Origin of the sequence: Miniphocaeibacter sp., from assembly GCF_049276255.1 — a bacterium.
Taxonomy (GTDB): domain Bacteria; phylum Bacillota; class Clostridia; order Tissierellales; family Peptoniphilaceae; genus Miniphocaeibacter.
The window spans coordinates 1-57671 of sequence record NZ_JBASWB010000081.1 but is presented as its reverse complement, the minus strand read 5'-3'; the positions used below and the strand labels follow the sequence as shown (position 1 = coordinate 57671).

Below are 57671 nucleotides of genomic sequence, written 5' to 3'. Positions count from 1 at the left end.
GCAATTAATTTTATAAAGCTAATTAAAGCAGAAAAAATAGAACCTATAGTCATTCCCGATAAAACTAAACCAAGTATTCTATCTATTTTAAACTTTAAACTTACAAAATATGTAATGGTTACAGCAATTATTCCCATACTAAATGCCAAAAACGAAGTTGCTGTATATCCTAAGGTTAAGAACAAGCCTAAAGCTGCCCCAAAACCCGCTCCTTGACTGGCACCTAGAATATCTGGTGAAACCATTGGATTTTGAAATAAAGCTTGATAATTTGAACCAGCTATTGACAAGGCCCCTCCTACAAAAACCGCCGCTATAATTCTTGGAGCTCTTATTTTAGTAATTATTGTAATAATTTCCGTTGAAATATTTTCTGAGTTACTATTAAAAAAAGACCTTACAAATTCAAATAGCTCTTTAGGATAAATAGGGTATCTTCCTATAGCAAAAGATATAATTATTAATAGAAGTAAAAAAACAAATAAAAAATACATTATATTATTTTCTTTTTTAGCTATAATAATCCCTCCTAAATTTTTCAAATTCGTTATGTATATATAAATATAACCTTTTCCAAGGTTTATGTCAATTTACTTTATCTATTTTCACAAAAAAAGACCCTATATTCAATTTGATATAAGGTCCTTCTTAAAATTTTTATATTTAATTTAAAATACAAATGCTGTTTTGTTTTTTATAAATACATCCCAAATGTATACTGCTATGGCTATAAGTAATATTTCATATTTTTCATCTATAATTTCTATTGACATTTCTTCGTAATTTCTAAACCCCTGTCTTAAAGACTTGATTTTTCCAATATTTTCTAGTTCAAAAACCTTGTTTTCTTTATTAAAGGATATATGCTTATTTAAATCATAGAATTTAATATCTATTTCTATAAACTTATCCTCTACTTTAGATTTTATACTACCTAGTTCTTCTTGATTTTTTAATAATTTATATTCTTTATTCATATCGTAAAAATTTCTTTCTACCTTTAATACTTCATTCTTTTCCTTGTCGAAAAAAACAAAATTCGCCCCTTTAGAAAAGGTTTCTCCTATAAAAGCATCAAAATAAGAAGCTGAATCTCCAACTTTTTCACCAATATAAACAGGCTCTTCCTTTTCTTCTTTATATATTTTAAATCTATCCTTAACATATTTATCAATTTTTATATTATATTCCATAGCAACCTCCTCGTATAATAATATATTTTTATTATATCATGTATATTTAATTAAGTAATTTTCAATTTATCGTAGAGTAAGGAAATATTTAATATCCATTAGAGCATTAAAAAAAGACAAGTCGTATATGACTTGTCTAATAAAATAATAATTATTTGTTAACTGCTTCTTTTAATGATTTTCCAGCTTTAAATACTGGTGCGTTTGATGCAGGTATTTGTATTTTTTGTTCAGGATTTCTTGGATTTCTTCCTTCTCTAGCTTTTCTTGCTCTTGATTCAAAAGTACCAAATCCAACTAATTGTACTTTATCTCCTGCTGCTAAAGTTTCTGTTACAGTTTCTATAAAAGCATTTAATGCTCTTTCTGACTCAACTTTAGTAAGATTACTCTTTTCTGACATTTTACTTAATAATTCTGATTTATTCATTATTTTATTATCCTCCTAATATGGTAAAAATTGAACACATGCCGCATCCATGATATTGATTATATCTAACTTATATTAAAGTTTCAAGGTTTTATTCTATTTTTAGCTAAATTATTCCCAATAAATATAATTATGTTAAATTTTATTCAGATTTTTCTGTATTTTCTGTTGCTTCCGTTTCTTCTACAGCTTCTGTTGAAGGTTCTTCTGTAGCTTCTGTTGCATTTGTACCTTCTTTTGCTTCTGTTGCTTCTTCCTTTTTCTTAGCTTTTTCTTCTGCTTCTTTTTCTTGTTCCTCAGTTATTTTATTAAAGTCAAAAGATTTTAAAGCCTTTTCTATATCATCTACTTCTTTACCATCTTGATTATAATATTTTATTTTTAATGATTTTTCTTCTTTTTCTATTTCTTCATTTATTTTTTCATTTAATAGATTTGTAGATATTTGTTCTTTTACATTTTTTAAATAATCTTCACTTGCTTCTGAAATTTTATTAGCTTTAGCATTTAATCTTATTATATGATAGCCAAATTCTGTTTCAACTAACTCTGAACTTGTTGTTTCTGGCTCCATTTCCTTTACAGCTTCTGTAAATGTTTCTACCATTGCATCTTCTCCAAAATCACCTAATGGTTGTGCAAGTAAAGCTGTATTTCCTACTGTTTTTGCAATTTCATTTTCTTCATCTTCAGATGTACTTTCCATTGATGCATCATTTTTATTTTTAATTTCGTCAAATTTATCTTGGAAGGAAACCTCTCCTGATTTAATTTGCTCTAAAACAGCTTGAGCTTCTTCCTTTATTTTAGCTATTTCAGCTTCATCTGTTATAGTTTCATTTGCTTCATCTTTTGTTGAATATAAAATATGGTCTGCATTATAAACCGGTAGGTAATTATCCTCTTCTTCTTCTAATTTCTTATCTATTTCTTTATCTGAAGGAGTTAATTCCTCTTCTAGTTTTTCCTGTAATTTAGAAAATGTCATTTGAATATTAAAATATTCTCTCATTTCTTCTCTAAATTCTTCTTCTGTCATTCCTTGAGCTTTTAACATTTCATTAACTGCTTCTTTTCCACCAGCTTGCTCTACTTGATCATCAATAGCTTTTTCAACTTCCTCATCTTCTATCTTAACCTTTTTACTTTCAGCAAGTTTTAAAGCTGTTTCGTTAAAAATCAATCCTTCTAATATTTCTTTTCTTTGATTTAGTGCTGCTTCCTTACCTTCTTCTGTACTTTCATCAAAAGGATTTACACCTGTGTACATCATTTGTTGGGCTGCTGCACTTTGAAAATTTGTATTAACTTCTTCTGCAGTTATATACTTATCTCCTACTTTCGCTATAGCATTTTTAGGTTTGGAACCACCACAACCAGTTAAAATTAATGAAAGTGTCATTACCCCTGCTGCAATTTTTATTATCTTATTTTTCAAAAATATCCTCCTAATTTTTCTCATTATTTATTTTAAAAGTCATTATAACTTTTAATAACTCGATTATATTTTTTAAATTATTATCTTTAAACTCTATAGATATTATAGGTTTATCTGATAGGTCAAAGTTCATTTCCCCTTTGTAGTTTTCACTTATAAATTCTAATTCCTTTAAATCCAATTCTTTTTTGTCGCTATATATTATTTCTATCTTACCTGCTTTTTCAAAAAGTCTTTCAAAGCCACATTTTGAAGCATAGGACTTCATTAATGAAATATCCATTATATTCTGTACCATTTTTGGTATATCACCAAACCTATCTATAAGTTCTTCAACAATTTCATCATAGTCCTCTTCTGTATTAATTGATGCGATTTTTTTATACATATCAATTTTTTCATTTGAATCTTCAATATAGCTAGATGGAATATAGGCATCTATTTTTATATCTATTTCTACTTCTGAAGCCTTTACTTTTGGAGCTTCTCCTCTAATTTCACCTAGAGTTTCCTCTAATAGTTTAACATATAAATCATAACCTACTGCAGAAATATGACCACTTTGAACTTCCCCTAAAATATTACCTGCTCCTCGAAGCTCTAAATCCCTCATTGCTATTTTATATCCTGAACCAAATTCTGTAAAATCTTTTATTGCCATAAGTCTTTTCTCAGAAATTTCAGTTAAGGATTTGTTTTGTTCATAAGTAAAATATGCATAGGAGGTTCTATCTCCCCTACCTATTCTACCCTTTAGCTGATAAAGTTGAGAAAGTCCCATTTTATCTGCATCATAAACTATCATAGTATTTACATTTGCAATATCAAGGCCTGTTTCTATAATTGTTGTACAAAGTAAAATATCATATTCCCCATCGCCAAAGTCCAACATTACATTTTCCAATTCCCTTTCAGACATTCTTCCATGGGCAATTGCAATTTTTGCATCTGGTACTAAGTCTAGAAGTTTAAACCTTACTTCATCAATATCGTGTATTTTGTTATATACAAAATATATTTGCCCCCCTCGAAGCATTTCCCTATTTATAGCATCTTTTATAATTTGAGGATTAAACTCTATTACATAGGTATTTATAGGAAATCTTTCTTCTGGAGGTTCGTCTAAGGTAGACATATCTCTAATTCCTACTAAGCCCATTTGTAGAGTTCTTGGAATTGGTGTTGCTGATAAAGTAAGAACGTCTATATTCTTCTTTAAGTCCTTTAATTTTTCTTTATGCCTTACTCCAAAACGCTGTTCCTCGTCAATTATAAGCAAACCTAAATCTTTAAAAACCAAATCCTTTGACAATATTTTATGTGTTCCTACAACAATATCTATTAAACCTCTATTTAAATCCTTTAGGATTTGTTTTTGTTCCTTTGCTGTTCTAAACCTTGAAAGCATCTCTACCTTCATAGGATAGTCCTTAAAACGGTCTAAAATTGTATTGTAGTGTTGTTGGGCTAAAATAGTTGTTGGAACTAAAACCGCTACTTGTTTTCCATCCATTATAGCTTTAAATGCTGCTCTAATAGCAACTTCTGTCTTACCATAACCAACGTCACCACAAAGAAGCCTGTCCATTGGTTTGTCCGACTCCATATCCTTTTTAATTTCCTCAATACTTCTAATTTGACTAGGGGTTTCCTCGTATATAAAAGAACTTTCAAATTCTTTTTGCCATTCAGTATCTTTTGAAAAACTAAATCCTTTTATTTTAGATCTTTCTGCATAAAGTTCTATTAAGTCCTCAGCTATAACCTCTACAGATTTTTTGGCTTTCTGTTTAGCTTTTTGCCATTCAATACCACTTAATTTGTTAAGCTTAGGCTTAACAGCTTCTCCACCAATATATTTTTGTACCAAATTCATCTGATCTGTAGGTATAAATAGCTTGTCATTGCCTCTATACTGAATAATAATATAGTCTTTTTTTATTCCTTGAACTTCTATTTGTTCAATTCCTTTATATTGACCAACTCCGTGATTTTCATGAACTACAAAATCATCAATTACCAAATCGGAATAATTTATTATATCCTTTGCAGTTTTTTTCTTAACTCGTTTTTTAGTAAATTGTTTGGCTTTTCCATAAATTTCTTTATGGGTCAAAAACAAATATTTAATATTTCTATATTCAAATCCAGAAGGTAATGAACTACCAGAAATAAATACTTGTCCTGTTTTTATTTCATAATCGAAGCCATCTGTAATAACGGAATTTATTCCTTCTGATTCAAATAAGTCCTTTAAAAACTTTGCCTTTTCCTTTGAATCGGCAAATACTACTATTTTATAACCATTATATATATTGTTTTCTATATATTCCGTTAGGACAGTTAAATTTCTATTGAAATTAGGAGCTTCCATTGACTCTATTTTTATTTCTATTTTTGGATTTAATAGCCTTGTTTTTTTCATTAAGGAAGTGGAGTTAATTACTGTAAAAGGCTCTAGCCTCTCTAAAATACTTTTAAAGGGTAAAAGTATTTTTTCATGTCTTTCAAAAGCCTCTCCCTTTTCTTCCTTATATGCCAAATCCTCTGCAGCCATCATTGATATTTCACTGTTTCTATCGTAGATTTTGGCTATATCGTCTATGAAAACAATAGAATCCTTGTCTAAATAATCTGTTAAAAGACTAAAGTCTCCCTTTCCTAAATAAGGGGAAACTAAATCCATATTGGAAATAAATAAATTATTTTCTAAATATTCCAATATGCCAGAAAATTTATTAAGTAAATTTTCCTTATCTATTCCATAAAGTACCCTATCTTCTGCCTTATCTAAATCTTTACAAAGACCATCAATAATTTTCTTTCTTTGTTTATCATTTAATATTAACTCCCTTGAAGGAGGTATGGAAAAATCTTGAATATTTTCAATAGAGCGCTGTGTTGCTATGTCAAATAATCTCATAGAATCTATTTCATCATCAAATAACTCTATTCTTACAGGATTGTCCATTTGTATAGGATAAACATCTAAAATACCACCTCTAATGGCAAATTGACCCTTTCCCTCTATCATACTTACTCTCTCATATTGTAAGTATGTTAATGTCTCTGTAATTTCTTCAAGATTTATTAAATCATCAATATTTATTTTCAAACTTAATTTTTTAAAATTGGTTTTACTGGTAATTCTTCTTTGTAATGCATTAGAGCTAGCAACAGTTATAAATTTTTCCTTATTAAATAATCTATTTATAACCTTTAAACGACTATCTTCGTTATTTTTTTCCAAACTGCTAATATTATAATAATTTATTTCACTACTTGGAAATATCTCAACTATTTCCTTATTATAGGCTAGTATATTTTCATATAATTTCCTTGCAGCTGTATCATCCTCTGTAATAACTAAGATATTTCTTTTTTCATTATTGTATAGAGAATATAAAAAATGTCCTAGACTGTCTTTTATTAAGCCATGCATGTAAATTGAATTTACATTATTATCTATTGCCTTTTTTAAATCCTTATAACCTTGCAGGTTTTTTATTGGGTCTGTTACGTAGTTCATTCTACACCTCCTTCCTTAATTGGAACTTAAACAAGCCCAGATTTCTCTGGGCTAGAAGAATTAATTTAATTCTAAATGACTCTTGCCATTAAATCTATTCATTGCTTCTTCTATGTTACTTCCAATTATTAGTTCAGTAGCTTTTACTGAATCATCTATTTCTTTCTCTAAAACTATAATTTCATCTTTAGTAAAATTACTTAAAACAAAATCCGCTAAACTCATTTGTGGTATTTTTTCTCCGACAGATATTTTCACCCTTGGAAAATTGTCGCTTTTTAAATGGTAGATTATAGATTTTAAACCATTATGGGTACCAGCTGAGCCTTTTTTCTTAATTCTTATTGTTCCAAAAGGTATGTCTATATCATCACAAATTACAATAATATCATCTACTGGAATATTATAATAATTAGAACATTCCATAACTGCAATTCCTGAATTATTCATATAGGTTACCGGCTTCATAAGAATTACTTTTTCCGAATTAATTCTTCCCTCACCATAAAGTGAATGAAATTTTGTTTTATTTATACTAATGTTATTTTCTTCTGCTAATTTATCAATAGCCATAAAGCCTACATTATGTCGATTTCCCTCATATTTTTTACCAGGGTTTCCTAATCCAACTATTAATTTCAAAATATCTACTTCCTACTATCCCTTTCTTCTTTTCTTTTCACCCATCCAGATATATTTCTTTGCTCTGCTCTTTCAACAGAAAGTTCTCCTTCTCCTACATCCTTTGTAATTGTAGAGCCAGCTGCTATATATCCTTTATTTCCAACACTTATAGGGGCTACTAAGTTTACATTACTTCCAATAAAAGCATTATCCCCTATTGTTGTTCTATGTTTAAGTTTTCCATCATAGTTTGCAAATATAACTCCACAGGCAATATTTACATCCTTTCCTATATCTCCATCGCCTATATAAGCTAAATGTCCAGCCTTAGTTCCATTATCTATATTGGAATTTTTTACTTCAACAAAATTTCCTATGTGGATATTTTTACCTAATTTAGAATTTGGTCTTAAATGTGCATAAGGCCCAACATCTGTACCATCACCTATTTCACTATTTTCAATAGTAGATGATTTTATTGTAACATTATTTCCTATTTTAGAATTATCGATTACAGTGTCCCCATGAATTAAGCAATCTTCTCCAATTATAGTATTGCCGGTAATTCTAACACCAGATCTAATTTCAGAGTCCTTACCAATTATTACAGAATCCTCAATAAAAATATTGCCAGGGTTTTCCATAATAACTCCATTTAGCATATGGTAGGAATTTATTCTCTTTCTTAATACTTCCTGTGCAATTGAAAGTTGTAATTTTGAATTAATTCCATAAACTTCCTCTACATCATCTATAAGAAAAGTTGAAATCTTATCTCCTCTTTCTCTTATAATTTCAAAAATATCCGTTAAATACATTTCCCCTTGAATATTATCTTGATCTAATTTACCGATGCTGTCTTTTAAAGCTTTGCCATTAATTACAATAAAACCCGAATTAAATTCTTTTATTTTAAGCTCTTCTTTAGTACAATCCTTATGCTCGACGATTTTTATTAAATTGCCTTCATTGTCCTTGATAATTCTACCATATCCTGTTGGATCTTCAATGTTTGCTGTTAAAACCGTAGCAACGTTATTGTTTTTAATATGAAAATCCATAAAATCCTTTAGGGTTTGTCCTTTTATTAGGGGAGTATCTCCCGTTAAAATAAGAACATTATCCCTGTCATCTATTTCTTCTAGTGCAAGGCTAACAGCATATCCTGTTCCATAAGGATATTCCTTTCCAATTTTTTGTTCCTTTATAACAATATCTTTATCCGATAAAATATTTTTTAAATCATTTTTATTTTTACCTGCAATAATAATTTTTTTACCAACATTAACACTATCACTTGCATCAAGTACATATTCAATCATAGGTTTATTTAATAATTTATGTAGAACTTTAGAATTCTTCGATTTCATTCTAGTTCCTTCACCTGCTGCAAGAATTATACAAATATTCATTTTCTCCTCCATATTAGTAAGAATTATACTACTTCTATATTATATTAAAAACAGTTTTAAAGTCTATCTTTTTTCATTTCTTAGTTGTTTTGTAGTAATTAACATTGCATGATATAATAACTATGTTTAGGAGGCTTTCTATGTTTAATTTTAATTTATACGATAAAAATATAAAAAAAGTTCACTTTATTGGAATAGGTGGAGTAAGTATGAGTGGAATTGCCGAACTACTTAAATTCCACGACTTTGAAGTATCCGGTTCCGATAGAGATGATTCAGATACATTAGAACATTTAAGAGGATTAGGAATAAAAGTCATAATAGGACAAAAAAAAGAAAATATTAACAACCCGGACTTAATTATATATACTGATGCTATTCTTCCAGACAATGAAGAATTAATTGCTGCAAAAAACACAGGAGTTCCATGTGTATCTAGAGGAGTGTTCCTAGGGGCACTTATGAGAAATTACAAATACTCAATAGGTGTATCAGGCTCCCATGGAAAATCTACAACAACAAGTATGATTTCAAAAATTCTTATAAATTCCGAAGTAGATCCTAATATTCTTTTAGGCGGAAAATTAGACGAAATCGATGGAAATGTTCATTGTGGAAAAAGTGATTATCTTTTAACTGAGGCCTGTGAATTTAAGGCCAATATCTTAAATTATTATCCATCAATGGCAATAATTCTTAATATAGACGAGGACCACTTAGATTTTTATAAGGATATAAATCATATTGTTAGTACCTTTATAGGTTACATGAAAAATTTAGATGAAAATTCCAAGGCTGTTATAAATATAGATGATAAGAATTGTCTACCCCTTTTAGATCATATAAAAGGTGAAGTTTTAAGCTTTGGTATAGAAAACGAAGAAGCTGTTTATAATATAAAAAATATTTCCTTTGATGAAATAGGTCATCCAAGTTTTGATATAATTAGTAAAAAAGAAGGTTTTGGAACTCAACATTTTTCACTAAATATAATTGGACGTTATAATATCTATAATTCTGCAGCAGCTATTATTGCTTCCTTTGAATCTGGAATTGACTTGGAAACAATAAAAAATAGCATGTATGAATACAAAAATCTTCATAGGCGTATGGAGGTTATTGGAAAATATAATGATGCAGTAATTATGACTGACTACGGTCATCATCCTGTAGAAATAAAAGCAACAATGTCAGCACTGGCTGAACATAAAAAGAAAAAACTTCTATGTGTTTTTCAACCACATACCTATAGTAGAACAAAACATTTGTTAAATGATTTTGCAAATTCCTTTTATGACTGTGACGAGGTAATTGTTACAGAAATATATGCTGCTAGAGAAAAGTTCGACCCTACTATTCACTCCGTTGATCTTGTAGAAAAACTTAGGGAAAATGGAGTTAATGCAATTTATTTAAAAACTTTTGAAGAAGCAAAAGACCATATACAAAAAGAAGTTAATGACCAGGATGTCGTAATAACAACTGGATGTGGTAACCCTGATGTTCTAGCTAAAATGATAGTGGAGTGATAAATAATGATATATTTGAATTGTGATTATTCTGATGGTGTTCATCCTAATATTCTAGAAAAACTAGTTGAGACTAACGATTATCAAACAGGAGTTTATGGATTTGACTCATTTTCAGATATGGCTAAAAAACAAATAAAGGATTTATGTAATAACCAAGACATAGATATATATTTTATTTCAGGTGGTACACAAACAAATGTAATAGCAATATCAGCAGTCTTAATGCATTACCAGGCTGTAATATCAGCTGATACAGGCCATATTAACACCCACGAATGTGGGGCAGTTGAAAACAGTGGTTACAAGATTTTAACTCTTCCTAATCATGACGGTAAACTTGTACCTTCCGATATTAAGGCTATGATTAAAGCACATCATATTCAAGGAATGTCAAAAATTCATGATGTACAACCTAAAATGGTATATATTTCAAACTCAACAGAATTTGGAACGATTTATACAAGAAAAGAACTAGAAGAATTATATAATGTTTGCCAAGAGTTAAATTTATTTTTATATATTGACGGTGCTAGATTAGGTTACGCCCTTTCTGCCGAAAATAATGATTTGGATTTAGAATTTATTGCAAGTCATTGTGATATGTTCTATATAGGCGGAACAAAACTAGGTGCCATGTATGGAGAAGCATTAGTTGTAATTAACCCTAAGCTTAGAGTTGATTTTCAATACAATTTAAAGCTTCGAGGAGCCTTACTGGCTAAGGGAAGATTTTTAGGAATTCAATTTTCCGAATTATTTAAAGATAATCTCTATTTTAAACTGGCTAAACACGCTAACTATCTATCAACAAAATTACGAAAGGCCCTAGTTGAAAAGGGATACAAATTAACGATAAATTCTCCTACAAATCTTACATTTGTAGTTATAAGTCAAGAAAAATTAGATGAATTATCTAAGGATTTCACTTTTGAAATAATGTCACAATATGACGAAAATCAAAAAGTTATAAGAATTGCAACTGGCTGGAATACAAAAGAAGAATATATTGACAAATTAATAGAGAAATTATAAAAGCTCACTAAATGTGAGCTTTTACTACATATATGCTTTTATTTCCTCTTGGTTCAAATAACGACTGTATACATCTAGAAAATCAGTATCAATAGAAATATTATTATGTAACTCATAGTAATCTATAATTGAGACAAGTTCAAATACCTTTCCATCTTCACTCTCATTATTTAAGGATTCAATATATAATTCAACTTTTTCTTTGATTTCATCTATCCTATTTAACTTTACTATAATTACAGCTTCTTCAAATATTTCTATAGAATCTAATGAATCTTTTAACAGTATTTTAACACTAAAATTTTTACACATAATAACTCCTTTTCTATACAAGGAATTATTATATACTAATATAATTATTTTGTGAATAGGCATTTAATATTTTAGCTAGGCTGAAACAATAACTTTACCTGCCATAGCACTGGAAATACTATCAATATCCGGAGATTTGCCTGAAAATTCTCCCATTATTTCTCCCTCAAACATAACTATAATCCTATCTGATATTTTTAATACCTCATCTAAATCTGCAGATATCATAAGAATTGAACATCCTCTATCCCTAGCTTTAATCATATTTTCATGAACAAATTGAGTAGCGCCTATATCCAAACCTCTCGTTGGATGAACTGCTATTAGAAAATCTGGCTCCGATTCTAACTCTCTAGCTAAAATAATCTTTTGTTGATTTCCACCAGATAAATTCTTAGCTAAATCTTCTGAGCCTCTACATCTAATGTCATATTTCTCCTGCATAGTATTACAGTAATCATTTATACACTTATGTTTTAATCTTTTTCCGTGTCCATCGGAGAATTCCGGAGCTCAGGTGTTTTTTAAAACAATATTTTCAGCTACTGACATTTCCCCAACTAACCCCATTTTATTTCTGTCTTCAGGTATATGACTTACATTTCTATTAATCAAACAATCAGGTGTAAATTTATTAATTTTTTCTCCATTTAAGATATACTCACCTGACTCAGGTTTAATTATTCCCGATAAAATAGAAGCTAATTGAGACTGCCCATTTCCATCTACTCCTGCTACACCTAAAATTTCACCTTTTTTAATTGAAAAACTTATATTCCTTAGTCCTGAATGTTTTGATTTACTATTATAGTTTATATTTTTCAAAACAACTAGATCTTCAGTATCAGGGTTTACTTTTTCAAACTTGCTTTCTTTTATCTCTCTTCCTACCATAATATTTGCTAATTCTTCTGATGTAACATCTCCAATATTAAAAGTTGCTACTGACTCCCCAGATCTTAATATTGTAACTCTAGTACTTACTCGCATAACTTCTCTCATTTTATGAGAAATAAATATTATAGACTTTCCTTCAGCTTTCAGTTTATCTATTATTGAAAATAATCCCTCAACTTCTTCATCTGTTAAAACAGCTGTAGGTTCATCTAGTATTAGAACTTCTGCTCCTCTATATAGAGCTTTCAAAATCTCAACTCTTTGTTGTTCACCTATAGATATGGTGCTAATTTTCTTATCTAAATCCACAGATAAGCCGTACTTGCTTGTTAACTTCTGAATTTCTTGTTTTTCATGTTTTTTGTCAATAAATAATTTATTAGCACGTGTTTTTCCAGTATTTCCTAAAATAATATTTTCAAATACTGTCATATCTTCAATTAACATAAAATGTTGATGTACCATACCTATACCTAATTCAACTGCTTTTGATGGAGTATCTATATTGACTTTTTTGCCATTAATATAAATTTCTCCTTCTGTTGGAAGATAAAGCCCACAAAGTACATTCATCAATGTACTTTTTCCAGCTCCATTTTCACCAAGCAAAGTTAAAACTTCACCTTTGTCTAAATAAATATTAACTTTGTTATTTGCTTTAAAGTTGCCAAATTCCTTTGTAATATTTTTCATTTCCAGAACATGGGTCATTTTTATCACCTTATTTATTCTACAGTTATTTCTCCACTTTTTACCTTTTCAACAAATTCAGTAAATTCTTTTTGTATATTTTCATCTAAACTTTTACCAAATCTACCTATAGTAACTACATCATTATCTAAAGTTCCTTCAATAATTTTCCCACCATATGTATCATTTTTAACATCTTCCATCGCTAATTTAAGTAATTGTGTATTACTAGTAACTATACTTGTTAAAATTATTTCCGGATCATCATCTAAAAAGTCACTAGGTTGTGCTATGCTCCATCTGTTGCTTTCTGTTTCTAATCCTTCTCTAACACCCTTATCTATTGCACTAGCATGACCATAAAAAACATCTGCATCGTTAGTAGAAATCAAAGATATTGCTATTTCTTTTCCTTTTGCAGTATCATCAAAAGATCCGGCATAAGCAGAAGATACTTTTACATCAGGCTTAATTTCTTTAGCACCTTTTTCAAAATATTCTAACATTGTAACTGTCGGCGTTATTTCCATACCACCAACAAATGCAACAGAATTTGTTTCTGTTTTCATTGCAGCTAATGCGCCTGCTATAAATCCTATTTGTTTATTATTTGGTAATAATGATGCAATATTTTCAGAATATTCATCACCGTTTAATATTGCAAAATTAACATCTGGAAAATCTTTTGCCACTTCTTTTACTGCATCAGTAAATTCATTTCCTGGTGCAAAAATTAAATCATAACCAGCTATAGCATATTCTCTAAATGTAGAAACATAATCAGTTTGTGCAACGTTTTCCGAATATGTAGTTTCAAATCCCATTTCCTTAGCTGCTTCCTGCATTGCTTCATACGCACTAGTATTCCAACCACCATCAGCTATTGGTGCATTTGCTACCATTGCTACTTTATACTCTGCCTTATCTCCACCTTTTGCCTCTCCTGTAGATGATGTATCCTTATTGTTACATCCAACTAACAATGAAAAGGTTAACAAAACCACTAAAAATAAACTTACTTTTTTCTTCATAAAGCACCTCCATATTAATCGTAAATTAATATTATCTTAATAAATTTTCAATGTCAATAACTTTTCAAACTTATTTTTCTCTAATTATCTTAATGTCAAGTTATATTGATAAATAGTCTATTTTATTATCTTTTATACTTTTTTATTATCAATAAATTTTATTGTATTGACACATACTCCCCCCTGATATATTATCAATTTAAAATAAATTAATTTTCAAGGAGGTCAGTAAATGAAGAATAAAGGTTATATGAAAATCGTTGTCCCAATAGTATCCTTGTTGCTAGCATTTCTAATTGGAAGTTTAGCGATAATATCTGTAGGGCAAAATCCTATAGTAGCCTATTCCTATTTATTTACAGGAGCTTTAGGAAATATTGGTTCCTTAGGAGAAACATTAGTTAAAGCAACGCCTTTAATATTTACCGGTTTAGCAGCAACTTTTGCTTATAGATGTAATTTGTTTAATTTAGGAGCAGAAGGACAATTTATTATGGGCTCTATTGGAAGTGTATGGTTTGCAATAAAATTCGGCAATTCATTACCACCTTTCATATCCATTCTAGTTAGTTTACTAATAGGAGCAATCTGTGGCGGTTTATGGGGATTTATTCCTGGACTTTTAAAGTCTTTTTTATCACTAAATGAGATGATTATAACTATTCTTTTAAATTACATAGCAACATTATTTATGTCTTATCTCTTTAGTGGTCCTTTGATGGAGGCGAATATTCCACAAACGGCAGCAGTTGCTGAATCTTTAAAATTACCAAAGTTTTTACCAGGTACTAGAGTACATATAGGAATTTTTATAGCTATAATACTAGCAGCAATATTATATTATTTTCTTTTTAATACTACCGCAGGTTTCAAGTTAAGAGCTGTTGGTCTTAACCAAGAAGCTTCTTTAGTTAACGGATTTAATGTAAAAAAATACATGTTCTTTTCTTTCATAATTTCAGGTGCTATTGCCGGCCTAGGTGGAGCCATAGAATTACATGGTGCACAATTTAGGCTAATGGCTGGTTATGGTGAAGGATTCGGTTTTGATGGGGTAGCAATTGCATTAATCGGACAATTAAATCCTATAGGAACTGTTATTGTTGCTTTTCTATTTGCAATTTTAAGAACTGGTGCAAATACAATGCAAATAGCTACTGGAATACCAACTACTGTAGTTGGAATAATACAAGCATTAGTAATTATTTTCGTAGTAGCAGGCACTACTTTAGTTAATCAAGGATCTATATCTTCATTCTTAAAAAACAGAAAAAGAGGTGAAGCAAAATGTTAGAGGCTATTTTGTCAGTAAGTTTTATACACGCTTTATTAGTAGCTACTGTTAGAATGTCAACCCCACTTTTATTTACAGCTTTAGGTGAAATGTATTCTGAGAGAGCAGGATTAGTAAATATAGGCTTAGATGGAATAATGACCATTGGAGCTCTATTCGGATTTTTAGGAACCTATATTACAGGAAATCCTTTATTCGGAGTTCTTCTTGGTACACTTTCAGGTATATTGATTAATATGATTTATGCTTTTTCAACAGTTACAATAAGAGCTAATCAAATAGTTAACGGTATGGCATTAAATATACTTTGCCCTGCATTAGCTACATTTATTTATAGATCATATTTTGGTATAAAAACCAGTCTTGACAAGGTTCCTTTATTAGGTAATATAAAAATTCCATTATTAGGAGATATCCCTTTTATTGGCAGTATATTTTTTAATCAAAATATACTTGTATATTTTTCTTTCATACTGGTTATAATTTCATATATATTCTTTAATAAAACTAAAGCAGGTTTAAATTATAAATCTGTTGGTGAATATCCTAAAGCAGCTGAATCTTTGGGAATAAATGTAATAGCAAAGAAATACATAGCTTGTATATTATGTGGAGGTTTAGCAGGACTTGGTGGTGCTTATTTAACTACATGTTATATAAAATCCTTCTCCGACGGTCTTGTAGCAGGAAGAGGTTTTATTGCACTATCTGCCGTTATTTTTGGAAGATGGAAACCATCTGGAATATTTTTGGCTACCTTAATTTTTGGTTTTGCTGATGCTCTACAATTACGACTACAAGTTTTAGATAACTCAATACCATATCAAATTTTAGCAATGCTTCCTTATGCTATTACCCTATTTTCTTTAATATTCTTTGGAAGTAAAAATGCTGGACCTAAAGCTAATGGTAAACCTTATTACAGGGAGGCAAAATAATGAAAGATCACAACTACTATTTAAAAGAAGCCGTAAAAGTTTCAGAAGAATCTCTTGCTAAGGGTAATCATCCCTTTGGAGCTATTTTAGTTTCTCCTGAAGGAGAAATTATACTAAGACAAGGAAATGTTGAAGTAACAAAGAAATCCTCTATAGGTCATGCTGAAACAAAATTAATGGAAAAGGCCGGAGAATTATTCGACAAAGAATATTTATGGAACTGTACTATGTATACTACCTGTGAGCCATGTGTAATGTGTTGTGGTGCTGTTTATTGGACTAATGTAGGAACAATAGTATATGGCGTTTCAGAGAAAAAACTTTTGGAAATAACTGGCTCTGATGACAGAAATCCAACATTTGATTTACCTTCAAGGGAAGTTTTTTCAAGAGGACAAAAAAATATAAAGGTTATTGGACCTATTGAAGAAATGACAGAGGAAATATTAAGGCCACATTTAAATTATTGGAATAATAAATAGAATAACTGAAAAAAACCATCCCCTAAATCCATATGTATTTAGGGGAATTTTATTATCTTTTTTTGATTCTTACTCTTTTATTTAATATATAATATATTATACAAGCTATCTTATTTCCCGAAAACTTTTAAATAATATGGTTATATAGTAAAATCAATAATAACTAATTTTATTTAGAGGTGCTATATGAGAAGGGATGATAGAGAAGTTACAGGGCTTAATAATATACTTTCGATTGCTAAAAATGGTAATTCAATTGTTCTCGCCTTTAACGATAATGATTTTCCCTATGTTTTACCAGTAAACTACGGATGTGAGTTAAAGAACAATACTTTGTATTTCTATTTTCTCGGTGCACTAGAAGGTACTAAATACAAGTATATTTACAATGGAGCTAAGGTTTCTTTCGAAATAGATTGTAACCATAAACTGATAATCGGAAAAAATAATTGTTCCTTTTCCATGAAATATGAGTCTTTAATTGGTAAAGGTATTATTTATGAAATAGATGAACATGAAGAAGTAACGAATGCTTTAAATTGTATAATGAAGCAATACACTACTTCCTATTATAATGAATATAAGCAAGAAGCTTTGAAAAAAATTAAGGTTTTTAAAATTGAAGTTCTTAGTATAACCGGTAAATCCAATGTATAATTAGGAGGATTAATGAGAAAAGCAGAAAGAGAAGTTGTAGGTATAGAAAACTTTTATAATATCGCTTTAAATGGTGATGTTATTATATTAGCCTTTAACAATGGGGATTATCCTTATATTTTGCCTGTTAACTATGGCTGCGAACTAAAAAACAATAATTTGTATTTCTATTTTCACGGTGCATTAGAAGGTAGCAAGTATGCTTATATTTATGATAATGCTAAACTTTCCTTTGAAATAGACTGTAATCATGAACTTATTGTAAAATATGATAAGGGATACTGTACAATGGCTTATGACTCAATTATTGGAAAAGGTGTTTTACGAGAACTTAAAAACTATGATGAAATTTACAATGCCCTAGATATTTTAGTAAAACACCATCATAAAGATGATGGATTTAAATTTAATCCTGCAGCTATTAGTAGAACAAGGGTTTTTGAAATTAAAGCAAGGTCTATTACTGGAAAATCTAAAAAATAGTTTTCCACAAACCGAGGTATATATGAAAAACTTTTTTAAATTTATTACAAGTAGAATGTTCTTCATTAGTATTATTTTCATTCTACAATTACTTCTTACATATGAGCTATATATTATACTTGCCGATAATTTCTTTTGGTTTTATATTACAAGTTTAATTTTAGGTCTTATTTTAGTAGTAACAATTATAAATAAGGATACAAATCCTGCCTATAAAATAGCTTGGATCGTTCCAATTATATCCTTTCCTATGTTTGGTTCCGTTATCTATTTGTTCTTTGCTCAAAATAGATTTGTAGCAAATATAAGAATGTCCATGTCGACAACAACATCATCTTTTCATTTTCTAATGACTAATCATGTAAATACCTTAGAGGAAATTACAGATGAAGATGCCTATATACAAAGTAGATATTTAGAAAGATATGCAAGTTGTCCTGTTTATAAGAACACCAATTCTAAATACTATCCTAGTGGAGAAATGTTTTTTAACGATTTTATTGAAGACCTGAAAAATGCCAAAAATTTTATTTTCCTAGAATTCTTCATAATAGAAGAAGGTTATATGTGGAATACGGTTTTAGATATTCTAGTGGAAAAAGTCAAAGAAGGTGTCGATGTAAGACTAATTTATGATGATTTTGGATGTATTTCCAAGCTTCCTAGAAATTACGATAAGTTTCTAATTTCAAAGGGAATAAAGTGTCAGGTTTTCAACCCTATAAAACTATTTGTTATGCCAAGACATAATAATAGGGATCATAGAAAAATAATAGTTATTGATGGGAATATTGGCTATACTGGTGGAGTAAATTTAGCAGATGAATATATTAATAAAGTTGAAAGGTTTGGTCATTGGAAGGACAGTGCAGTTAGGCTGTATGGTCAAGCGGTATGGAGTTTAACTGTAATATTTTTATCCATGTGGAATTCTATTTCAGATGAATTTGTAGACTTCGAATCCCATTTACATAGATTAAATTTTGATGATATTATAGAAGACCCCGATACCGGATTTGTTCAACCTTTTTCCGATTCACCTTTAGATGCTGATCCTGTTGGTGAAAATATTTACTTAAATATAATTAACAGGGCAAAGAATTATGTATATATTACAACACCCTACTTAATACTTTCTAATGAAATGCTTACAGCCTTAAAAAACGCTGCAAAGGGAGGTATTGATGTTAGAATTTTAACCCCTCATATTCCCGATAAAAAAACTGTTTTTATGGTTACTAGAAGCTATTATGAAAGTCTAATTGCTTCTGGAGTAAAAATATATGAATATACACCTGGCTTTATACATGCAAAGAATTTTGTATCAGACGATAAATTTGCTGTAGTAGGGACTATAAATGTAGATTTTAGAAGCTTGTATCTACATTTCGAAGATGCTGTTTGGTTTTATGACTCACCTGTTATTTTTGATATAAAAAGGGATTTTCTTAATACAATAGATATATCTCAGAGAAAAACATTAACAGAAATGAAAAAAACACTATGGATTACAAAAGTCATTAGATCTATATTAAGGGTCTTTGCACCAATGATGTAAAGGAAAAATTATGAAAGAAAGATATAACTCAATTGATTTTATAAGAGGTTTTGCAATAATTAATATGGTTATTTACCATTTATGCTATGATCTGGTCTATATATTTGGAGAAAGTATTTCCTGGTTTCCCAGTAAATACTCCTCTATATGGCAAAACTTAATAGCTATGACATTTATAGTAACTTCTGGTATTTCCTATAATTTTGGAAAAAAGCATTCTAGAAAATTTACTGTTCTTTTAATCTGTGCTGCAATACTTTCAGTTTTTACAGTAATTTTTATGAAGGACCAATTTATAGCCTTTGGAATAATACACTTTTTTGCCTTTGCTACACTAATACTACTAGCAATTGATCCTATATTAAAAAAAATAAATCCATTTATAGGAATAGTATTATTTATCCTATTATTTATAGCTACAAAACCAATTACAAGTGGATATATTAATTTGTTTTTTACAAAATATTACCTACCTGAAAAACTATATAATTTAAAATTTTTATTTTGGCTAGGATTTCCTAGTTCTAATTTTACATCAGCAGACTATTTCCCAATATTACCATGGATATTTCTATTTATAGTTGGTTTTTATATTGGACGATTAATAGTAACTAAAAAACCAATAATGAAGAAAAAAAGATACAACCCTATATGTATAATTGGAAGACATAGTTTATTTATTTATATGGTCCATCAGCCAATAATATATTTAATATTGTCTTACATATATAAAACTCCCTTGTTTTAAGGGAGTTTTTCACAAAAAGAAAGGAGAAAAAAATGAAAAAAATAGTTACTCTTGGAGAAATAATGTTAAGACTTGCTACTCCTAATTTTGAAAAATTTAATCAGGCTACTAATTATAATGCAGTCTTTGGAGGAGGAGAAGCTAATGTTGCAGTATCTTTAGCAAATTATAACAACAGGGTTCAACATGTTACAAAACTTCCAGACAATGAACTAGGACAAGCTGCCATAGATTCTTTAAATAAATACAGAGTACATACTAGTTATATTCCTCGAGGAGGAAAGAGAATCGGAATTTATTTTTTAGAACAAGGCTATTCCTACAGACCTTCTAAGATAATTTATGACAGGGAAAACTCATCTTTAGCAAATGCTAGTGTAGATGACTTTGATTTCTATAGTATTTTCGATAGAGCTGAATGGTTTCATATATCCGGTATTACCCCTGCCCTTAGTAAAAGTTGCGAAGAAATTACTTTAAAAGCCTTGCAAGTAGCTAAAGAATTGGGAATTACTATTTCTATGGATGTAAATTATAGGGCTAATCTTTGGAGTATTGAAACAGCTAGGAAGGTAATTTCTAATTTAATGCAGTATGTAGATGTTTGCTTTGACGGTGACTGGCCATTAGGTTTTAGAGAAACAACACCTGCCGGTACAAGTTTAGAAGATGAATTAAAATTATATGAAAATGCCTTTAAGGACATGGCTAAAGTATATGGTTGTAAATACTATTTTAGCTCTTTGAGAAAGTTAATTTCCTCCTCTTCTAATTTCTATTCAGCTTGTGGTTACAATGGAAATGAATTCTACCATACAAAAGTTTATGATGTAGATATTATTGACAGAGTAGGAACTGGAGACTCCTTTGTTGCCGGTGTAATAAATTGTTTAGTAAAGGATAAAAACTTTAAAGAAGCCTTGGATTTTGGAGTTGCTGCTGCTGTTTTAAAACACACAATTCCTGGTGATGTTAACTTAGTAAAAGAAGAGGATGTTTATAATTTATTACAAGGTGGAAATACACGAATACAAAGATAAAACTCCCTAAATTAGGGAGTTTTTATAATTTTTATAATTGAATCAAAATGCTGTTCCATAAATAAAGTTTTTTCAAATATTTCATCCCTTGAGTATATTCTATTATCTTCTCCCAATACCCATTTTTCTTCTACATCATCTTTTCTAATTATTTTAGCTATTAATTCTCCTGTAAACTCTTCCAAGGGCTTATTGTCTTCTGTTAAAATATAAGCATCTTGTTCTTCACCATCACCACTAATAATGCCTGGAATAAAGCCATAATTTATTGGATACACATTCTTGTAATCATCTACATAACCTACAGGCCTATCAACAATAGCTTTAAATTTTCTCCCTTTAAAATAATCCTCTGCTAATATTCCATAAATTGATACATCTACTAGCTCTTCTTTGTTTTTTAACCTTTGTCTATTGGTTCCTTCATATTTTAATCCACATTTTTCCATAACCTTGCCAGAAGCAATATTGGAAGTCATATGGATTGCCTCTACTCTATTTAATTTAACACTTTCAAATAAAAATTTAATAATCCTTGAAAAAGCCTCGGTTACTATTCCTTTATTCCACCAGGTTTTCCCTATAGCATATCCAATAACTGCCATATTTAGTTTTTCATCTAAACTTACAACATCAATTATTCCAATTGGTTCTCCCATTTCCTTTAACTCTATTATCCACCTATATGTATTTTTGAATTTATATTTATTAATCCAGAATTCAAGTAAATCTTTTGTTTCTCCCACATCTTTATGTTTCTTCCATGTTATAAACTTTGTTACCTCTTCATCTGCTACCCAATTTTTGTAAGCAAAGGGTATATCCTTTAGGCTTATTTTTCTTAAAATAAGCCTTTTAGTTTCTAGCATAACCGTCCCTATATTATTCATCTTATTAAATATGCAATAACAGACAATGGTCTTTCTATTGTCTGTTATTATCTCCCCTTATTATCTTTTCTTTTATTTTCTCGTATTCTTCTTCTGTAATTACACCTTTTTGCATTAATTCAAAAGCTTTTTCCAGTTCCATTAATTCGTCTATATTGGAATTTTTTCTTACCCTATTTTCTCCAACTGAAAGAAAATAAGCTATTAAAATACAAATACCTCCGACTAAATTTAAAATTAATAAAATAATTCCCCAAGTTAAAATTGTATTACCTTTAGCTTTAAATTCTTCATCTGTAAAATCCTTATATTTCAACAAAATAATTCCACCTATAATATCCACTATTCCTACTGGAATAAGAAACAAGGTAAAACAGACTAATATACCTATTACTATACTTGCTATTGCCCCAGCAAAAACCAAGGTCTTTGCTGTTTGCATATTATTTTTCATTAACTACTCCTTCTTATATTTATTCACCTTCAAAGTAATCTTCTGCTACTAAACCATAGTAAGAAGTATCTACAATACCTTGATTACTCCAATCGGCTTGTTTTAAAGTGCCTTCATATTTCATACCGGCTTTCTTCATTACCCTGCCAGAGCCAATATTATTAGGATCAAACATAGACTCTATCCTGTTAACTTCAACTTCTTCAAAAAAGAACTCCATTAATTTAGTTAAGGCCTCTGTCATTATTCCCTCTCCCCACCATGCTCTTCCTAGGGCATATCCTATATGAACCATTTCTGTTCTATTATCTATTTTTATGGCACCTATTGTTCCTATAGGCTCATTAATCTCCTTTAATTCTATTATCCAGTTATAGACTTGGCTACTATATTCATTAATCCAAGATGAAAAAATATACTTTGTTTCATCTATATTATTATGGCTTTTCCATCTTAGAAATTTAGTAACTTCATCGTCTGTAACCCAATTTTTGTAAGCCGGTACTACATCCTGTAAAGTAACTTTTCGTAAAATTAGCCTTTCTGTTTCCAATCTTACAGTTCCTAAATGTTTCATAACCCCTCCAAAATATTTTATGTCCCATTATTATTTTATATCTAACTCTATAACAAAATTATTTAAATTATCTTTATTACTATAGTAAATTTCACCCTTGTGCTTATTAATAATAGTTTTGGAAATAGAAAGACCTAGACCTAAACCACCGGAAGTGGTCCTTGCCTTGTCACCTCTTACAAAGGGATTAAATAAGTCTTTTTTAGTATTTTCATCTATTAATTGACCATTATCTGAAATTTTAAATATTATTTTATTATTTTTTTCCTCTAAGGATATTCTTGTAAAAGTTCCACTATTATACTTTAATTGATTTTCCATTAAGTTGTTTAAAACCCTTTTTATTAAATTTAAATCTATATTAATGAAGATATCATCCTTGGGTAAATTTACATCTACATCAATTTTTTTACTTTCTAATTCATTATAGTATTCTGAAACAATTTGCCTTACTACTTCAGAAAAATTTACCTTTTCTATATATAATTTATAATCTTTATTATCTAATTTTAACATATTTGTCATTTCATCTACTAAATATGAAATTCTAGATGCTTTTTTATCTAAAATATCATAATAATCTTTTTTGTCTTCCTCTTTTACTAAGTCATCCTTTAAGGCTAAGGAATGGGATTTTATTGTGGAGATTGGAGTTTTAATATCATGGGATAAATCGAGAAGTAATTTGTTTTTTTCCTCCTCTCTTTTTATTCTGTATTCCTCTTCCCTTTCTAATTTTATAATCATATCGTTAAAATTATCCTTTAATTCGTTTAATTCATTTTTAGTTTGAAAATCAATTTGAACTCCCTTTTCCCCATCTTTTACCTTATCCATAGCAAAAAGCATTTTATCAATTGGTTTTTTTATCTTGTTGGAAAGTCTTTTACTTAATAAAATAATCATAAAAATATAAAAAACTAAAAATAATATTCCAAATACCTTACTATTTTTACTCCTGCTATCAGTTAAGTTTAAAGTTAAAGCCAGGTTTTTTGTTGGAATTTTTATTAAATATTTATCTTCACCTACAAACTTAATGAAAACATGAAATTTTTCACTATTATCCTTAATATTTAATAATTCCATAATATCTTTATCACTATATTTTGTAGTTTTGTCCAGTTTTTCACCTACAACTGAAATAACATTGTTATTGCTATCCAGTTCTTCTACCCAAGCTCCATAATTATCTATTAAAAATCTACTTTGAATTTCCCCTTTATCATTTACAATATTTGTTGGTATATAATTCTCTTCATTTTCAACAATATTAAATATAACTAAAACTCCTGAAATTACCAACATTAATATAATTGACAAGGAAAATACTATAAAGCTAGCTATTAATTCTTTAAATATACTTTTCTTCCTAGTCATCTTATTTTACCATTTTATAGCCTAAACCCTTTATAGTTTTGATTATATTTCTATTACTATCTCCAATTTTATTTCGAATTCTACTAATATGTACCATAATAGTATTTTCGTCATTCATAAATTCATCTTCCCATACATATGAAAAAATCTGTTCTTTTGTAAATATAATATTAATATTTTCCATAAATAAAGTTAGTATTTTAAATTCTGTTGATGTTAAATCTATAAGCATACCATTATAGAAAAATTCCCCTGTATTTTTATTTAAGCTCATATTACCAACTACTACTTCCTTATTTTCCTTCTTGTTCTTTAAAGTCCCATAATTTCTTCTTAACTGTGCCTTAATTCTGGCTACAACTTCCATAGGATTATAGGGTTTGGTAATATAGTCATCTGCCCCTAAATCCAGTCCAATTATTTTATCGAAATCCTGTGATTTTGCCGTTAGCATAATTACCGGAACTAAGCTCTTTTTCCTAATTTCTTGAAGTACTTCTATACCGTCAACTTCTGGCATCATTATGTCAAGAACTACTAGTTCAGCCTTTTCAAATTTTTCCAGTGCCTCTTTCCCATTTTTTGCTTTAATTATTTCCCAATTTTCCCTGTTAAAATAAAGTTCCAATACTTCAAGTAATTCAACTTCATCATCTGCTACTAAAATTCTATATTTCATAACGCTCTTTCCTTATTTTTTAATATATTAAATATACCATAAAAAAATAGAAAAAAAGGAATATAGCTTCCCTTTTCCTAATCATTTTTTCTTTTATATACTATTAATACTATAATTGCTACAATAATTCCAATTCCTACTGAATATAAGGCCTTAAAATCTAGCTTATTTCCAAACAAGTAGTTTTTACCAATATTTAACACTCCATATAGATTAGGTGTAATTTTTAACACTATTTCAATTATCTTTAAAAGAACTCCCTCTGTCATTTTACTAAGAAAATCCAGTATTTCATGGAAATATCCTATTATTGTAAATAACATTCCTCCTATGGCACCTAGTAAAAACCCCCCAATATTTGATAAGGAAGTGCTAACTAGGGAAATAAATATTATATTTGGAAGGGATAGTAAAAATACCCCAATTAACTTTAGTAGATTTATATTATTGTCATACCTAAATCCAATTATTAGAACAGGTATAAAAAGAATTGCCATAAAAAATACTGAGGACATTATATTTCCTAAAGTTATTTTTAAATGATATTCTACTTGTTTTATTCCCCGAATATAAATTAATTGATTTCTCTTGTTATTATATTCATCTGGTATTGAATTAGCAGAAACAAAAGTTGCTATTACTGATGAAAAAAACATTGTAATAGGCAATAATGTTGAAATAGCACCATCAAAACTATTAATAGGCTTATCATTTATAGTTAAGGTGCCTGAACCATAAAATAGAAATCCAAGTAGTAGACTTATTATTATACCAATTATTAAATTTTTAAACTTTAAATTCTTTCTAGTTATTATTTTACTTATAGTCATAATTTCCAACTCCTTCAATAAATATTTCATCTAAAGACCTACTGGTTTTATCCTTTTCCCAATTTACAACAATGTTACCTTTGTTAATTATTATTCCTCTATTACAGGTTCTTTCAATATCGTTTAAAATATGGGAATTAATAACTATGGTCTTTCCTTTTTTCTGTAGCTCTAAAATCAAGTCCATAATAGTGTTTCTTCCTATAACATCTAGGTCTGATGTTGGTTCATCTAAGATTAAAAGTTCAGGATTTCCCAGTAAGGCTTGGGCAATAGATAGTCTTTGTCTCATTCCTTTTGAATAGCCTTTAACCTTTGTTTTATTATTTTCCAAACCCACTATTTCCAAGACTTTTAATATTTCATTTTTAAGTTCTTTTTTATTTATCTTCTGTAATTCTCCATAGAATTTTAAATGCTCATAGCCAGTTAACATCTCATAAAAACTAGGTCTTTCCGGAGAGTAACCTATTTTTACCTTATCTTTAATATAAATGTCTCCTGAAGTTTTTTCAGTAAGATTCAAAATCATCTTAATCGTTGTTGTTTTTCCTGCCCCATTACTTCCTAGTAAGGCAAAAACCTCCCCCTCTTTTATTTCAAAGGAAATATTATCCACTACTGTATTATTTCCATATTTCTTAGTTAAATTCCTGCATCTAATCATCTTTCCCTCCTGTGTCCTTTCCTAAATGTTAATTCTTGGGTTTTACTGTAATCTTTTCTTAAATTCAAAATATACTATAATAAATGAAATAAATATTAATAATAAATACAAACATACTATTGTTTTTATTTCTAAATTCATGATTATAGTTAAGATTAATAAAACAATCCCTAATATAATCCATACTTTTCCTGTAAATTTATTTATAGCTTCTTTACTATCCTTGAAAATTAAATAAATAAAATTATTCCATGTTAATTTTTTAAACACAATGAATAATAGCCCACCAATAATTAATAATATACTTGGTATATATCTTAAAAACATTGTAAGCATTTAAACATACTTCCTTTCATTTATTTCCCATAAATATATTCTAGGCAATCAAGCTAAAACTAAAATTGCTGTAACCTTAAGATAAGCTTAAGATTAAATAGGCTATAATTTAATTGGAGGTTATTATGGTTAAATATAAAGAATATATAGATAAGGACAAGATTGAAATAGAAAACGGGGAAATTAACGGATATAGTTACAGATATTCAATAAAAATTCCAATTTTAAGGGATAGTTACAGGAAGGACAAAGACCTTTTAATTTGCTCGATGAATCCAAGTAAGGCAACAAGGACACAGTCCGATAATACTTTAAATAGACTATGTAAATACGCCTATGAAAATAAATATAAAACCCTAACTGTTGTAGGTCTACTTCCTTTTTATGAAACAAATTCAAAGGATTTAAATAAATTTAACAATAATGAATTTGAAAATATTATTAATGAAAACTTTAATAAAATTAAGGAAAAAATGAATTATGTAGATAATATTATTATAGCAACGGGAAACCCTACAAATAAGGGCATGGAAAAACTGATTTTTCAGCTGAAGAAACTTCTAGAAAGTAAAAATAATTTATTTTGTTTTAAAACCAATACCGGCGAACTACTTACAAAAAAAGGATTTACTGTCCATCCCTTGTATTTAAAAGAATTAGTCGCCTGCAAGCTACCAGAGGAATATTTTAATTAATAATAAATACCACAGTAAATTTTTTAACATTATACTTTCCTAAAAATTAAAAAGCCTGTTATTTAACAATAACAGGCTTTTTATTAGCTAAAGCTCATAGACATATTTGATAATTCATTTATTATATTTAAATTTTTAACAGAAATAGATTGTCTATTTTTTATAATATATCCATTTATTTCTTCTACAAATTTATTTAAAGATCTTTTAGTTGATTTATCTTCTCTATCTAAATCCTTTAAAGCTTTAATAATTGAATCTTTTATTTTTTTATCCTTAGTGTCTGACATTTCTATATTTAATTTATTTACTAACTCTTTAGCTATTTCTCTATCTGTTTTTAACATATTAATCCTCCTTAAGATAGATTGTGTAAATATCTTACTTGGAGATAATATATTATTACTAAAACTATGTCAATAAAATAAAAAGCTATAGACTTATTTTATTAAGTTTTTGTAAAATTTGTTAAATTATTAAAAAAACTAAATTTATTGATGTTTTTATAACAAAAAGTTTAGCTTAATTCTATTTTATTTTATAGAATTACTCTTTTTCTAAATTTAAATCAAAACCTTGTTTGATAGCTGAATTTAAAATTTTAATTCTGTTTTCCAATACATTTTCAAGTTTATCAATAACCTGTTTACTAAAGCTATCAACTCTCCTATTTGCATCTCTTAAATCATAATATGTTTGCATTTCTTCATCATAGTCTTCTATTTCTTCCATATAGTTTTCAAATTCTTTATATTCATTTTCAAACAGTCTTAAATTCATATCCATTCTAGGTTTTAATTGTGGCTCTTGATTTGAATATCCAAAAGCTACTCCTACTACTGGAAAAGTAAGTTTCGGTAACTTTAATATCTCTATTATTTTGTCGGTATCATTTAAAATAGAACCTAGAAAAACTGCTCCCAAACCTTCTGATTCTACTGCATTTGTTAAGTTTTGAGCAGCTAAACAGGAATCTGTCCATCCTTGAAAAAACCTATCCATATCATGACTTGCAGGAAATAATTTTCCTGTTTTTTTTTCAGCTATTCTATTATTCCTATAGGCATCAACTATAAATATAAAAAGCTCCGGTGCCCGTCCTACATATTCTTGTTTACAAACCTCTGCAATTTGTTTTTTAACCTTTCTATCTGTAATTCTAATAATAGAAGAAGTCTGCATTCCCGTACTACTTGCAGTTCTTTGCATTACTGAAATAAATTCCTTTAATAGATTTTCAGGAACTTCTTTTTCTTTAAACTCTCTAATGGTTCTGTGGTTTAATTGAGTCTTTATTGTATGGTTCATAATACCTCCTGCTAGTTTATAATAATATATTGTTAATAAAACAGTTCTTTGATTATATATACCCTATATTTATAAAATTTTAATAATACTATTTATTATGAATTTTTAATATTATTCTATTTCCAATTTAAATCCTACGCCTATTTCATCAAAGTCATAATATTTTAATATTTCTGATTTAACCCCTAACGATGTACAATGGCAAGGATATACGATTCCAACATTATTGTCTAAAAAATAATCTATGGTATTCTTTAATCTTTCATCTGTTTTAAAAAGATGAAAACCTCCTATAATTCCTACTATTCTGTCATCATTACATACTTTTTTAGCATGTTCTACTATGTTGCAAATTCCGCTATGGGAACAACCTGTTATTATAAAAATACCATCTTTTAATTTACACACTATGGCAGAATCATCTATCATATAATCATCTTCTAATTTTCCATCTATTTCCCTTTCTCCTAAAACCCTTCTTTTTTCAAAATCGAAATATTCCGGTATCTCACCTAAAAATATACAGTTTTCCGTTATATTAAAGGGTTTTTTTGAAGGGTTATATTTGAATTTTTCTGCTATATCACTAGATCTTAAAGGAGAGCCAACATCTCCTTCTCTAGCTCTTTTAGGGTAGAAAGCATCTGGATGGGATATTAATTCCATCTTAGAAGTATTAAAATCCTCTATTATTTTTACAAGGCCTTTAGTATGATCATCATGTCCATGGGAAATGATGATTTTATCTAATTTTGATAAATCAATATCCATTTTTCTTGCATTGTCTACTACGACTCCTGAATAGCCTGTATCTAGTAGTAGTTTCTTATTATCTATTTCTATATAATAACTAGCTCCTGGCTCTCCTAAATAATAATGATCTATATATGTATTATTATCAACTAAAACTCTTAATTTCATATTTTCTCCTCTTTTATTACGACTTGTTAAATAGTATTTTAATACAAAAATTTTTATATTACAAAACAAGGCCTTATATAATTTTTTCCCAGAATGTGTTAAAATGCTGATTAATAGATATTTATCGTTTAAAGAAAGAAAGGAAATAATATGTCTTTAAATAAATTAATACATTATTTATTAATAATTTTATTTTTAATAATCTTATATCTAATAATAGGATCAATTATACCTTGTTTTTTCACAAAAGAAGTTAGTGAAGAAAATAAGGAAATTTTTTCAAAAACCAAGTTTACAAATTCTGAAGTCGGCCCCGATAGAGCAACAATTATTGAAACACCTACAGATGCCCTTAATATTAGAATGGAAATGGTTCGTAATGCAAAAGAAACTCTTTATATTACTACCTACAAGATTAAGGATAGCCTTAGTACGAGAGCTTTTTTAGATGAAATTATGCAAGCAGCCAATAGAGGGGTAAATGTTAAAATACTTCTTGATGGAAAATCCTATTTCTATGGGGTAAATGCAAAGAATTTTTTAAATGTATTAAATAATCATACCAATATAGAATGTAGGGTTTATAATCCAGTAAACCCTCTAACTCCTTGGAACTTGCAATTATTATTACATGATAAAATAATTATTGCCGACAATGAATTTCTCTTACTTGGTGGTAGAAATATAGATGAAAGACATTTTGCACCTAAAGAATTTGAAGGTCCTATAACCCATGACAGGGAAATTTTCGTATGGAACTATAATAAGGATATTACAGAAGAAGAAACTGCTGTTAAACAAGTAAATAATTATTTTTACAGCTTATGGAATTTTGAGCATACTTCTAAAATCAAGGATAGAGGAAAAGACAAGCATCTTTCATTATTGGAAAACTCTTTTGAAACCTTTAAAAAATCAAATAGTAAGTTTTTTGAAAAAACCCTAGATGACTTTTTAAATAGAACTGTAGAAACAAATAAGATTACCTTAATTTATAATCCAATAGATGTGGCTAAAAAAGAACCTCATGTTGCCTATCAGTTACGTGAGCTAGCACTAAGGGCTAAAAAATCGGTTGTTTTACAAACTCCTTATGCTACGGGAAATAAGAACTTACTTTCTACAATGAAAGAAGTCTCAAGCAATGTACCTTTAATAATGCAAACAAATTCACCTGCCTCTACTCCTAATCTAGCTGCTTTTTCAAACTACTATGGTCATAGGAAAAAATTTATTGAAACAGGAGCATCTATTTATGAATATCAAAGTAAGGATTCAATTCATGGAAAATCCATTGTAATTGATGATAATTTAGCAATAGTCGGCTCTTATAATATGGATGATCGTAGTTTTTACCTAGATACAGAAACTATGTTAGTTGTAGATAGCAAGGAGCTAGCACACGAATTAACAGATCATATTAATAATTTAAAGAATAATTCATTAAAACTAAATAGTAATAATGAATATGAAATTTCAAATACAGTAGACTTAGAGGAAGCTCCTAAGTATAAAAAAGTTTTAATTTGGACAGTATTTATAATTATGCGTCCCTTCCAATTCTTAATTTAGGAGGAAAAATGAAAAATATACCAAATATACTATCTACCTTTAGAATATTTTTAATACCCTTTTTTGTTTGGCAAATGATTAAAGGTAATACAACTAATGCAGCATTTATTTTAGTATTATCTGGTATTACAGATTTTTTAGATGGAAATTTAGCAAGAAAATTTAATTGGATAACTGACCTAGGAAAAATATTAGATCCTATTGCCGATAAATTAACCCAAGCAGCAATTTCTATTACAATGATTATATCTATAAAAAAATACCAATATTTTTTTATAATTATGATTTTAAAAGATTTAATAATGCTAATTTTAGGTGGATATTTAATGAAAAATGGAATAAAGCTTGAAGGAGCAAAATGGTTTGGTAAGGTTTCAACCTTTGTATATTATATGGTAATGATTATTTTATTATTTATACCTAATATGCCTAATTTTATTGTTGTAACTTTATTATTTATTGCAACTATTACAGCTATTATATCAGCTGTCCTTTACATTCCTGAATATGTTAGTAAAAGAAAAGAAATATTTTCAAATAATAACAAAAAAATGTAGACTTAAGTCTACATTTTTTTAATCTTCTGTGTTTATAGCATCAATAATTACTGTTTGCATTTCTTTTCCACTTCTTTCGACAATTACAGAATGATTTTTTGATTCCGCACCAATATTCTTTTTATAATCATCGCCTAGTATTATATTATAAACTTTTATAGGCTCATTTTCCGAGTCCTCTCCCTGTAAGTTAATTTTCATTAAATCACTAGTATAATCAATCTTTACCTTATCTATTTTAAAATTCGGATTATTAAATATTAACGTATAATTTTCGTCCCCTTTAATAATCCCACTAATTTCCTCAGTTTTATCTATGGCATTAAAAAATTCTAAAATCTCATCGTATTTTTCATTATTCATATTTAACTCCATTACAGTTGTCTTTCTCCCACTTCTACATGAAGTTAAAATAAATAGAAATGAAATTATTAGTAAAATCTTTTTCATAAAACACACCTCTATCTCAATTACTCGTATTTATTATATCATAGTCCCTATATTGCTGTAACTATAAAATATATATTTATATTATGGTATAATGTTTTTAAATATTGGAGGTTATTTATGAGAAAATCTTGGGATGAATATTTTATTGATTTAGCAAAAGGCGTTGCTGAAAGAGGTACTTGTGACAGAGCTTATGTCGGTTGTGTTTTAGTCAATAAAGACAATAGAATTGTCTCTACAGGTTATAACGGATCTGTATCTGGAAACCCTCACTGTGATGAAATTGGACATACTATGAGAGATGGCCATTGTATTGCTACTATACATGCTGAAATGAATGCTTTGTTATACTGTGCAAAAGAAGGAATTTCCGTTAAAGGATGTAAGTGTTATGTAACTCATTTTCCTTGTCTTAATTGTACTAAAGCACTAATTCAAGCTGGAATATCAAAAATATATTATCTAAATGGTTATAGAATTGATGACTATGCTATTGAATTGTTAGAAAAAAACAATATTGAACATGTTGAATTAAAATATTAATATTTAAAATCCTAGGTATATTCCAAAATTGCCCTATATTGGGAATATATCTAGGATTTTTATTTAAAAATATATTTTTATATTTTTTACTCTTGTATTATAGATAATGAAAGATTAATGAAATTATGGCAAATTTATATTTTTATTAAAATTTCTTTTTCAATTTTTCTTTTAATTCATCAAATTCTTCTGATATTTTTTCCCTGTATTTTTTAACCTTTGCTTTTCTTTCACCTGTTTTTTGTTCCCTTATTTTATATCTAGTTTCTCTTTCTAGATGTTTTTCAAGCTCTTTAGCTTCTTCAACTTCATACTGTACTTCTGATGCCTTAAATCTTGTAAGAACATGTTCATATTCTTCAAGTTCTTTATCTATGCCATCTATTTCTTCCTCTATTAGAAGAATAATCGCTTCCTCGTCTTCATTTACTAAAATCCCAACCTTTTCAATTAAGGACATATTTTTAGTAGCATCAGCTATGTCCATTCTATTACCTATTAAAACACCTAGGCCACTAAATAATAGTATTCCTACAGGACCACTTAATATACCAACAAGGCCTCCTATTAGGCCTCCCTTTATCATATCATCCCTTGTGTCTAAGCCTGAATCATAAATATCTTCTACTATTATTTTGTCATTACTCTTACTTACTATAACCATTTGGTTTATTGTATAATTATCTTTAATAGGGTTATTACTTAATTTGTCAAATACCTCATGAGCATCTTCACTATTTTTAAAATTTATTAAATCTACATTTTGTTTCATAACGTATTCCCCCTCTATAATAAGTTTATACCCTTTAAACTATTTCAATTATCAGTAATTGTTTTATTCAAATAAATACTATTTCATAAAAAATACAATTGACTTTTATACTTTAATATAATACTATTTTTAGTAATACATTTTTTATTCATCAAAGGAGGACATAAGATGGAACATACAATTTCTGTTATTGTAGAGAACAAAGCTGGTGTACTTTCAAGAGTATCTGGTCTTTTCTCAAGAAGAGGATATAATATTAAGAGTTTAGCAGTTGGTGAGACGGATATTCCAGGAATATCTAGAATGACAATTGTTGTAAACGGTGATGAGAAAACGATTGAACAAGTAGAGAAGCAACTCTATAAACTAATAGATGTAATTAAAGTCATCCATTTAACTGATGAAGAATTTGTTGAAAGAGAACTAGTTATGATTAAGTTAAATGTAAGTAAAAGTACAAGAACTGAAATTCTACAAGTTGTAGATATTTTCCGTTCTAAAGTAATAGATATGAATGTTAATTCCTTTGTTATTGAGGCAACAGGAACAACTAGTAAAATTTCAGCTTTAGAAAAAGCTTTACAACCATATGGTATACAGGAAATAGTTAGAACAGGTATGATAGCCTTATCAAGAGGTGCTAAAAAAAGTAAGGGGGTTTCCATTAAATGAAAATAACCGGTGCAAGAGCTGTAATAAAAGCATTAGAGGACAATAATATAAAATATATTTATGGTTATCCCGGAGGAGCGGTAACTCCCCTTTATGATGAACTTTTAAATACAGATATTGAACATATACTAGTAAGAAATGAACAAGCAGCTGCCCATGCTGCCAGTGGTCATTCCCGTACTTCGGATACTGTAGGTGTTTGCTTAGCAACGTCCGGTCCCGGTGCAACTAATTTAGTTACGGGTATAGCTACAGCTTTTATGGATTCTGTTCCATTAATAGCCATAACAGGACAAGTATCCACTTCAATGGTTGGAACAGACGCCTTCCAAGAAGTTGATATTACAGGAATAACTTTACCAATAGTCAAACATAGTTATTTAGTAAAAGACGCTTCTGAAATTCCACAAATTTTTGAAAATGCCTTTCATATAGCAAATACAGGTAGAAAAGGACCTGTTCTTATAGATATTCCTAAGGATATTCAATTAACTACCTTTGAATACGTTGAACCTACTAAACCTAAATTAATGGGATATAATCCAAATTATTACCCTAATATAAAACAGGTAGAAAGAATTAAAAGAATTTTAGAAAAATCTGAAAAACCTCTTTTATTAATTGGGGGAGGTGCTGTTTATTCAAAATGTTTCAAAGAATTAGAAGAATTATTTGAAAAAGTAAATGCACCAATATTAACTACCTTAATGGGGAAAGCGGCTATTAATAACAACCTTGAAAATTATTTTGGTATGTTAGGACTTCATGGAACAGCAGCTTCAAATTACGCAATTAACCAATGTGATTTAATTCTAAGTCTAGGAGCAAGGTTCGATGACAGAGCAACTATGCTTACAGATAATTTTGCTCAAAATGCAACTATTGTTCATGTTGACATTGACCCTGCTGAATTAGGAAAGAACATTACTACCCACTACCCGGTAGTTTCAGATATTAAAAATTTTCTAGATGAATTTAACCCAATTATTGATAAATTAGATTATTCTAATTGGATTAAGGATATTAAGAAACTAGATGAAAAATATCCAATGAAATATAATAAAGAAAATATAAATCCACCAATGGTTATAGATAGATTATGTAATTTAACTAAGGGTGAAGCATATATTTGTACTGAAGTTGGACAACATCAAATGTTTGCTGCTCAATTTTACAATTTTTCAAAACCTGACCGATTTATTACTTCCGGTGGATTAGGTACAATGGGATACGGACTACCAGCTGCTATTGGAGTAGCTAAAGCCAATCCTGATGCTACAGTTATAAATATTTGTGGTGATGGTTCTTTACAGATGAATTTTGCTGAAATTGCTACAGCCTTAGAGCAAAATCTACCTATTAAGTTGTTCCTATTTAATAATTCATCCCTAAATTTAGTAAGACAATTACAGTATTTTGGCAGTAATAAAAGATATAGCGGTATAGAGTTTACATGTAACCCAGACTTTTGCAAATTAGTAAAGTCCTACCCTAATACCGAAGCCTATAGAATAGATGATATTTCACAAATAGATGATGTTATTAACAAGGCCTTAAATAATGGAAAATTTACATTGGTAGAGGTTAATACCCAAACAACAGAAATAGTTTATCCTGTTGCTTCTGCAAGACTAGGTGTGAAAAAATTAGATTATTTTGATGGAGAGGAGATTCTATATTAATTTAAAATTTATAAAAGATTAATAGTTTTACACTTTATTGGTGTAATGCTATTAATCTTTTTTTTATATAATGTTGTATAATTTATATAGACTAAAAAATAAACAAAAAATCTTGGAGGTTATTTTGGCTGATTCAAATATTATGAATGTTATATCTATTGCTTTTGTTGCAATACTTACAATATATGCTTATTCAAAATACGATAAAAGACATAAGGAAAGAAAAAGACTATCTAAAATCGATGAAGAAAAAATTTGCTACTTATTTTCAAATGCTTATGTAAATATATTATCTATTAATGGAAAAATACCTGTTCCTATGGTTAAGGATGATTTAGATATATTTACGAAAATTCCTGACAAATCTAAAGGATATATTTTCGAATATACAAATACCTTAGAATTAAAATACCAATATGTAGAACTTCATGCTTTAAAGAAATCTGTACAAACAGATGAAATTACTTCTATCTATACTGTAAAACCTGGGCATGTATATTATATATACGGTGAAGATAAAAATGATAGTGAACTATCTTTAAAATTTAAAGATATAACCAAAGAAACAAAAAGGGAGAGTAATTAAACTCTCCCTTTAAATATTATACTAATGTAACACCACCATCAACTAGTAACAATTGTCCTGTTACATAATTTGATGCATCTGATGATAAGTACATAATTGTACCCATTAATTCTTCCATTTTTCCTAAACGTCCTGATGGATTATTTGCAAGATAGTTTTCAATTAAATCTTTTTCTTCTTTTAATTCATCTTCAAATATTCCCAAGCCTATAGCATTTACAGTAATACCATCTTTCATATAGGTAGCTGCTGTTGCTTTAGTAAGACCAACCATTGCTGCCTTAGATACATTGTAAGCATGTCTAACTAAAACATCGTCTTTACTAAATGAAATTGCACTTGCTGATGAAGTGTTTACAATTTTTCCATAGTTGTTTTTCTTCATTTCTGGAAGTAAATATTTCATAGCTAAATATGCAGATCTAACATTTATATTCATAGAAGTATTCCATTCTTCTTCAGTTAATTCTTCAACAGAACCATGTTGAATTACACCGGAATTGTTAAATAGAATGTCTATTCTACCAAATCTTTCAACTATTTCCTTTGCTGATTTTTTAATACTTTCCTCATCTGTTACATCACATTCAAAAGCAACTGCTATATATCCTTTGTCACCCATTTCTTTAAAAAGATCATCTAAATCGCTTTTGTTTTTAGCTAGAATTGCTACTTTTGCACCACAATCACCATAGCCTAGAGCTGCTAGTTTTCCTATTCTTGAATCAGCTCCAAATACCACTGCAACCTTGTCTGTAAAATCAAAATAATTCATATTTCCTCCTTATTTAGATAATTAAAGTAAAATATACAATTATCTATATTAAATTTATTATTGTATTAATAATATTATATACAATAAATATTGTTTTGAAAATGTTTTTCAAAAAATTCAATTTATACTTAAATGTAAGGGATATATAAATAGGAAACATTTCCATTATAATATTATAATATCATAATTGTCCTATTATAGAAAATAGACATGAAAACCATGTCTATTTTTATTCTATCTTTATATTGTATTATACTAAAGTAATTCCACCATCAACTAAAATTAATTGTCCAGTTACATAATTTGATGCATCTGATGATAAATACATAATTGTACCAATTAATTCTTCCATTTTTCCTGGTCTTCCAGCAGGGTTTGACGCATTATAAGCTTTCATAAAACCTTCATGCTTAAATAGGGTTCCCTCTGTCATTTCTGTTTCAAATAATCCAGGTCCAATAGTATTAATTGTAATACCATCCTTCATATATGTTGCAGCAGCCGCTTTTGTTAAACCTACCATAGCAGATTTTGAAACATTATATGCATGTCTTACTAAATCTTCATTTTTATCAAATAGTACTGCATTTACAGAAGCTGTATTAATAACTTTTCCATAATTGTTTTTTTTCATTTCTGGAATTAAGTACTTCATAGCCATGTAAGCTCCTCTAACATTTGTATTCATTGACTTATTCCATTGTTCAACAGTAATGTTTTCTACAGATCCTGGTACTGCAATACCTGCATTGTTGAATAATATGTCTATTTTTCCATATTTTTCAACTACTTCTTTTGCTGCTTTTTTAATGCTTTCTTCATTTGTCACATCACATTCAAACGCTGTAGCAATATAGCCCTTGTCATGCATTTCTTTAACAAGATCATCAAGTTTTTCTTTTCTTCTTGCTAAAACAGCTACCTTTGCTCCTGAATCTCCATAACCTAAAGCTGCTGCTTTACCTATTCCGGAAGAAGCCCCAAAAACTACAGCAACTTTATTTGTAAAATCAAAATAATTCATAATTCCTCCAATAATCACTTTTTTTATAGACAATACTTGTTGCGCTATTTAACGTTTTCACACTATCTATTATAGATATTATAACCAATTATATCATTTTTGAAAAGGTTTTACTAACTCTTTTTTAGAGTTTAGATGAATGTAAATTAAAATAAATCAAAAGTAAAATATACTTGACTTTTTATATGTTTTATTTTACTATATTTTCAGGAGGTTTTATATGGCTAAAAACTTACAACTAAAATCCGCTAGAGCAGCTAAAGATATGACACAGAAAGATTTAGCTATAATTGTTGGTGTATCTCGGCAGACAATAAATGCTATAGAAAAGGGAGATTATAATCCTACAATAAAACTCTGTCGTAAAATTTGCAGAGCATTAGATAAAAAACTAGATGATTTATTCTGGTTAGACGAGGAGGAAGATGATGAATAAAGTTTATTTAAAAAGCATTAAGGAAGGATTAAAAAAAACACCTGATGAAAGGGAAAAATTAATTTCCTACGATATAGATAGTAAGGTAAAATCTATATTTCTTATTTTTTTTATATTTATATTACCAATGACAATTTCTATTGGAAAATTGTTTTTTAAAAAAGATTACACCATAAAAGCTACTAATTTATACGGATATATACAATTATTTTATGGCTTATACCTATACCTTTCTGCCATTATGTATATCGGTAAAAATATAATCAACAAAAAGTCTCTAGTGGATATTTTTTGTGGTTCTGCATTAGTACCTATGTCCCTAGCATTAATATTACTAAATATGGATAATATTTCCACAACTCATTATATTTTTTGCTTTACCCTATATCCTATTATTTTATTTTTAATTTTAGGACTTGTATATAAAATATCTGTTAAATATGAGGAAGATGAGGAAGAATAGAACATGTTTAAAAAGGAGATATAAAGATGAATAAGTTTGAAAATTTTCTATATAAAAGATTTATAGGTTTTAATAATAATAGAGACGAATATCAAGAAAAAGAAATTAATAAAAAACTAGCATTAGGATATATTTTTGCATTTTATATGATACTTGTCCTTATGATGATTAGTTTTATAATTGATACTGTTAATCATACCATTTCCTTTGGTACTGTTGCCCTCTTTCTACTATTAGAATTCATTAGCCTATATATTTTTATTGGAATTAGGAAAAACAAGATAGATACTACTGAATGCTATAGCCAGGAAGAGTATAGATTAGCAATAAAAAAACTAAAAAAGAACAGTTTATTTATCGGAATATTTTGGGGAGTATCCATATTTCTTTTCACGGAAATGCTTAGTCCTTTTTTAACAGGAGAAAATTTTAATATTAAGTTTTTCAGCATTATAATTTACTCAATAGGTGGTTTTATCTTCGGTACAATCATGTATTTTTTAGAAAAAAGTAAATTAAAGAAAGAATTTTAACAATTTAGAATTCAACAAAAAGTCTAGGTAATCCTAGACTTCTTTTATTTTTACTCCTATGTCTATTGGTTTTGCATGGTACATAGCCGTTGTTACAAGTCCATTTGCACCAGTTCTAGCATATTCCAATATGTTATTTTCATTAATTCCACCGGCTGCTAAAATTATTATACTCGGGTTTATTAATCTTAATTCCTTAATTAGTTCTTCAAGTTCCGAAGCTTTTACCTTATCAAATTGTAGCCCATCTATTCCTGCTCTTGCAAGAATTCTAGCTTCTTCAAAGTCCTTTACCTCTACTACTATTTTCTTCTCACAACATTTTAGCTTTACCATATCTAGTTTTTTTACAAAATTTTCTATTCCACCAAGAAATTCCTTATGTTGATCAAATACAAGTATTGTTTCAGATAGTCCCATTCTATGGGGAACTGCCCCTCCCATTAAGATAGCTTTTGTAACTTGTTTTTTCGTTCCTGGAAAAACCTTTCTAGTTGTTAAAATAGGAATATTAAATCCGTTATTTTTAAGTAAATTTACCAATTTCCTAGTTTTTGTTGCTATGCCACAGCTGTTGTCTAAAAGATTTTGTCCAACCTTCCAGGCATATTGAACATTTTGTACATTCCCTAGTCCCGATATTAGTTCAGTTCCTTCTTCAACTTCTGAGCCTGACCTAACAAAATTTTCAACTTCTATTCCTAATATTTCAAATATTCCCTTAACTTCTTCACTTCCACTAACTATACAATTTTCCCTTGTAAAATAAGAAATTCTTGCTTCCCCTTCTTCTATTCCCAAGGAGAAACTCGTTAGATCAAAATATGGTATATCTTCTTCAATAAATTTCTCTAATTCCTCTCTTTTAAAAAACATTTTCCCTCCTAATAAATAAAATACTAATGGCCTTTTGTTTATTCTAAGGACTTCTAATATTATAAAAAATTAACTATTATAATCTTATTTATATTTACCCAATTCTAAAACTTCTTCTGAAATTTTTCTTATAGTTTCAACATCATGATCTATTAATAATATAGCTCTTTTTGTAGAGTCCTCTTTTAATAATTCAACAATTTTATTTTTTAACTTTTTATCTAAACCATTAAAAGGTTCATCTAATACAAATAAATCAGACTTATACCCGAATCCTCTAGCAAATGAAACTCTCCTTTTCATTCCATTTGAAAGCTCATTGGGATATTTATTACCATCATTTTCCATATCTATTATTTTTAACAAATCTTCAGCCTTATTCTTATTATTTATCACATAATTAATATTTTGAAAAGCATTTATATTGGGAATCAATCTATTTTCAGGAAAAACTGTAGAGGTTTTTATTTTTTTACTATATTCTATTACTCCTGCTGTTAATTCTTCTAAGCCCATTATTATTCTTGCTAAAGTTGTTTTCCCACAACCTGAAGGTCCTATTATAGAATATATTCCTCTATTTCCTATTTTAAAACTTAAATCTTTAAACAGTATTTTTTTATTAAATTCCTTTGAAATATTTTTACATTCTATCAATTAGAATCTCCTTTTATTTTATATGATTTATTTAAATATATATTAGTTGAAAATAATATTATTTTTTCTGTTAATATACTCATAATTATTACAACTATTGTCCAAGCAAATATTTCATCTGTATTAAGATATATTTTTCCATCAGCTATATGGCTACCGATTGTCATAGTTGCTGATGCCATCACTTCTGCTGTTATAACCGATTTCCATGCATACCCAAATCCTGTATGGACTGCTGCCAGTAAAAATGGCAGGGAATATGGCAAGTATATATTTTTTAATTGACTAATTTTACTCACTTTAAAAAACTCCGACATTTCAATTAAGTTATAATCTACAGCCTTAAAGCCTTCTATGGCATTACGCCAAACTAATGGTAACACCATAAAAACACATACTAATATTGGCAATTTCTCAACTTTCATAAAGACCAGTGCAAGTATAATAAAAGACGCTATGGGAGTTACTCTCAATATATTAAAAATAGGTAAAAATATATCCTTTGTTATAGGAATTAATAAATTTAATAGGGCAAAGAAAATTCCTAGGGTATAGGCTATTGTAAAACCAAAACCTATGCTTTTAACTGAATTTAATACTGAAAAATAAAAATTTTTCTCCTGTATTAATTCCATTAATTTTATAATTATATTTTTAGGCGACGGCAATACAATAGGTTTGTTTATTATTCTATAGGTAATTTCCCAAATAAAAATCCAAAATAATAATATTAGTAGATTTTTAATTAGTTTTTTCATATTTATTTAGTAAAATAAAAGTTATCATCGGGTAATTTTCCACCTACAGACTCAGGATTTGCATCAAAGAGAATTTCAAAAAATGGCTTTAATTTTGTTTTCATCTCTTCCCCATCAATATAGACCTGATTACTTTTCGGTATTGCTTCTAATGCTATTTTTTCCGGAACTATATTAAATTTACCGCAGTTTTTTGCTGTATTTTCCAAATCACTATGTACTAAGTCACAAGATTTTTTATATTCCTTTATAAAATCATTTAAAGCTTCCTTGTTTTCTTCAGCAAATTTCTTACTTATTACTGTACATCCTTGGGATAAGATAATATTTTCTTCAATTTTATTCCATTCATCTGTTAAATCCGATACTATTTTTATATCTTCATTTTCTGCCATTACCTTGCTTAAAGTAGGTTCTGGAATAGTTGCTATGGAAACTTGACCAGCTGAAAGTAAACCGGATATTTCCTCGTGACCAGGATAATATGTAATATTTACATCATTTTTTGGATTAATTCCTTTTTTATTTAAAATATATTCAAAGGTATATTGTGGTATAGCTCCTTTACCACTGGCTGAAACTTCCTTACCTTTAATATCATCAAGACTTTTTATTGACTCATCTGTTGACACCAACTTAATTACCCCTAAAGTATTAACTGCCAGTATTTCTATTTCTCCATTGGTTTTGTTATATAGTGTTGCTGCCATATTAGTTGGAATAGTTGCTATATCCAATTCACCAGAAATTAATTTTGCATTTAATTCATCTGGAGCTCCTCCTATGGTAAATTCATAATTGTTTTCAGTATTACCCTTTTCATTTTCATCCATTAAATTTACAATACCTATTCCGGGAAACCCTTTAATTGTTCCAACTTTAACATCTGTTTTTTTAGTTTCTACAACTGTTTCTTTAGTTTTTTCAGTTTCTTTATCTACATTATTTTCTCCATTACTACAAGCCACCATTAAAACCGATAAAATTAAAAGTAATGCTATTTTTTTTAAATTTTTCATTTATTCCTCCTTGTGTTTTTAGAAATATATCGCTTTGTAAAAAAATCACACACTTTCTGTGTGTAATATCATTATACTTTTAAAAATATAATCTTTCAAATAAAAAACAGCTATTATTGGGAAACCAATTAATAACTGTTTAATTTGTTTTCAGATTTTATTCTGCTGCTGTAGCTTCTGTTGGTGCCTCTGTTGAAGTTTCTTCTGTTGCATCTGTTGGTGATGTTTCTTCTGCAGGTTCTGTAGTATCAGCTGCAGTTGCCGGGTTATATGGAGCTATAGTTACTTCTCCTGTTAATTCGTTTATTTCCCCTTCTTTTATTTTTCCTATATGTTGAATTACTATTTTTGAGCCTTCTTTAAAGTCCGCTAATTTTGCCTCTTCACCTTTTTCATTAAATGCTTTAGTGTCTTTATTTTCAGTAAAGGTATATTTCTTACCTACAAATTTTTCATCACTACCTTCTTCACCTTCAATACCAACAATTGTGAATTTTTTCTTTCCATCTGCTTCTTCTATTTTTTCTACATCTGCATAAAATACGCTGGTCATTTTAGCTCTTTCTTCATTTTCTTTTTTTGTTTTAGCTGTATCCCATATTCCAAATATAGAAAGGGCTACAATTAAAGCTCCCATAACTATAAAAAATTTCTTCATTTATTCCTCCAAATCCATAATAATGTTTAAAATACAAAGGTTATTATATCATATTCTCCATATATATTTAAGTAATTTTAATTACCTTTTATAAACTTTTCGTAAACCTCTTCTAATACCCCATCATTATTACTAGAATCAGCTACATAGTCTACTACATTTTTTATTTCATCAACAGCATTTGATACTGCTACAGAAAGTCCTGCAACTTTTAGCATTTCCAAATCATTATGGTTATCGCCAATAGCTATAACCTCCTCAACATTAATTCCTAATATTCGACATAGGTTTTTAATTCCTTCTCCCTTGTTTACCTTTGGCGAAATAAACTCTAAATATCTGTTAGATGAAAAAGTATATCCTGCTTTAGAACGGATTTTACCTTCTAAATCATTTATTATTTCTCTTAAATAATTCATATTTGTATTTTGAAAAATTACTTTTGCAATATTTTGATTTTTTAAAAAATCTATATTATTTTGAATATTTTGCCATTTTATGCCTTTTTCCTTCATTAATCTAGCTTCATCGTCATTAATGTTATACACATAAAGATCATTATTAGTATAAACTTGTATACCAATATCCTTTTTTAATCCATATTTAAATAATTTTTCTGCTGTTATAAAATCCAATCCCTTAAAATATAAAATCTCTCCATCTTTTGCCTTTGTTATTGCAGCACCGTTTAAACCGATTATATATTCATCATCTAATTTATCGAAACCTAACCACTTGATTTCATTTTGTAGAGAATTTTGTCCCCTTCCTGATGCTGGAACAAATTTTATACCATAATCTTCATCTAGTAATTTAACTATTTCTAAATTATTTTTAGGAATTTCACTTTTATCATTTAAAAAAGTTTCATCCATATCACTGGCTATTAATTTATATTTCATTTTTTTACTCCTAATCAAATTCAACTTTAAAATCCTCATTGTAGTAAGCCTTAAAACACATTTTCACCTGGTCAAAAGTTGTTCTATCCTTTGACATTGAAGGAATTTCATCAATTCCAAAATATCCACTTTTTAAAGTTTCAATATTTTTTTGAAACCTTCCTCCATTTAATTTACACAAAACAAATATCTTTATAATATTGTAAGTATACTTTGGCTCATTATGTCTTTTTCTATCTTGAACAGCAATAATTCTTACTGGCTCAACATCTACTCCTGCCTCTTCCATTGTTTCCTTTATAATATTCTCCCTTATAGAAAGATTATGGTCAACCCAACCTCCTGGCATAGTCCAAAGCTTATTTAATTCTTGAACAAGTAGGATTTTATTATCCTTAAAAACAGCTGCTCTACAGTCTAATTTAGGAGTCTTATATCCTGTTTTTGTAAAAAATAATCTATCTATATTTTCAAAATCATCTTTATTTTTATGATTTTTTATTTCATCAGATATTTCTCCTACTCTTTTAAGCCTGTCTATATCAAAAACATTTTTGGTGTTTTTAATTCCATGTCTATAAATATTGTCTAACTCTTCTGTAACCTTATTCCAATTTAAATTTTCCATAAAAAACACCACCTATTTAGTCAAATAAAATATCTGAACTTAAATTATTGTAAGCATTAAAACACATCTCAATTTGCTTATAATTTGTCTTACTTGTCATTAATTTAGGAAGGCTATCCAGTTCAAAATATCCACTTTTAATAGTTTCCTCATTTTCTTCAAATTCACCATTTATATATTCACATAGTACAAAAAATCTACATAAATCATATATATAAATCGGCTTATTATGTTTCTTCCTATCTTGTATAGCAATTAATCTTGTTGGTTTAACTGTAAGACCGGCTTCCTCCCTTACTTCTTTTATAATGTTTTCTTTTATAGATAAGTCCGGTTCTACCCAACCACCTGGTAAAGTCCAAAGTCCATTATTTTCCTGTACTAATAAAATCTTCTTTTCTTTAAATACCGCTGCCCTACTATCTAGTTTAGGTGTCTGATACCCGGCATCTTTAGAAAAAAACGTCTTTAGTTCATCGTGACTATGACTTGAATATTCTTCAATAATATCATAGGATAAATCCCTTATTTTTTCATATTCCTTTAATAAAACTTCATCTTCACAATAAAAAAGTCCTGAAAGGGCCAATGACCTTAATTCATTAGCCCAATTTAGCCATTGTAAATTATTCATTTCTTACCTTTCTTAATAATGCTTTAAATTATAATATAATCTATATAAATAATTTTATATTATATAGGAGAATAAAACTACTATTATATTTATTTTCCAACAATTTTTTCTACTGCCATTATTCCATCTACTGCAGAACTCATTATTCCACCGGAATATCCAGCACCTTCTCCTATTGGATAAAGGCCCTTTGTGTTTATTGACTGATAATTTTCCTTATTCCTTAATATTCTTATAGGTGAAGATGACCTTGTTTCTACACCAGTTAAAACTCCATCTTCAAGAGAAAAACCATTTAATCTTTTATCTAAGTTTATTATAGCTTCCTTAATTGCCTCATTTATACTTTCAGGATATATGCTATTTAAATCCGTTAGTTTATAGCCAGGTTTATAACTTGGTTTCACATCTCCTATCTCTGTTGATGGAATCCCATTTATATAGTCCTTTATTAATTGAACAGGGGCAAAATATTTTCCCCCACCTAATTCATAGGCTTTTCTTTCTATTTCTTCTTGAAAATACATTCCAGCCAGTAACTCTTCTCCATAATCCTTTTCAGAGATATTTGCAATAATTGCACTATTGGCATTTTCTAAATCCCTTGCATGATAACTCATTCCATTAACACATAATTCATCTTTAAAGGAAGATGCTGATATAACCCTTCCACCAGGGCACATACAAAAAGTATAAACTCCTCTGCCTTCCTTTGATTTATATGTTAATTGATACTCTGCTGCCAATAATTTAGCTGATGCAAAAGATTCTCCATATTGGGATTTGTCTATTAGTATTTGAGGATGCTCTATTCTAAATCCTACTGCAAAGGCCTTGTTCTCTATTTCTATTCCCCTATTTAAAATCATTTTAAAAGTATCTCTAGCACTATGGCCTATTGCTAAAAACAAATCCTCTGTTTCAAAATCACCCTTATTGGTCTTTATTCCTACTATTTTATTATTTTCAATTTTAATATCCTCCAGTTTTGTTTCAAAATAAACATCACCACCATAGGATGTAATTTTTTCCCTAATATTTTTTACAACCCCTCTTAATAAATCCGTTCCAATATGCGGTTTTTGCAGTATCATAATTTCTTCAGGGGCACCATTTTCTACAAATATTTTAAGTACTTCCCTAATTCTAAAATTATTGGATCTGCTGGTTAATTTACCATCGGAAAAAGTACCAGCCCCTCCTTCGCCAAATTGAACATTTGATTCATAATTGAGTTTGCCTGTTTCCCAAAAATATTCAATATCGTCTGCTCTACTATCTACGTCTTTTCCTCTTTCTATAATAATTGGTCTGTAGCCATTTTTAGCAAGCATATACCCACAAAATAACCCTGCAGGACCAAGTCCTACAACTATTGGTCTTTTTTCAAATTTTCTTATGGGATTTATTTCAAAAACTTTCTCTTCATAAATTTTTACATCATTATCCTTTAATTTAGAAAGTCTTTTTTCAGATAATTCAAGGTTTACCAGCACTTGATAGACAAATAAAATATTGTTTTTCTTTCTTGCATCTATTGATTTTCTATAAATCTCATAAGAAAAATCGTCATATTTTATTTTTAATTTTTTCTTTATTTTTTCCTTAATTTTACTAGTATCTTCATCTATTCCTAGTTTTATATTACTTATAATAATCATATTTTCTCCTGTTTCTAATATAGCTTAAGTAAATGTTAGTATTTCTGCTATGATTTTTTTAAAACTAATTTATTAATTTACAAAAACCATATATTTTATAATAATCACCATTATTATAACAAAAAAGAACAGATTTCTCTGTTCTTAAGCTATTGGAAATTCTACATTGAAAAACAGCCATTCATTTTTATATGTTGTTGTAATTTTACCATTATGAAGCTTTATTATCTTTCCTGCAATAGAAAGGCCAAGACCAAATCCACCAGTATCTCTTGAACGAGATTCATCTGCCCTATAAAATCTGTTGAAGATTTGCTGTTCATCTTCCTTAGTAAAATTTTTAATTCTATTTCCTATTTTCATTGAAGCAGTTTTCCGAACTCGATTTAAATTAACCAAAATTACATTATCGTCTTGAGAATACTTTATAGCATTATCTATTAAAATATTAATTACCTGTTGTATTTGCTCATAGTCTGCTAAAATCATTATGTCATCTTGTATTTCAGTTTTCAAGGTTTTTCCAACAATTTCTGCCCGTCCCTTAAAATCCTTACAGGTATTAACCAATAATTTTGACAAGTTAATTTTTTCCATAGCCTCTTGACTAGCTTCATCGGTTTTTGAAAGGGTTATTAAGTTTTTAATTAACTTATCCATTCTTGCCAGTTGATTTTTAGTACTTTCAGTCCACTCACTTTCACCATTTAATATTTCTATCATTTCAGTGTTTGCAGAAATTATAGATATTGGAGTCTTAAGCTCATGGCTAGCGTCTGCTATAAAATGCTTTTGTCTTTCTTCATTGTCAATAAAGGGTTTAAGGGCTTTCTTTGAAAATACAGCTACAATAATCAAACCTAAGGAAGTAAGTAATATTCCTATATATAAAGAAGTTCTAAGTATTGATTTTTGGGACTGTAATTCATCAAATATATCTAAAAATATAACTATTTTACCGTCCTTTATTTTCTTTATATTGTATCTATAAATGTCGTAATAACCTTCTGTCCTTCTTCTTTTTATAACTCTATTGGCTAGTTCAATAGCTTCCTCTTTGTTTTTTGTTACTATTCTATCGGTATTTGACTTTAACACATTATTGTCTTTATCGTATTCTACATAAAAAAACCTCTGTCTATATACAGAATCTAAAGTAGTATCTAAATCCTCATTTCTATTTAACATTTCCGATATGTTTCTTAAATCTTTAATTTCAATTAACTCATAATGATCATATAAAAAAGAAATCATCTTATCTGCTTGTTCTCTTGTTCTATTTATAGTAACTATATTAATAGTAGATATAGTTAAACCTAAAATAAACAAAATAGCAATAGTTGTAATTACAATGAAATTTCTTCTTAACCTACTGTACATTTTTTATTCCCAATTTAAAGCCATATTCTATATCCCCATAAATTTCATAATCCGATTCTAATTCTTGAAATTTTTTATTAATATATGCAATGTACAGTTTAATCTTTGAATGATTATCTTCTTTATTTTCGTATTTTAAAGTTGAAAGTAATTGATTAATTTCGATTTTTCCATCTATATTAGTAATGAATTTATTTAAAATTTTTACCTCTTCTTTATTTAAAATTAAAGATTTATTTTCTTTTTCCAATTTACTATCAGCAATATTATATAGAACATCTCCAAAGTTATATGTTTCAATAAATTTATTATTTCTTCTTATTAAAGCCTTAATCCTAGCTATTAGTTCATTTGTTTGAAAAGGTTTAGCTAAATAATCATCAGCTCCAGAATCTAACCCATTAACCTTGTCTTCATTTTCACCTTTAGCTGTTACCATAATAATCGGCGTAGAGATATTTTTATTTCTAATTTCCTTAAGTACCTCTATACCATCAAGTCTTGGCATCATAATATCTAAAATAATTACATCATAATTATTGTTTATTGCTAAATTTAACGCTTCCTCCCCATCAAAAGCATTATCCACTTCATAACCATTATATTCAAGTATTGTTGATATTGCCCTTGAAAGTTGTTTCTCATCTTCTGCATATAATAATTTCATACTATACTCCTTCATTCTTAATAAAAGACATTATAGTTTCTAAGTTTAAATCCGTTGTAGCCATTTCATCGGCACATTTCTTTAACTCTTCTTTAAATAATTCCTTGTTTTGAATATCCTTCTTATACATTAGCTGGTGTTCCAAACTTGCCCAACAGTCCATAGCAATAGTTCTAATTTGTGCCTCAGCATATATATTTTTAATATTCCCATCTATTTCAATAGGTAGCATTATTATTATATGATAACTTCTATAACCATTGCTTTTCGGTTTATTAATATAGTCCTTTTCTACAACAATTTTAACATCTTTTATTTCCTTTATTTTTTTTACAATAAATTCAATATCGCTAATAAAGGTACAAATTATTCTAAAACCACAAATATCATGTAAATATTCCATAGCATTATTAGAAGTAGGCTCTTGTTCTAACTTAATTAATTTATCCTTCGCACTTTCTGGATGTTTAACCCTATATTTTATATGCTCTACCGGATTTCTATCTTCAAAAGAAGAATAATCTTCTCCACTGTTCTTTATTATTTCATATATAGTTTTCATGGCTTTTTCTATATATAGTAAATTCTCTTTATAAAAATCTAAATAATCTTCATTGTTTATATAATCTAATTCCATCTTAAAACCTCCCTTACCTATTATATATTATTAAAGTTAAAATTTTCTTAATATAAAGGATATTTATCATTTAAAAACAAAAATAGTCATATATGTATTAATTATTTTAAATATAAAATCTCCCTATGAAATATCTATGTTATTATTAAAACATAAATAGAAATTAAAACCAATTTACAAATATATGATAAATCCTATGAAACTATTTTTATATTGTAAAATATAAATATTTTTATTCCTATATTTATAATATTGGAGTTCTTTTACTTACTATAGGAGATGTTTTTAAAATAAGGAAGTGTAAATATGAGAAACTTAACCAAGGGAAATGAACTAAAGGCCATATTATTATTTAGCCTGCCTTTAATAATGGGCAATATGCTACAACAACTATACAATGTTGTAGACACCTTAATAGTAGGAAAAGTTATTGGAGGCACTGCCTTAGCTGCTGTAGGGTCCTCCTTTGCTTTAATGACCTTTATTACAGCTATAACTTTAGGCTTTTGTATGGGAAGTAGTGTGGTATTTTCCCAATTATATGGTGCTGGAAAATTAAATACCTTAAAAACAGGAATTTTCAACTCCTTTATTTTTATTGGAGCTTTAAGTCTTATAATAAATATCCTAGCTTTTTTACTGTTAAATAAAATTATCATATTACTAAATATTCCTGCTGAAGCTGTTGATGAAACAAAAATATATCTTAGAATTATTTTTATTGGAATAATGTTTACCTTTATTTATAACTTTTTTTCAGCAGTACTTAGAAGTGTGGGAAATTCAGTAGCACCCTTAGTCTTTTTAGCAATTGCTGCAGTAATAAATATTGTTCTAGATATTATATTTGTTCTTCCTTTTCAACTAGGAGTTGCCGGTGCGGCTTTAGCCACTATTATTGCTCAATTTATATCAGCTTTATGCTCTGTTGTTTACTTCTTTAAGAAAAACGACAATTTAAAACCAAGTAAAGAGCATTTTAAATTAGACCTTCCTCTATTGAAACTTATTGCCTCTAATTCCATACTTACAAGTGTTCAACAATCTATTATGAATTTGGGAATATTAATGGTCCAAGGCCTAGTTAATAGTTTTGGTTTACAAGTTACAGCTGCTTTTGCAGCAGCAGTAAAAATTGATGCTTTCGCCTATATGCCTGTACAGGACTTTGGAAATGCCCTGTCTACATATGTTGCTCAAAACTACGGTGCTAATGAAACTAATAGAATAAGAAAGGGAGTAAAACTGTCAATACTCGTATCTAGTTTATTTTGTATTGCTATATCCTGTATAGTTTTTATTTTTTCTTCTTCTTTAATGAAAATTTTCGTTAAGGCTAGCGAGATTGAAATAATAGCAATTGGTAGTAAATATTTGAAAATAGAAGGCTCTTTTTATATATTAATAGGTATTCTATTTATTCTATATGGTTTTTATAGGGGTATTAGTAAACCTGGAATTGCTGTAATTCTAACTATTATATCCCTAGGTCTACGAGTATTTCTGTCATATTTCCTATCTTCTATTAATAGCATAGGAATTATTGGAATATGGATTTCAATACCTATTGGTTGGTTATTTGCAGATCTCTTTGGGTTTGTTTATTATAAAATAAATAAGAATAAAATTTTAGAATAATATACAATACTTTTATTTTTCAATATTATAGTATAAGATATTCTTATAAATTATAGGGGGTTTTAAATTGAAAAAAATATTAGGCTTATTACTTGTTTTTACTTTGTTATTAACTTCGTGTACTAACAATAATGAAAAATCTTTACCTGCAACAGATTCCAAAGAAACTGAAGCAACTGAAAATATAGAACCTATAAAAAAATCTACTTTCGAAATTAAGGACAATGATGTATTAATTGGCGAAACTGGATTGAAGTTTACCATTCCTGAAAACTATAAACAATATACCAATGAAGAAATACTTGAAACATTGGAGCTGGGAAATGAGGCCTTAGGTTCCGAAATGACAGAGGAAGAAAAAACACTTTTTTTAGACTCTACCTTGTTTTTTGAAAATAATGAAAACTTTAGCTCTATACAGTTAATGCTTGATAATACTGTCGGTAAAATAACCTTAGAGGAATTTATAGAAATCCTAGAGGATCCTACAGCTGAAGATGTTTCCGTTGAGAATATTGAAATAGAAGGAATTCCTGCTAAATTAACAAAGTATAAATTAGCTTTTGACGATGAGGAACTTTTTTATACAGAAATAGCCCTAGTAAAAGGTGATGATGCTTTTATAGCTACTTTTACTACAGACAACGAAAACTCTATGGATAATCTTATAGATAATTTTTCTAAATAGTAAAAGACCATATACTTATTTTTTGTATATGGTCCTTTTTGTTAAACTTCTATTCTTTTATAGTCCTGAATCATATTCCATTGCTTCTAAAACATTAATAACTTTTGTTCTTAAATTTAAAATTTTATTTAATTCTCCACTGGAAACAGTTTCTCTTAAACTTCCACCTTCTAAGTAGTCAACCATAGCTTGTGTTTTATACTGTATTTTTCCACTACTTCTGTCATCTCTTACATAGGTTGGAACAAAATTAATATTTTTAATTTCTGTAGTATCCTTTTTGAAATCTTTTGTAAATTCCATTTCTACAAACAATCCAACTTCTACTCCTTCTATACCTAAAAATTCTTTTCTTTGGCCTGAAATTGAATTTCCTAAAGAATAGACTATGTATTTATCCTTTCCATCTACTTCAACTTTTTCAACTGGCTGAACAACATGAGGATGACTTCCTAATACCATATCTGCTCCCCAATTTAACATTTTATGGCCTAATTCCTTTTGTTTTTCTGTAGGCATTTCCATATATTCTTCTCCCCAATGAGGAAAAACCAATATTATATCTACATTTTTGTCTTTTAATTCCTTTATATCCTTTTCTATTTGTGTTTCATCTAAAGGACTAACCATTCCCTTTTCATTATCGGCTAAGATTACCTCTAAGCCATTAAATCTTTCTGTATAGGCTAAAACGCCGATTTTTATTCCATTTACTTCCTCTATTAAGTAATCTTTTTCCCCATCTTTCCAAGTTCCTGTATGCTTTATACCATATTTGTCTAAGGCGTCTATTGTATCTTTAACTCCCTGTACCTTTGAGTCTAGGCAGTGATTATTTGCTGTAGTCAATATATCAAATCCGGCATTTTTTAAGTCCTCTATGGAATTTTCCGGAGTATTAAACATAGGATAATCCGATAGCTCTCTTGTTGGAGTACTGGTTGTTTCGTAATTTCCTATCATTAAATCAGCAGCTTGTATATATTTTTCCATATCATTATAGAAAAATCTAAAATCATACTTACCTGTTTCTTCATTAATGTTGCTGTTAAATGTTCCTGGGTGATACATAATATCGCCAGTTACTGTTATTTTAACATTTTCGATTCTTTCTACACTTTCTAATTCTACCTCTTCTACACTTTTTATTTCTTCCGTTTTTACAGATTCTGTTTTACTACTACATGATACTAAAATTAATGATAAAAATAATATATATATTATTTTTCTATAGTGTTTCTTCATTACAGCTACCTCTTTTCTTTTACTTATATTATAGTATATCCTATTTTAGAGATATATTCATTTAGAAGAATTAATATTAATATTTTTTTATAATATTACATAATAAGTTTTTTATATAAATAGCAAGTATAGGTTTGTACTTATAATTATATAAATATGTAGTTATATAGCTTGTCTCTTGATTAATTTATAATATTTTTCTATCTTTGTATTTAATTTGAATAATAAAGCTTCTTAAAAAAATTTTACTTTTTAATAAATTTGCATAATATATTCATAAAATTTTATCCCCTTTTAAAAATTAGTATTATTTATTCATAATTATACCATTTTACTCTTGCACTAAGTTGCTTTACTATGGTATAATACTTAGAATTAATCAAATTGAAAGGAGTATTTTATGGCTAAAAAGTTTAAAAAAATACTAGTGGCTAATAGAGGAGAAATCGCTATAAGAATTTTTAGAGCCTGTTCAGAGCTGGGAATTAGATCTGTAGCTATTTATTCCGAAGAAGATAATACAGCTCTTTTTAGAACAAAGGCTGATGAATCCTACCAAGTTGGATTCGGGAAAACTCCTTTAGAAGCTTATTTAGATATGAATGAAATAATTACTTTAGCAAAAAGTAAAGGAGTTGACGCTATTCATCCAGGATATGGCTTCTTATCTGAAAATAAGGAATTTGCTAGAAGATGTGAGGAAAATGGAATTACTTTTATAGGTCCTAGTTATGAAATTCTTGACAGTCTGGGAGATAAAATAAAATCAAAAATAGTGGCTAAAAAAGCCAATGTTCCTACTATTCCTGGTGTTGACAAACCTATACGGACTAAACAAGATGCTTTAGATTTCGCTAAGGAAGCAGGTTACCCTGTTATGATAAAAGCTGCTGCCGGAGGCGGTGGTAGAGGTATGAGAATAGTAGAAAAAGAGGAAGATTTAATTCCTGCTTTTAGAAATGCCCAATCGGAAGCTAAAAAAGCTTTTGGAATTGATGATATGTTTATTGAAAAATATTTAAAAAAACCTAAACATATTGAAGTTCAAATCCTTGGTGATAAGGAAGGTAATATTGTACATCTATATGAAAGGGACTGTTCTATTCAAAGACGTCACCAAAAGATTATAGAATTTACTCCAGCTTTCTCCTTACCAATAGAAGTAAGAGAAAGAATTTGCGAAGACGCTTTAAAAATTGCCAACAGTGTAAAATACTATAATGCAGGAACTGTTGAATTTTTAGTAGACTCTGATTTAAACCACTATTTTATTGAAGTAAACCCGAGAATACAAGTTGAACATACAGTATCTGAATTAGTTACTGGTATAGATATAGTTCAGTCTCAAATTTTAATAGCTGAAGGACATAGACTCGACAGTGAAGAAATAGGAATAGAATCTCAAGATTCTGTTATATTAAACGGATATTCTATACAATGTAGGGTTACTACGGAAGATCCAGCTAATAATTTTGCACCAGATACAGGAAAAATTGATGTTTACAGGTCGGGTTCTGGTTTTGGAGTTAGACTCGATGTTGGAAACGGATATGTTGGCTCAATAATTACCCCATTTTACGATAGTCTTCTAGTAAAAATGACATCTAAGTCAAGAACTTTTAAAGATGCTATTAACAAATCGAAAAGAGCTTTAAAAGAACTTAAAATCAGCGGAGTAAAAACCAACATACCATTTTTAGTAAATGTTCTTAATTCAGAACAATTCCAACAAGGAACTTGTAACACCGGTTTTATAGAAAATAATCCACAACTATTTGATGTCAAACCAAGAAATGACAGGGAATTAAAGGTTCTTAATTTTATTGGTGAAAATGTTGTTAATAATAAAAATAGAATTAATGGAGAATTTGATACTCCTTTAACTTTTGATGATTTAGATACTTCTTCCTTTAAATCCGGTACTAAACAAATTTTCGATTTAAATGGAGTTGATGGTTTATTAGATTGGATTAAAGGTCAACAAAAGGTACTTTTAACCGATACTACCTATAGGGATGCACATCAATCTTTACTTGCAACTAGGGTTAGAACAGTAGACATGCTAAGAGTAGCCCCTGCTGTTTCAAATTATATGAGCGATTTATTCTCCCTAGAAATGTGGGGCGGTGCAACTTTTGATGTTGCTTACAGATTCCTACAAGAAGACCCTTGGATTAGGTTGGAAGAACTTCGTAAACGCATACCTAATATTCTTTTCCAAATGCTACTTAGGGGTAATAACACCGTTGGCTATAAAAACTATCCAGATAATGTAGTTAAAAGATTTGTTAAAGAATCAGCTAAAAATGGAATAGATATTTTTAGAGTATTTGACTCTCTAAACTGGATTGAAGGTATGAGATATGCAATGGATCAAGTACTTGAAAGTGGAAAAATTCTAGAAGGTACTATTTGTTATACCGGTGACATACTAGATGAGACTAGAGACAAATATTCACTACAATATTATATAGACATGGCAAAAGAACTTGAAAAAGCCGGTTCCCATATAATAGGCATAAAGGATATGTCCGGTTTATTAAAACCATATGCTAGTGCTAAACTTATAAAAGCATTAAAAAATGAAGTTTCTGTTCCTATTCACCTACACACCCATGACACTACAGGTAACGGTGTTGCTACAGTTCTTATGGCTGCAGAAGTAGGAGTAGATATTGTCGATACAGCCTTTAACTCTATGAGTGGATTAACAAGCCAACCTGCTTTAAACTCTGTAGTTGCTGCATTGGAAAATACAAGAAGAAATACCGGAATAAATTTAGATAATGCTGAAATTATTTCAAAATATTGGGAAAGTGTAAGACCAATATATGCAAATTTTGAATCCGATTTAAAATCAGGCTCTACAGAAATTTACAAGTACGAAATACCTGGTGGACAATATTCCAACTTAAAACCTCAAGTTGAAAGTTTTGGTTTAGGTCATAGATTTAAAGAAGTTAAAGACATGTACAAAAATGTAAATGAAATGGTTGGAGATATAGTTAAGGTTACTCCTTCATCTAAAATGGTTGGGGACTTTGCTATATTTATGGTTCAAAATGGTTTAACTCCTGAAAATATAGTAGAAAAAGGAAGTCATTTAGATTATCCTGACTCTGTTGTAACATATTTTAAAGGTATGATGGGACAACCATTAGGCGGCTTCCCTGAAGATCTTCAAAAAATAGTATTAAAGGGAGAGGAACCTATTACTGTTCGTCCTGGAGAATTATTACCAGATGAAGATTTTGAAGCAAATAAAAAATATCTTGATGAAAAATACGGTATAGATACTACTGAGAAAGATTTACTTGCCTACGCATTGTACCCTAAGGTTTTTGAAGATTATTTAGATAATTTAAAATTAAATGGTTCATTATCCCATGTTAGTAGTTTAGTTTTCTTCCACGGAATTAACGTTGGCCAAACAAGAGAAGTAGAAATAGATGAAGGAAAAACACTAATTGTCAAATTAGTTGAAATGAGCCGAACAGATGA

At 28.7% G+C, this 57671-nt stretch carries 62 protein-coding genes (1 of these 62 running past the window's edge); 23 read left to right on the top strand and 39 right to left on the bottom strand.

What is annotated here, in order from left to right; genetic code table 11:
* From WAO56_RS11370 to glmU, 7 genes are all read right to left on the bottom strand, one after another.
* Positions 1-542 carry the 5' portion of a FecCD family ABC transporter permease gene (locus WAO56_RS11370; protein WP_422146366.1) on the bottom strand. It extends 487 nt beyond the left edge of the window, so the window shows 542 of its 1029 coding nt (coding positions 1-542); the start codon lies at positions 540-542; its stop codon lies beyond the left edge, outside the window.
* A 126-nt stretch (positions 543-668) separates the two neighbouring features.
* Positions 669-1193, bottom strand: a complete 525-nt coding sequence (locus tag WAO56_RS11365) for a hypothetical protein (protein ID WP_422144556.1) — start codon at positions 1191-1193, stop codon at positions 669-671.
* A gap of 151 nt (positions 1194-1344) precedes the next feature.
* Entirely contained in the window at positions 1345-1623 is a 279-nt protein-coding gene (locus WAO56_RS11360) for an HU family DNA-binding protein (RefSeq protein WP_243661647.1), read from the bottom strand.
* Between the two features lie 142 nt (positions 1624-1765).
* Positions 1766-3061 (bottom strand): SurA N-terminal domain-containing protein, encoded by a 1296-nt coding sequence (locus tag WAO56_RS11355; protein WP_422144555.1) that lies wholly within the window; start codon positions 3059-3061, stop codon positions 1766-1768.
* A gap of 10 nt (positions 3062-3071) precedes the next feature.
* Positions 3072-6590 (bottom strand): transcription-repair coupling factor, encoded by a 3519-nt coding sequence (gene mfd, locus WAO56_RS11350; protein ID WP_422144554.1) that lies wholly within the window; start codon positions 6588-6590, stop codon positions 3072-3074.
* A 60-nt stretch (positions 6591-6650) separates the two neighbouring features.
* A complete protein-coding gene (pth, locus tag WAO56_RS11345) occupies positions 6651-7232 on the bottom strand; it encodes an aminoacyl-tRNA hydrolase (RefSeq protein ID WP_422144553.1) in 582 nt (193 codons plus the stop codon).
* A 5-nt stretch (positions 7233-7237) separates the two neighbouring features.
* The gene (gene glmU, locus WAO56_RS11340; RefSeq protein WP_422144552.1) at positions 7238-8626 is read right to left on the bottom strand and encodes a bifunctional UDP-N-acetylglucosamine diphosphorylase/glucosamine-1-phosphate N-acetyltransferase GlmU; all 1389 of its coding nucleotides are present in this window, start codon (positions 8624-8626) and stop codon (positions 7238-7240) included.
* A 140-nt stretch (positions 8627-8766) separates the two neighbouring features.
* Between glmU and murC the strand changes: the two genes are divergently transcribed.
* Positions 8767-10155, top strand: coding sequence for a UDP-N-acetylmuramate--L-alanine ligase (gene murC, locus WAO56_RS11335; RefSeq protein ID WP_422144551.1), 1389 nt, complete (start codon positions 8767-8769; stop codon positions 10153-10155).
* A gap of 6 nt (positions 10156-10161) precedes the next feature.
* Positions 10162-11190: a threonine aldolase family protein gene (locus WAO56_RS11330; RefSeq protein ID WP_422144550.1), complete on the top strand. Its 1029-nt coding sequence runs from the start codon at positions 10162-10164 to the stop codon at positions 11188-11190.
* A gap of 24 nt (positions 11191-11214) precedes the next feature.
* Here the strand turns inward: WAO56_RS11330 and WAO56_RS11325 are convergent, their stop codons facing one another.
* The 4 genes from WAO56_RS11325 to WAO56_RS11310 form a co-directional block, all read right to left on the bottom strand.
* Positions 11215-11502, bottom strand: coding sequence for a hypothetical protein (locus WAO56_RS11325; protein ID WP_422144549.1), 288 nt, complete (start codon positions 11500-11502; stop codon positions 11215-11217).
* 75 nt (positions 11503-11577) lie between these two features.
* A complete protein-coding gene (locus tag WAO56_RS11320; RefSeq protein ID WP_422144548.1) occupies positions 11578-11946 on the bottom strand; it encodes a hypothetical protein in 369 nt (122 codons plus the stop codon).
* A gap of 69 nt (positions 11947-12015) precedes the next feature.
* On the bottom strand, positions 12016-13110 hold the full coding sequence (locus WAO56_RS11315; RefSeq protein ID WP_422144547.1) for an ABC transporter ATP-binding protein: 1095 nt from the start codon (positions 13108-13110) through the stop codon (positions 12016-12018).
* A gap of 14 nt (positions 13111-13124) precedes the next feature.
* Positions 13125-14120 (bottom strand): BMP family protein, encoded by a 996-nt coding sequence (locus WAO56_RS11310; RefSeq protein WP_422144546.1) that lies wholly within the window; start codon positions 14118-14120, stop codon positions 13125-13127.
* A 232-nt stretch (positions 14121-14352) separates the two neighbouring features.
* On the opposite strand from WAO56_RS11310, the gene WAO56_RS11305 reads away from it, so the two are divergent.
* The 8 genes from WAO56_RS11305 to WAO56_RS11270 all read left to right on the top strand — a co-directional run bounded on the left by WAO56_RS11305 (position 14353) and on the right by WAO56_RS11270 (position 21320).
* Entirely contained in the window at positions 14353-15414 is a 1062-nt protein-coding gene (locus WAO56_RS11305; RefSeq protein WP_422146365.1) for an ABC transporter permease, read from the top strand.
* Entirely contained in the window at positions 15408-16352 is a 945-nt protein-coding gene (locus tag WAO56_RS11300; protein WP_422144544.1) for an ABC transporter permease, read from the top strand. The genes WAO56_RS11305 and WAO56_RS11300 overlap by 7 nt, the downstream gene beginning before the upstream one ends.
* Positions 16352-16834, top strand: coding sequence for a nucleoside deaminase (locus WAO56_RS11295; protein WP_422144543.1), 483 nt, complete (start codon positions 16352-16354; stop codon positions 16832-16834). Before WAO56_RS11300 ends, WAO56_RS11295 begins: the two co-directional genes overlap by 1 nt.
* 186 nt (positions 16835-17020) lie before the next feature.
* Complete coding sequence (locus WAO56_RS11290; protein ID WP_422144542.1) at positions 17021-17491, top strand: pyridoxamine 5'-phosphate oxidase family protein; 471 nt, start codon at positions 17021-17023, stop codon at positions 17489-17491.
* A 12-nt stretch (positions 17492-17503) separates the two neighbouring features.
* Positions 17504-17974 (top strand): pyridoxamine 5'-phosphate oxidase family protein, encoded by a 471-nt coding sequence (locus WAO56_RS11285; protein ID WP_422144541.1) that lies wholly within the window; start codon positions 17504-17506, stop codon positions 17972-17974.
* Between the two features lie 22 nt (positions 17975-17996).
* On the top strand, positions 17997-19532 hold the full coding sequence (gene cls, locus WAO56_RS11280) for a cardiolipin synthase (protein WP_422144540.1): 1536 nt from the start codon (positions 17997-17999) through the stop codon (positions 19530-19532).
* Positions 19533-19542: 10 nt separating this feature from the next.
* On the top strand, positions 19543-20280 hold the full coding sequence (locus tag WAO56_RS11275) for a heparan-alpha-glucosaminide N-acetyltransferase (protein WP_422144539.1): 738 nt from the start codon (positions 19543-19545) through the stop codon (positions 20278-20280).
* 32 nt (positions 20281-20312) lie between these two features.
* Positions 20313-21320, top strand: coding sequence for a PfkB family carbohydrate kinase (locus WAO56_RS11270; RefSeq protein WP_422144538.1), 1008 nt, complete (start codon positions 20313-20315; stop codon positions 21318-21320).
* Positions 21321-21331: 11 nt separating this feature from the next.
* Here WAO56_RS11270 and WAO56_RS11265 read toward each other — a convergent pair whose 3' ends face one another.
* The 8 genes from WAO56_RS11265 to WAO56_RS11230 form a co-directional block, all read right to left on the bottom strand.
* Positions 21332-22189 (bottom strand): GNAT family N-acetyltransferase, encoded by an 858-nt coding sequence (locus WAO56_RS11265; RefSeq protein ID WP_422144537.1) that lies wholly within the window; start codon positions 22187-22189, stop codon positions 21332-21334.
* Positions 22190-22244: 55 nt separating this feature from the next.
* On the bottom strand, positions 22245-22664 hold the full coding sequence (locus WAO56_RS11260) for a hypothetical protein (protein ID WP_422144536.1): 420 nt from the start codon (positions 22662-22664) through the stop codon (positions 22245-22247).
* A 19-nt stretch (positions 22665-22683) separates the two neighbouring features.
* Complete coding sequence (locus WAO56_RS11255) at positions 22684-23241, bottom strand: GNAT family N-acetyltransferase (RefSeq protein WP_422144535.1); 558 nt, start codon at positions 23239-23241, stop codon at positions 22684-22686.
* Between the two features lie 30 nt (positions 23242-23271).
* Positions 23272-24621, bottom strand: coding sequence for an ATP-binding protein (locus WAO56_RS11250; protein ID WP_422144534.1), 1350 nt, complete (start codon positions 24619-24621; stop codon positions 23272-23274).
* Position 24622: 1 nt separating this feature from the next.
* Positions 24623-25300 (bottom strand): response regulator transcription factor, encoded by a 678-nt coding sequence (locus WAO56_RS11245; protein ID WP_422144533.1) that lies wholly within the window; start codon positions 25298-25300, stop codon positions 24623-24625.
* Between the two features lie 77 nt (positions 25301-25377).
* Positions 25378-26130: a hypothetical protein gene (locus WAO56_RS11240; RefSeq protein ID WP_422146364.1), complete on the bottom strand. Its 753-nt coding sequence runs from the start codon at positions 26128-26130 to the stop codon at positions 25378-25380.
* On the bottom strand, positions 26117-26797 hold the full coding sequence (locus WAO56_RS11235) for an ABC transporter ATP-binding protein (RefSeq protein WP_422144531.1): 681 nt from the start codon (positions 26795-26797) through the stop codon (positions 26117-26119). Before WAO56_RS11235 ends, WAO56_RS11240 begins: the two co-directional genes overlap by 14 nt.
* A 42-nt stretch (positions 26798-26839) precedes the next feature.
* Complete coding sequence (locus WAO56_RS11230) at positions 26840-27133, bottom strand: hypothetical protein (protein ID WP_422144530.1); 294 nt, start codon at positions 27131-27133, stop codon at positions 26840-26842.
* Between the two features lie 125 nt (positions 27134-27258).
* Between WAO56_RS11230 and WAO56_RS11225 the strand changes: the two genes are divergently transcribed.
* Positions 27259-27828 (top strand): DUF1643 domain-containing protein, encoded by a 570-nt coding sequence (locus WAO56_RS11225; RefSeq protein ID WP_422144529.1) that lies wholly within the window; start codon positions 27259-27261, stop codon positions 27826-27828.
* 83 nt (positions 27829-27911) lie between these two features.
* Here the strand turns inward: WAO56_RS11225 and WAO56_RS11220 are convergent, their stop codons facing one another.
* From WAO56_RS11220 to WAO56_RS11210, 3 genes are all read right to left on the bottom strand, one after another.
* A complete protein-coding gene (locus WAO56_RS11220) occupies positions 27912-28175 on the bottom strand; it encodes a hypothetical protein (RefSeq protein WP_422144528.1) in 264 nt (87 codons plus the stop codon).
* A 199-nt stretch (positions 28176-28374) separates the two neighbouring features.
* A complete protein-coding gene (locus WAO56_RS11215) occupies positions 28375-29136 on the bottom strand; it encodes an NADPH-dependent oxidoreductase (RefSeq protein ID WP_422144527.1) in 762 nt (253 codons plus the stop codon).
* Between the two features lie 111 nt (positions 29137-29247).
* Positions 29248-30057: an MBL fold metallo-hydrolase gene (locus WAO56_RS11210; protein WP_422144526.1), complete on the bottom strand. Its 810-nt coding sequence runs from the start codon at positions 30055-30057 to the stop codon at positions 29248-29250.
* 150 nt (positions 30058-30207) lie between these two features.
* Here WAO56_RS11210 and WAO56_RS11205 point away from each other — a divergent pair, with 150 nt between their 5' ends.
* Together WAO56_RS11205 and WAO56_RS11200 are read left to right on the top strand one after the other, a co-directional pair.
* Complete coding sequence (locus WAO56_RS11205; RefSeq protein WP_422144525.1) at positions 30208-31629, top strand: phospholipase D-like domain-containing protein; 1422 nt, start codon at positions 30208-30210, stop codon at positions 31627-31629.
* Positions 31630-31637: 8 nt separating this feature from the next.
* Positions 31638-32186, top strand: a complete 549-nt coding sequence (locus tag WAO56_RS11200) for a CDP-alcohol phosphatidyltransferase family protein (RefSeq protein WP_422144524.1) — start codon at positions 31638-31640, stop codon at positions 32184-32186.
* Between the two features lie 18 nt (positions 32187-32204).
* Here the strand turns inward: WAO56_RS11200 and WAO56_RS11195 are convergent, their stop codons facing one another.
* Positions 32205-32636 carry a membrane lipoprotein lipid attachment site-containing protein gene (locus WAO56_RS11195; protein WP_422144523.1) on the bottom strand — a complete coding sequence of 144 codons (432 nt, stop codon included), beginning with the start codon at positions 32634-32636 and terminating at the stop codon, positions 32205-32207.
* Between the two features lie 117 nt (positions 32637-32753).
* Here WAO56_RS11195 and WAO56_RS11190 point away from each other — a divergent pair, with 117 nt between their 5' ends.
* Entirely contained in the window at positions 32754-33179 is a 426-nt protein-coding gene (locus tag WAO56_RS11190; RefSeq protein WP_422144522.1) for a deoxycytidylate deaminase, read from the top strand.
* A 145-nt stretch (positions 33180-33324) separates the two neighbouring features.
* Here WAO56_RS11190 and WAO56_RS11185 read toward each other — a convergent pair whose 3' ends face one another.
* On the bottom strand, positions 33325-33951 hold the full coding sequence (locus tag WAO56_RS11185) for a hypothetical protein (protein ID WP_422144521.1): 627 nt from the start codon (positions 33949-33951) through the stop codon (positions 33325-33327).
* Between the two features lie 168 nt (positions 33952-34119).
* Here WAO56_RS11185 and ilvN point away from each other — a divergent pair, with 168 nt between their 5' ends.
* The 3 genes from ilvN (at position 34120) to WAO56_RS11170 (ending at position 36891) form a co-directional block, all read left to right on the top strand.
* Positions 34120-34623: an acetolactate synthase small subunit gene (ilvN, locus tag WAO56_RS11180; protein ID WP_422144520.1), complete on the top strand. Its 504-nt coding sequence runs from the start codon at positions 34120-34122 to the stop codon at positions 34621-34623.
* On the top strand, positions 34620-36305 hold the full coding sequence (gene ilvB, locus WAO56_RS11175; protein ID WP_422144519.1) for a biosynthetic-type acetolactate synthase large subunit: 1686 nt from the start codon (positions 34620-34622) through the stop codon (positions 36303-36305). Before ilvN ends, ilvB begins: the two co-directional genes overlap by 4 nt.
* Positions 36306-36429: 124 nt before the next feature.
* Positions 36430-36891: a hypothetical protein gene (locus tag WAO56_RS11170; protein ID WP_422144518.1), complete on the top strand. Its 462-nt coding sequence runs from the start codon at positions 36430-36432 to the stop codon at positions 36889-36891.
* A gap of 16 nt (positions 36892-36907) precedes the next feature.
* On the opposite strand, the gene WAO56_RS11165 is transcribed toward WAO56_RS11170, so the two are convergent.
* Together WAO56_RS11165 and WAO56_RS11160 are read right to left on the bottom strand one after the other, a co-directional pair.
* On the bottom strand, positions 36908-37666 hold the full coding sequence (locus tag WAO56_RS11165) for an SDR family NAD(P)-dependent oxidoreductase (protein WP_422144517.1): 759 nt from the start codon (positions 37664-37666) through the stop codon (positions 36908-36910).
* Positions 37667-37916: 250 nt separating this feature from the next.
* Complete coding sequence (locus WAO56_RS11160; protein WP_422144516.1) at positions 37917-38690, bottom strand: SDR family NAD(P)-dependent oxidoreductase; 774 nt, start codon at positions 38688-38690, stop codon at positions 37917-37919.
* Between the two features lie 220 nt (positions 38691-38910).
* Between WAO56_RS11160 and WAO56_RS11155 the strand changes: the two genes are divergently transcribed.
* Genes WAO56_RS11155 through WAO56_RS11145 form a run of 3 tightly spaced genes read left to right on the top strand, consistent with a single transcriptional unit; the run spans position 38911 to position 40122 of the window.
* Positions 38911-39126: a helix-turn-helix transcriptional regulator gene (locus WAO56_RS11155; protein WP_422144515.1), complete on the top strand. Its 216-nt coding sequence runs from the start codon at positions 38911-38913 to the stop codon at positions 39124-39126.
* Positions 39119-39589, top strand: coding sequence for a hypothetical protein (locus WAO56_RS11150; protein WP_422144514.1), 471 nt, complete (start codon positions 39119-39121; stop codon positions 39587-39589). Before WAO56_RS11155 ends, WAO56_RS11150 begins: the two co-directional genes overlap by 8 nt.
* 26 nt (positions 39590-39615) lie before the next feature.
* Positions 39616-40122, top strand: a complete 507-nt coding sequence (locus WAO56_RS11145; RefSeq protein WP_422144513.1) for a DUF3278 domain-containing protein — start codon at positions 39616-39618, stop codon at positions 40120-40122.
* A gap of 33 nt (positions 40123-40155) precedes the next feature.
* Here the strand turns inward: WAO56_RS11145 and modD are convergent, their stop codons facing one another.
* The 12 genes from modD to WAO56_RS11085 form a co-directional block, all read right to left on the bottom strand.
* Positions 40156-40998, bottom strand: coding sequence for a ModD protein (gene modD, locus WAO56_RS11140; protein WP_422144512.1), 843 nt, complete (start codon positions 40996-40998; stop codon positions 40156-40158).
* Positions 40999-41082: 84 nt separating this feature from the next.
* The gene (locus WAO56_RS11135; protein ID WP_422144511.1) at positions 41083-41655 is read right to left on the bottom strand and encodes an ATP-binding cassette domain-containing protein; all 573 of its coding nucleotides are present in this window, start codon (positions 41653-41655) and stop codon (positions 41083-41085) included.
* Positions 41652-42413 carry an ABC transporter permease gene (locus WAO56_RS11130; RefSeq protein ID WP_422144510.1) on the bottom strand — a complete coding sequence of 254 codons (762 nt, stop codon included), beginning with the start codon at positions 42411-42413 and terminating at the stop codon, positions 41652-41654. Before WAO56_RS11130 ends, WAO56_RS11135 begins: the two co-directional genes overlap by 4 nt.
* 2 nt (positions 42414-42415) lie before the next feature.
* Positions 42416-43432, bottom strand: coding sequence for an ABC transporter substrate-binding protein (locus WAO56_RS11125; protein ID WP_422144509.1), 1017 nt, complete (start codon positions 43430-43432; stop codon positions 42416-42418).
* Positions 43433-43589: 157 nt separating this feature from the next.
* Positions 43590-44090, bottom strand: coding sequence for a hypothetical protein (locus WAO56_RS11120; RefSeq protein WP_422144508.1), 501 nt, complete (start codon positions 44088-44090; stop codon positions 43590-43592).
* Positions 44091-44167: 77 nt separating this feature from the next.
* On the bottom strand, positions 44168-44992 hold the full coding sequence (locus WAO56_RS11115; protein WP_422144507.1) for an HAD family hydrolase: 825 nt from the start codon (positions 44990-44992) through the stop codon (positions 44168-44170).
* A gap of 10 nt (positions 44993-45002) precedes the next feature.
* Complete coding sequence (locus WAO56_RS11110) at positions 45003-45620, bottom strand: NUDIX domain-containing protein (RefSeq protein WP_422144506.1); 618 nt, start codon at positions 45618-45620, stop codon at positions 45003-45005.
* 16 nt (positions 45621-45636) lie between these two features.
* Positions 45637-46254: an NUDIX hydrolase N-terminal domain-containing protein gene (locus WAO56_RS11105; RefSeq protein WP_422144505.1), complete on the bottom strand. Its 618-nt coding sequence runs from the start codon at positions 46252-46254 to the stop codon at positions 45637-45639.
* Between the two features lie 89 nt (positions 46255-46343).
* Complete coding sequence (locus WAO56_RS11100) at positions 46344-47915, bottom strand: NAD(P)/FAD-dependent oxidoreductase (RefSeq protein WP_422144504.1); 1572 nt, start codon at positions 47913-47915, stop codon at positions 46344-46346.
* Positions 47916-48059: 144 nt separating this feature from the next.
* A complete protein-coding gene (locus tag WAO56_RS11095) occupies positions 48060-49295 on the bottom strand; it encodes a sensor histidine kinase (protein WP_422144503.1) in 1236 nt (411 codons plus the stop codon).
* A complete protein-coding gene (locus WAO56_RS11090; RefSeq protein ID WP_422144502.1) occupies positions 49285-49962 on the bottom strand; it encodes a response regulator transcription factor in 678 nt (225 codons plus the stop codon). The genes WAO56_RS11095 and WAO56_RS11090 overlap by 11 nt, the downstream gene beginning before the upstream one ends.
* 1 nt (position 49963) lies before the next feature.
* Complete coding sequence (locus WAO56_RS11085) at positions 49964-50599, bottom strand: GTP pyrophosphokinase (protein WP_422144501.1); 636 nt, start codon at positions 50597-50599, stop codon at positions 49964-49966.
* Between the two features lie 306 nt (positions 50600-50905).
* On the opposite strand from WAO56_RS11085, the gene WAO56_RS11080 reads away from it, so the two are divergent.
* Together WAO56_RS11080 and WAO56_RS11075 are read left to right on the top strand one after the other, a co-directional pair.
* On the top strand, positions 50906-52237 hold the full coding sequence (locus WAO56_RS11080) for an MATE family efflux transporter (RefSeq protein WP_422144500.1): 1332 nt from the start codon (positions 50906-50908) through the stop codon (positions 52235-52237).
* 67 nt (positions 52238-52304) lie between these two features.
* Positions 52305-52925 (top strand): hypothetical protein, encoded by a 621-nt coding sequence (locus WAO56_RS11075; protein ID WP_422144499.1) that lies wholly within the window; start codon positions 52305-52307, stop codon positions 52923-52925.
* Between the two features lie 57 nt (positions 52926-52982).
* Here WAO56_RS11075 and WAO56_RS11070 read toward each other — a convergent pair whose 3' ends face one another.
* Complete coding sequence (locus tag WAO56_RS11070; protein WP_422144498.1) at positions 52983-54170, bottom strand: CapA family protein; 1188 nt, start codon at positions 54168-54170, stop codon at positions 52983-52985.
* Between the two features lie 400 nt (positions 54171-54570).
* Here WAO56_RS11070 and WAO56_RS11065 point away from each other — a divergent pair.
* Positions 54571-57671 (top strand): pyruvate carboxylase (locus WAO56_RS11065; protein WP_422144497.1); only part of this gene is annotated, 3101 nt, incomplete at its 3' end.

What these genes read in the sequence shown, in the direction of transcription:
- WAO56_RS11365 (WP_422144556.1), bottom strand. Translation starts at nt 1,193, where the DNA reads ATGGAATATAATATAAAAATTGATAAATATGTTAAGGATAGATTTAAA.
- WAO56_RS11360 (WP_243661647.1), bottom strand. Translation starts at nt 1,623, where the DNA reads ATGAATAAATCAGAATTATTAAGTAAAATGTCAGAAAAGAGTAATCTT.
- mfd (WP_422144554.1), bottom strand. Translation starts at nt 6,590, where the DNA reads ATGAACTACGTAACAGACCCAATAAAAAACCTGCAAGGTTATAAGGAT.
- glmU (WP_422144552.1), bottom strand. Translation starts at nt 8,626, where the DNA reads ATGAATATTTGTATAATTCTTGCAGCAGGTGAAGGAACTAGAATGAAA.
- murC (WP_422144551.1), top strand. Translation starts at nt 8,767, where the DNA reads ATGTTTAATTTTAATTTATACGATAAAAATATAAAAAAAGTTCACTTT.
- WAO56_RS11330 (WP_422144550.1), top strand. Translation starts at nt 10,162, where the DNA reads ATGATATATTTGAATTGTGATTATTCTGATGGTGTTCATCCTAATATT.
- WAO56_RS11325 (WP_422144549.1), bottom strand. Translation starts at nt 11,502, where the DNA reads ATGTGTAAAAATTTTAGTGTTAAAATACTGTTAAAAGATTCATTAGAT.
- WAO56_RS11320 (WP_422144548.1), bottom strand. Translation starts at nt 11,946, where the DNA reads ATGCAGGAGAAATATGACATTAGATGTAGAGGCTCAGAAGATTTAGCT.
- WAO56_RS11315 (WP_422144547.1), bottom strand. Translation starts at nt 13,110, where the DNA reads ATGACCCATGTTCTGGAAATGAAAAATATTACAAAGGAATTTGGCAAC.
- WAO56_RS11310 (WP_422144546.1), bottom strand. Translation starts at nt 14,120, where the DNA reads ATGAAGAAAAAAGTAAGTTTATTTTTAGTGGTTTTGTTAACCTTTTCA.
- WAO56_RS11305 (WP_422146365.1), top strand. Translation starts at nt 14,353, where the DNA reads ATGAAGAATAAAGGTTATATGAAAATCGTTGTCCCAATAGTATCCTTG.
- WAO56_RS11300 (WP_422144544.1), top strand. Translation starts at nt 15,408, where the DNA reads ATGTTAGAGGCTATTTTGTCAGTAAGTTTTATACACGCTTTATTAGTA.
- WAO56_RS11295 (WP_422144543.1), top strand. Translation starts at nt 16,352, where the DNA reads ATGAAAGATCACAACTACTATTTAAAAGAAGCCGTAAAAGTTTCAGAA.
- WAO56_RS11290 (WP_422144542.1), top strand. Translation starts at nt 17,021, where the DNA reads ATGAGAAGGGATGATAGAGAAGTTACAGGGCTTAATAATATACTTTCG.
- WAO56_RS11285 (WP_422144541.1), top strand. Translation starts at nt 17,504, where the DNA reads ATGAGAAAAGCAGAAAGAGAAGTTGTAGGTATAGAAAACTTTTATAAT.
- cls (WP_422144540.1), top strand. Translation starts at nt 17,997, where the DNA reads ATGAAAAACTTTTTTAAATTTATTACAAGTAGAATGTTCTTCATTAGT.
- WAO56_RS11275 (WP_422144539.1), top strand. Translation starts at nt 19,543, where the DNA reads ATGAAAGAAAGATATAACTCAATTGATTTTATAAGAGGTTTTGCAATA.
- WAO56_RS11270 (WP_422144538.1), top strand. Translation starts at nt 20,313, where the DNA reads ATGAAAAAAATAGTTACTCTTGGAGAAATAATGTTAAGACTTGCTACT.
- WAO56_RS11265 (WP_422144537.1), bottom strand. Translation starts at nt 22,189, where the DNA reads ATGCTAGAAACTAAAAGGCTTATTTTAAGAAAAATAAGCCTAAAGGAT.
- WAO56_RS11260 (WP_422144536.1), bottom strand. Translation starts at nt 22,664, where the DNA reads ATGAAAAATAATATGCAAACAGCAAAGACCTTGGTTTTTGCTGGGGCA.
- WAO56_RS11255 (WP_422144535.1), bottom strand. Translation starts at nt 23,241, where the DNA reads ATGAAACATTTAGGAACTGTAAGATTGGAAACAGAAAGGCTAATTTTA.
- WAO56_RS11250 (WP_422144534.1), bottom strand. Translation starts at nt 24,621, where the DNA reads ATGACTAGGAAGAAAAGTATATTTAAAGAATTAATAGCTAGCTTTATA.
- WAO56_RS11245 (WP_422144533.1), bottom strand. Translation starts at nt 25,300, where the DNA reads ATGAAATATAGAATTTTAGTAGCAGATGATGAAGTTGAATTACTTGAA.
- WAO56_RS11240 (WP_422146364.1), bottom strand. Translation starts at nt 26,130, where the DNA reads ATGACTATAAGTAAAATAATAACTAGAAAGAATTTAAAGTTTAAAAAT.
- WAO56_RS11235 (WP_422144531.1), bottom strand. Translation starts at nt 26,797, where the DNA reads ATGATTAGATGCAGGAATTTAACTAAGAAATATGGAAATAATACAGTA.
- WAO56_RS11230 (WP_422144530.1), bottom strand. Translation starts at nt 27,133, where the DNA reads ATGCTTACAATGTTTTTAAGATATATACCAAGTATATTATTAATTATT.
- WAO56_RS11225 (WP_422144529.1), top strand. Translation starts at nt 27,259, where the DNA reads ATGGTTAAATATAAAGAATATATAGATAAGGACAAGATTGAAATAGAA.
- WAO56_RS11220 (WP_422144528.1), bottom strand. Translation starts at nt 28,175, where the DNA reads ATGTTAAAAACAGATAGAGAAATAGCTAAAGAGTTAGTAAATAAATTA.
- WAO56_RS11215 (WP_422144527.1), bottom strand. Translation starts at nt 29,136, where the DNA reads ATGAACCATACAATAAAGACTCAATTAAACCACAGAACCATTAGAGAG.
- WAO56_RS11210 (WP_422144526.1), bottom strand. Translation starts at nt 30,057, where the DNA reads ATGAAATTAAGAGTTTTAGTTGATAATAATACATATATAGATCATTAT.
- WAO56_RS11205 (WP_422144525.1), top strand. Translation starts at nt 30,208, where the DNA reads ATGTCTTTAAATAAATTAATACATTATTTATTAATAATTTTATTTTTA.
- WAO56_RS11200 (WP_422144524.1), top strand. Translation starts at nt 31,638, where the DNA reads ATGAAAAATATACCAAATATACTATCTACCTTTAGAATATTTTTAATA.
- WAO56_RS11195 (WP_422144523.1), bottom strand. Translation starts at nt 32,636, where the DNA reads ATGAAAAAGATTTTACTAATAATTTCATTTCTATTTATTTTAACTTCA.
- WAO56_RS11190 (WP_422144522.1), top strand. Translation starts at nt 32,754, where the DNA reads ATGAGAAAATCTTGGGATGAATATTTTATTGATTTAGCAAAAGGCGTT.
- WAO56_RS11185 (WP_422144521.1), bottom strand. Translation starts at nt 33,951, where the DNA reads ATGAAACAAAATGTAGATTTAATAAATTTTAAAAATAGTGAAGATGCT.
- ilvN (WP_422144520.1), top strand. Translation starts at nt 34,120, where the DNA reads ATGGAACATACAATTTCTGTTATTGTAGAGAACAAAGCTGGTGTACTT.
- ilvB (WP_422144519.1), top strand. Translation starts at nt 34,620, where the DNA reads ATGAAAATAACCGGTGCAAGAGCTGTAATAAAAGCATTAGAGGACAAT.
- WAO56_RS11165 (WP_422144517.1), bottom strand. Translation starts at nt 37,666, where the DNA reads ATGAATTATTTTGATTTTACAGACAAGGTTGCAGTGGTATTTGGAGCT.
- WAO56_RS11160 (WP_422144516.1), bottom strand. Translation starts at nt 38,690, where the DNA reads ATGAATTATTTTGATTTTACAAATAAAGTTGCTGTAGTTTTTGGGGCT.
- WAO56_RS11155 (WP_422144515.1), top strand. Translation starts at nt 38,911, where the DNA reads ATGGCTAAAAACTTACAACTAAAATCCGCTAGAGCAGCTAAAGATATG.
- WAO56_RS11150 (WP_422144514.1), top strand. Translation starts at nt 39,119, where the DNA reads ATGAATAAAGTTTATTTAAAAAGCATTAAGGAAGGATTAAAAAAAACA.
- WAO56_RS11145 (WP_422144513.1), top strand. Translation starts at nt 39,616, where the DNA reads ATGAATAAGTTTGAAAATTTTCTATATAAAAGATTTATAGGTTTTAAT.
- modD (WP_422144512.1), bottom strand. Translation starts at nt 40,998, where the DNA reads ATGTTTTTTAAAAGAGAGGAATTAGAGAAATTTATTGAAGAAGATATA.
- WAO56_RS11130 (WP_422144510.1), bottom strand. Translation starts at nt 42,413, where the DNA reads ATGAAAAAACTAATTAAAAATCTACTAATATTATTATTTTGGATTTTT.
- WAO56_RS11125 (WP_422144509.1), bottom strand. Translation starts at nt 43,432, where the DNA reads ATGAAAAATTTAAAAAAAATAGCATTACTTTTAATTTTATCGGTTTTA.
- WAO56_RS11120 (WP_422144508.1), bottom strand. Translation starts at nt 44,090, where the DNA reads ATGAAGAAATTTTTTATAGTTATGGGAGCTTTAATTGTAGCCCTTTCT.
- WAO56_RS11115 (WP_422144507.1), bottom strand. Translation starts at nt 44,992, where the DNA reads ATGAAATATAAATTAATAGCCAGTGATATGGATGAAACTTTTTTAAAT.
- WAO56_RS11110 (WP_422144506.1), bottom strand. Translation starts at nt 45,620, where the DNA reads ATGGAAAATTTAAATTGGAATAAGGTTACAGAAGAGTTAGACAATATT.
- WAO56_RS11105 (WP_422144505.1), bottom strand. Translation starts at nt 46,254, where the DNA reads ATGAATAATTTACAATGGCTAAATTGGGCTAATGAATTAAGGTCATTG.
- WAO56_RS11100 (WP_422144504.1), bottom strand. Translation starts at nt 47,915, where the DNA reads ATGATTATTATAAGTAATATAAAACTAGGAATAGATGAAGATACTAGT.
- WAO56_RS11095 (WP_422144503.1), bottom strand. Translation starts at nt 49,295, where the DNA reads ATGTACAGTAGGTTAAGAAGAAATTTCATTGTAATTACAACTATTGCT.
- WAO56_RS11090 (WP_422144502.1), bottom strand. Translation starts at nt 49,962, where the DNA reads ATGAAATTATTATATGCAGAAGATGAGAAACAACTTTCAAGGGCAATA.
- WAO56_RS11085 (WP_422144501.1), bottom strand. Translation starts at nt 50,599, where the DNA reads ATGGAATTAGATTATATAAACAATGAAGATTATTTAGATTTTTATAAA.
- WAO56_RS11080 (WP_422144500.1), top strand. Translation starts at nt 50,906, where the DNA reads ATGAGAAACTTAACCAAGGGAAATGAACTAAAGGCCATATTATTATTT.
- WAO56_RS11070 (WP_422144498.1), bottom strand. Translation starts at nt 54,170, where the DNA reads ATGAAGAAACACTATAGAAAAATAATATATATATTATTTTTATCATTA.